At 59.4% G+C, this 54,094-nt stretch carries 59 protein-coding genes and 16 pseudogenes (2 of these 75 cut by a window edge); 30 read left to right on the forward strand and 45 right to left on the reverse strand.

The window, feature by feature from the left end:
- Positions 1-370 carry the 5' portion of a plasmid pRiA4b ORF-3 family protein gene (locus J2R78_RS44085; RefSeq protein ID WP_253610449.1) on the reverse strand. The gene continues 233 nt to the left of window position 1, outside the view, so the window shows 370 of its 603 coding nt (coding positions 1-370); it begins with the start codon at positions 368-370; the stop codon falls past the left edge of the window.
- Positions 367-519, reverse strand: a pseudogene (locus J2R78_RS44090) (transposase domain-containing protein); the annotation flags it as partial. The pseudogene J2R78_RS44090 and the gene J2R78_RS44085, both read right to left, overlap by 4 nt.
- Positions 520-892: 373 nt before the next feature.
- On the opposite strand from J2R78_RS44090, the gene J2R78_RS44095 reads away from it, so the two are divergent.
- Entirely contained in the window at positions 893-1,558 is a 666-nt protein-coding gene (locus J2R78_RS44095) for a helix-turn-helix domain-containing protein (RefSeq protein WP_253610448.1), read from the forward strand.
- Between the two features lie 189 nt (positions 1,559-1,747).
- Here J2R78_RS44095 and J2R78_RS44100 read toward each other — a convergent pair.
- Positions 1,748-1,954: pseudogene (locus tag J2R78_RS44100) on the reverse strand (ISNCY family transposase); the annotation flags it as partial.
- 7 nt (positions 1,955-1,961) lie between these two features.
- Positions 1,962-2,172, reverse strand: a pseudogene (locus J2R78_RS45585) (IS256 family transposase); the annotation flags it as partial.
- Between the two features lie 315 nt (positions 2,173-2,487).
- On the opposite strand from J2R78_RS45585, the pseudogene J2R78_RS44105 reads away from it, so the two are divergent.
- The 8 genes and pseudogenes from J2R78_RS44105 to J2R78_RS44140 form a co-directional block, all read left to right on the forward strand.
- Positions 2,488-2,745, forward strand: a pseudogene (locus J2R78_RS44105) (IS5/IS1182 family transposase); the annotation flags it as partial.
- 115 nt (positions 2,746-2,860) lie between these two features.
- A pseudogene (locus J2R78_RS44110) lies at positions 2,861-3,402 on the forward strand (IS21 family transposase); the annotation flags it as partial.
- A gap of 87 nt (positions 3,403-3,489) precedes the next feature.
- Positions 3,490-3,885, forward strand: a complete 396-nt coding sequence (locus J2R78_RS44115) for a transposase (protein WP_253610447.1) — start codon at positions 3,490-3,492, stop codon at positions 3,883-3,885.
- A gap of 50 nt (positions 3,886-3,935) precedes the next feature.
- Positions 3,936-4,259 carry an IS66 family insertion sequence element accessory protein TnpB gene (tnpB, locus tag J2R78_RS44120; protein ID WP_375167201.1) on the forward strand — a complete coding sequence of 108 codons (324 nt, stop codon included), beginning with the start codon at positions 3,936-3,938 and terminating at the stop codon, positions 4,257-4,259.
- A 90-nt stretch (positions 4,260-4,349) separates the two neighbouring features.
- Positions 4,350-4,778, forward strand: a complete 429-nt coding sequence (locus J2R78_RS44125) for a transposase (RefSeq protein ID WP_253610446.1) — start codon at positions 4,350-4,352, stop codon at positions 4,776-4,778.
- Positions 4,772-5,125 carry an IS66 family insertion sequence element accessory protein TnpB gene (gene tnpB / locus J2R78_RS44130; RefSeq protein WP_253610445.1) on the forward strand — a complete coding sequence of 118 codons (354 nt, stop codon included), beginning with the start codon at positions 4,772-4,774 and terminating at the stop codon, positions 5,123-5,125. Before J2R78_RS44125 ends, tnpB (J2R78_RS44130) begins: the two co-directional genes overlap by 7 nt.
- A gap of 51 nt (positions 5,126-5,176) precedes the next feature.
- Positions 5,177-6,746 (forward strand): annotated as a pseudogene (locus tag J2R78_RS44135) (IS66 family transposase).
- Positions 6,743-7,093 (forward strand): plasmid pRiA4b ORF-3 family protein, encoded by a 351-nt coding sequence (locus J2R78_RS44140; RefSeq protein WP_253610444.1) that lies wholly within the window; start codon positions 6,743-6,745, stop codon positions 7,091-7,093. The pseudogene J2R78_RS44135 and the gene J2R78_RS44140 overlap by 4 nt, the downstream one beginning before the upstream one ends.
- Here J2R78_RS44140 and J2R78_RS44145 read toward each other — a convergent pair.
- Positions 7,068-7,610 (reverse strand): annotated as a pseudogene (locus tag J2R78_RS44145) (transposase); the annotation flags it as partial. The gene J2R78_RS44140 and the pseudogene J2R78_RS44145 overlap by 26 nt on opposite strands.
- A 684-nt stretch (positions 7,611-8,294) precedes the next feature.
- Here J2R78_RS44145 and ltrA point away from each other — a divergent pair.
- Positions 8,295-9,536 carry a group II intron reverse transcriptase/maturase gene (gene ltrA / locus J2R78_RS44150; protein WP_253588744.1) on the forward strand — a complete coding sequence of 414 codons (1,242 nt, stop codon included), beginning with the start codon at positions 8,295-8,297 and terminating at the stop codon, positions 9,534-9,536.
- Between the two features lie 88 nt (positions 9,537-9,624).
- On the opposite strand, the pseudogene J2R78_RS44155 reads toward ltrA, so the two are convergent.
- From J2R78_RS44155 to J2R78_RS44165, 3 genes and pseudogenes are all read right to left on the reverse strand, one after another.
- A pseudogene (locus tag J2R78_RS44155) lies at positions 9,625-10,674 on the reverse strand (IS66 family transposase); the annotation flags it as partial.
- 74 nt (positions 10,675-10,748) lie between these two features.
- Positions 10,749-11,093 carry an IS66 family insertion sequence element accessory protein TnpB gene (tnpB, locus tag J2R78_RS44160; protein WP_027583889.1) on the reverse strand — a complete coding sequence of 115 codons (345 nt, stop codon included), beginning with the start codon at positions 11,091-11,093 and terminating at the stop codon, positions 10,749-10,751.
- On the reverse strand, positions 11,090-11,440 hold the full coding sequence (locus J2R78_RS44165) for a transposase (RefSeq protein ID WP_253610417.1): 351 nt from the start codon (positions 11,438-11,440) through the stop codon (positions 11,090-11,092). The genes tnpB (J2R78_RS44160) and J2R78_RS44165 overlap by 4 nt, the downstream gene beginning before the upstream one ends.
- Before the next feature lie 230 nt (positions 11,441-11,670).
- Here J2R78_RS44165 and J2R78_RS44170 point away from each other — a divergent pair, with 230 nt between their 5' ends.
- A complete protein-coding gene (locus tag J2R78_RS44170; RefSeq protein WP_069279857.1) occupies positions 11,671-13,104 on the forward strand; it encodes an IS4 family transposase in 1,434 nt (477 codons plus the stop codon).
- Between the two features lie 22 nt (positions 13,105-13,126).
- Here the strand turns inward: J2R78_RS44170 and J2R78_RS44175 are convergent.
- The 16 genes and pseudogenes from J2R78_RS44175 to J2R78_RS44250 all read right to left on the reverse strand — a co-directional run.
- Positions 13,127-13,243, reverse strand: a pseudogene (locus J2R78_RS44175) (IS66 family insertion sequence element accessory protein TnpB); the annotation flags it as partial.
- A gap of 143 nt (positions 13,244-13,386) precedes the next feature.
- Positions 13,387-14,238: a tetratricopeptide repeat protein gene (locus J2R78_RS44180; RefSeq protein ID WP_253610443.1), complete on the reverse strand. Its 852-nt coding sequence runs from the start codon at positions 14,236-14,238 to the stop codon at positions 13,387-13,389.
- Positions 14,235-15,284 (reverse strand): EscU/YscU/HrcU family type III secretion system export apparatus switch protein, encoded by a 1,050-nt coding sequence (locus J2R78_RS44185; RefSeq protein WP_253610442.1) that lies wholly within the window; start codon positions 15,282-15,284, stop codon positions 14,235-14,237. Before J2R78_RS44185 ends, J2R78_RS44180 begins: the two co-directional genes overlap by 4 nt.
- Positions 15,281-16,072: an EscT/YscT/HrcT family type III secretion system export apparatus protein gene (locus tag J2R78_RS44190; protein ID WP_253610441.1), complete on the reverse strand. Its 792-nt coding sequence runs from the start codon at positions 16,070-16,072 to the stop codon at positions 15,281-15,283. The genes J2R78_RS44185 and J2R78_RS44190 overlap by 4 nt, the downstream gene beginning before the upstream one ends.
- A gap of 10 nt (positions 16,073-16,082) precedes the next feature.
- Positions 16,083-16,346 (reverse strand): EscS/YscS/HrcS family type III secretion system export apparatus protein, encoded by a 264-nt coding sequence (locus J2R78_RS44890; RefSeq protein WP_305884507.1) that lies wholly within the window; start codon positions 16,344-16,346, stop codon positions 16,083-16,085.
- A gap of 8 nt (positions 16,347-16,354) precedes the next feature.
- A complete protein-coding gene (gene sctR / locus J2R78_RS44200) occupies positions 16,355-17,008 on the reverse strand; it encodes a type III secretion system export apparatus subunit SctR (protein ID WP_253610440.1) in 654 nt (217 codons plus the stop codon).
- Positions 17,001-18,083: a FliM/FliN family flagellar motor switch protein gene (locus J2R78_RS44205; RefSeq protein ID WP_253610439.1), complete on the reverse strand. Its 1,083-nt coding sequence runs from the start codon at positions 18,081-18,083 to the stop codon at positions 17,001-17,003. The genes sctR and J2R78_RS44205 overlap by 8 nt, the downstream gene beginning before the upstream one ends.
- Positions 18,080-18,562, reverse strand: coding sequence for a YscO family type III secretion system apparatus protein (locus J2R78_RS44210; protein WP_253610438.1), 483 nt, complete (start codon positions 18,560-18,562; stop codon positions 18,080-18,082). The genes J2R78_RS44205 and J2R78_RS44210 overlap by 4 nt, the downstream gene beginning before the upstream one ends.
- A complete protein-coding gene (locus tag J2R78_RS44215; RefSeq protein WP_305884508.1) occupies positions 18,555-19,883 on the reverse strand; it encodes a FliI/YscN family ATPase in 1,329 nt (442 codons plus the stop codon). The genes J2R78_RS44210 and J2R78_RS44215 overlap by 8 nt, the downstream gene beginning before the upstream one ends.
- A complete protein-coding gene (locus tag J2R78_RS44220; protein WP_253610437.1) occupies positions 19,873-20,487 on the reverse strand; it encodes a hypothetical protein in 615 nt (204 codons plus the stop codon). The genes J2R78_RS44215 and J2R78_RS44220 overlap by 11 nt, the downstream gene beginning before the upstream one ends.
- Positions 20,488-20,497: 10 nt before the next feature.
- On the reverse strand, positions 20,498-21,112 hold the full coding sequence (locus J2R78_RS44225) for a hypothetical protein (RefSeq protein WP_253610436.1): 615 nt from the start codon (positions 21,110-21,112) through the stop codon (positions 20,498-20,500).
- Entirely contained in the window at positions 21,109-21,873 is a 765-nt protein-coding gene (gene sctJ / locus J2R78_RS44230; RefSeq protein WP_253610435.1) for a type III secretion system inner membrane ring lipoprotein SctJ, read from the reverse strand. The genes J2R78_RS44225 and sctJ overlap by 4 nt, the downstream gene beginning before the upstream one ends.
- Before the next feature lie 24 nt (positions 21,874-21,897).
- Positions 21,898-22,296, reverse strand: a complete 399-nt coding sequence (locus J2R78_RS44235; protein ID WP_253610434.1) for a hypothetical protein — start codon at positions 22,294-22,296, stop codon at positions 21,898-21,900.
- Between the two features lie 33 nt (positions 22,297-22,329).
- Positions 22,330-22,770: a hypothetical protein gene (locus tag J2R78_RS44240; protein ID WP_253610433.1), complete on the reverse strand. Its 441-nt coding sequence runs from the start codon at positions 22,768-22,770 to the stop codon at positions 22,330-22,332.
- Complete coding sequence (locus J2R78_RS44245) at positions 22,763-23,833, reverse strand: FHA domain-containing protein (RefSeq protein ID WP_253610432.1); 1,071 nt, start codon at positions 23,831-23,833, stop codon at positions 22,763-22,765. The genes J2R78_RS44240 and J2R78_RS44245 overlap by 8 nt, the downstream gene beginning before the upstream one ends.
- Positions 23,830-24,138 (reverse strand): hypothetical protein, encoded by a 309-nt coding sequence (locus J2R78_RS44250; RefSeq protein WP_253610431.1) that lies wholly within the window; start codon positions 24,136-24,138, stop codon positions 23,830-23,832. The genes J2R78_RS44245 and J2R78_RS44250 overlap by 4 nt, the downstream gene beginning before the upstream one ends.
- Before the next feature lie 452 nt (positions 24,139-24,590).
- Between J2R78_RS44250 and J2R78_RS44255 the strand changes: the two genes are divergently transcribed.
- The gene (locus J2R78_RS44255) at positions 24,591-26,540 is read left to right on the forward strand and encodes a hypothetical protein (protein WP_253610430.1); all 1,950 of its coding nucleotides are present in this window, start codon (positions 24,591-24,593) and stop codon (positions 26,538-26,540) included.
- 49 nt (positions 26,541-26,589) lie between these two features.
- Here the strand turns inward: J2R78_RS44255 and J2R78_RS44260 are convergent, their stop codons facing one another.
- From J2R78_RS44260 to J2R78_RS44290, 7 genes are all read right to left on the reverse strand, one after another.
- Positions 26,590-26,934 (reverse strand): hypothetical protein, encoded by a 345-nt coding sequence (locus J2R78_RS44260; RefSeq protein ID WP_057019377.1) that lies wholly within the window; start codon positions 26,932-26,934, stop codon positions 26,590-26,592.
- Entirely contained in the window at positions 26,934-28,025 is a 1,092-nt protein-coding gene (locus J2R78_RS44265) for an IS5 family transposase (RefSeq protein WP_069276043.1), read from the reverse strand. The genes J2R78_RS44260 and J2R78_RS44265 overlap by 1 nt, the downstream gene beginning before the upstream one ends.
- A gap of 83 nt (positions 28,026-28,108) precedes the next feature.
- The gene (locus J2R78_RS44270; protein WP_253610175.1) at positions 28,109-29,545 is read right to left on the reverse strand and encodes an IS701 family transposase; all 1,437 of its coding nucleotides are present in this window, start codon (positions 29,543-29,545) and stop codon (positions 28,109-28,111) included.
- 511 nt (positions 29,546-30,056) lie between these two features.
- Positions 30,057-30,527, reverse strand: coding sequence for a transposase (locus tag J2R78_RS44275; protein ID WP_309145066.1), 471 nt, complete (start codon positions 30,525-30,527; stop codon positions 30,057-30,059).
- A gap of 62 nt (positions 30,528-30,589) precedes the next feature.
- Positions 30,590-30,856, reverse strand: coding sequence for a hypothetical protein (locus tag J2R78_RS44280; protein WP_253610429.1), 267 nt, complete (start codon positions 30,854-30,856; stop codon positions 30,590-30,592).
- A 93-nt stretch (positions 30,857-30,949) separates the two neighbouring features.
- Complete coding sequence (locus J2R78_RS44285; protein ID WP_253610428.1) at positions 30,950-31,867, reverse strand: LysR family transcriptional regulator; 918 nt, start codon at positions 31,865-31,867, stop codon at positions 30,950-30,952.
- 46 nt (positions 31,868-31,913) lie between these two features.
- On the reverse strand, positions 31,914-32,321 hold the full coding sequence (locus J2R78_RS44290) for a hypothetical protein (protein WP_253610427.1): 408 nt from the start codon (positions 32,319-32,321) through the stop codon (positions 31,914-31,916).
- 345 nt (positions 32,322-32,666) lie between these two features.
- Here J2R78_RS44290 and J2R78_RS44295 point away from each other — a divergent pair.
- Positions 32,667-33,568, forward strand: a pseudogene (locus tag J2R78_RS44295) (IS256 family transposase); the annotation flags it as partial.
- 28 nt (positions 33,569-33,596) lie between these two features.
- Here J2R78_RS44295 and J2R78_RS44300 read toward each other — a convergent pair.
- Positions 33,597-34,085 (reverse strand): annotated as a pseudogene (locus J2R78_RS44300) (transposase); the annotation flags it as partial.
- 12 nt (positions 34,086-34,097) lie between these two features.
- On the opposite strand from J2R78_RS44300, the gene J2R78_RS44895 reads away from it, so the two are divergent.
- The 12 genes and pseudogenes from J2R78_RS44895 to J2R78_RS44365 form a co-directional block, all read left to right on the forward strand.
- Positions 34,098-34,424, forward strand: coding sequence for a transposase (locus J2R78_RS44895; protein ID WP_309145059.1), 327 nt, complete (start codon positions 34,098-34,100; stop codon positions 34,422-34,424).
- A gap of 570 nt (positions 34,425-34,994) precedes the next feature.
- Positions 34,995-35,342 carry a hypothetical protein gene (locus tag J2R78_RS44315; RefSeq protein WP_253610426.1) on the forward strand — a complete coding sequence of 116 codons (348 nt, stop codon included), beginning with the start codon at positions 34,995-34,997 and terminating at the stop codon, positions 35,340-35,342.
- 81 nt (positions 35,343-35,423) lie between these two features.
- Positions 35,424-35,666 carry a hypothetical protein gene (locus J2R78_RS44320; RefSeq protein ID WP_253610425.1) on the forward strand — a complete coding sequence of 81 codons (243 nt, stop codon included), beginning with the start codon at positions 35,424-35,426 and terminating at the stop codon, positions 35,664-35,666.
- Positions 35,667-35,733: 67 nt separating this feature from the next.
- On the forward strand, positions 35,734-36,021 hold the full coding sequence (locus J2R78_RS44325) for a hypothetical protein (RefSeq protein ID WP_253610424.1): 288 nt from the start codon (positions 35,734-35,736) through the stop codon (positions 36,019-36,021).
- A gap of 68 nt (positions 36,022-36,089) precedes the next feature.
- Positions 36,090-36,521, forward strand: coding sequence for a GNAT family N-acetyltransferase (locus J2R78_RS44330; protein ID WP_253610423.1), 432 nt, complete (start codon positions 36,090-36,092; stop codon positions 36,519-36,521).
- A 76-nt stretch (positions 36,522-36,597) separates the two neighbouring features.
- Positions 36,598-36,945, forward strand: a complete 348-nt coding sequence (locus tag J2R78_RS44335) for a hypothetical protein (protein ID WP_253610422.1) — start codon at positions 36,598-36,600, stop codon at positions 36,943-36,945.
- Positions 36,942-37,556, forward strand: a complete 615-nt coding sequence (locus J2R78_RS44340; RefSeq protein ID WP_253610421.1) for a hypothetical protein — start codon at positions 36,942-36,944, stop codon at positions 37,554-37,556. The genes J2R78_RS44335 and J2R78_RS44340 overlap by 4 nt, the downstream gene beginning before the upstream one ends.
- The gene (locus J2R78_RS44345; protein WP_253610420.1) at positions 37,553-38,866 is read left to right on the forward strand and encodes a pilus assembly protein N-terminal domain-containing protein; all 1,314 of its coding nucleotides are present in this window, start codon (positions 37,553-37,555) and stop codon (positions 38,864-38,866) included. The genes J2R78_RS44340 and J2R78_RS44345 overlap by 4 nt, the downstream gene beginning before the upstream one ends.
- Complete coding sequence (locus tag J2R78_RS44350) at positions 38,866-39,492, forward strand: hypothetical protein (protein WP_253610419.1); 627 nt, start codon at positions 38,866-38,868, stop codon at positions 39,490-39,492. The genes J2R78_RS44345 and J2R78_RS44350 overlap by 1 nt, the downstream gene beginning before the upstream one ends.
- Positions 39,493-39,505: 13 nt before the next feature.
- On the forward strand, positions 39,506-41,569 hold the full coding sequence (locus J2R78_RS44355; protein ID WP_253610418.1) for a flagellar biosynthesis protein FlhA: 2,064 nt from the start codon (positions 39,506-39,508) through the stop codon (positions 41,567-41,569).
- 101 nt (positions 41,570-41,670) lie between these two features.
- Positions 41,671-41,892 (forward strand): helix-turn-helix domain-containing protein, encoded by a 222-nt coding sequence (locus J2R78_RS44360; RefSeq protein WP_375167179.1) that lies wholly within the window; start codon positions 41,671-41,673, stop codon positions 41,890-41,892.
- 251 nt (positions 41,893-42,143) lie between these two features.
- Positions 42,144-42,455, forward strand: a pseudogene (locus J2R78_RS44365) (sigma factor-like helix-turn-helix DNA-binding protein); the annotation flags it as partial.
- Between the two features lie 18 nt (positions 42,456-42,473).
- Here the strand turns inward: J2R78_RS44365 and J2R78_RS44370 are convergent.
- Positions 42,474-43,907, reverse strand: coding sequence for an IS4 family transposase (locus J2R78_RS44370; protein ID WP_069279857.1), 1,434 nt, complete (start codon positions 43,905-43,907; stop codon positions 42,474-42,476).
- Positions 43,908-44,138: 231 nt separating this feature from the next.
- On the opposite strand from J2R78_RS44370, the gene J2R78_RS44375 reads away from it, so the two are divergent.
- Both J2R78_RS44375 and tnpB (J2R78_RS44380) read left to right on the forward strand, forming a co-directional pair.
- A complete protein-coding gene (locus tag J2R78_RS44375; RefSeq protein WP_253610417.1) occupies positions 44,139-44,489 on the forward strand; it encodes a transposase in 351 nt (116 codons plus the stop codon).
- The gene (gene tnpB / locus J2R78_RS44380; RefSeq protein ID WP_076824769.1) at positions 44,486-44,632 is read left to right on the forward strand and encodes an IS66 family insertion sequence element accessory protein TnpB; all 147 of its coding nucleotides are present in this window, start codon (positions 44,486-44,488) and stop codon (positions 44,630-44,632) included. The genes J2R78_RS44375 and tnpB (J2R78_RS44380) overlap by 4 nt, the downstream gene beginning before the upstream one ends.
- 45 nt (positions 44,633-44,677) lie before the next feature.
- On the opposite strand, the gene J2R78_RS44385 is transcribed toward tnpB (J2R78_RS44380), so the two are convergent.
- The 11 genes and pseudogenes from J2R78_RS44385 to J2R78_RS44430 all read right to left on the reverse strand — a co-directional run.
- Positions 44,678-45,130, reverse strand: a complete 453-nt coding sequence (locus J2R78_RS44385) for a tyrosine-type recombinase/integrase (RefSeq protein ID WP_253610416.1) — start codon at positions 45,128-45,130, stop codon at positions 44,678-44,680.
- A complete protein-coding gene (locus J2R78_RS44390) occupies positions 45,090-45,686 on the reverse strand; it encodes a site-specific integrase (protein ID WP_253610415.1) in 597 nt (198 codons plus the stop codon). Before J2R78_RS44390 ends, J2R78_RS44385 begins: the two co-directional genes overlap by 41 nt.
- Positions 45,683-46,615 carry a tyrosine-type recombinase/integrase gene (locus tag J2R78_RS44395; protein WP_253610414.1) on the reverse strand — a complete coding sequence of 311 codons (933 nt, stop codon included), beginning with the start codon at positions 46,613-46,615 and terminating at the stop codon, positions 45,683-45,685. The genes J2R78_RS44390 and J2R78_RS44395 overlap by 4 nt, the downstream gene beginning before the upstream one ends.
- A 91-nt stretch (positions 46,616-46,706) precedes the next feature.
- Positions 46,707-47,132 carry a tyrosine-type recombinase/integrase gene (locus tag J2R78_RS44400; protein WP_253610413.1) on the reverse strand — a complete coding sequence of 142 codons (426 nt, stop codon included), beginning with the start codon at positions 47,130-47,132 and terminating at the stop codon, positions 46,707-46,709.
- Positions 47,133-47,163: 31 nt separating this feature from the next.
- A complete protein-coding gene (locus J2R78_RS44405) occupies positions 47,164-47,850 on the reverse strand; it encodes a hypothetical protein (RefSeq protein WP_253610412.1) in 687 nt (228 codons plus the stop codon).
- Between the two features lie 103 nt (positions 47,851-47,953).
- On the reverse strand, positions 47,954-48,109 hold the full coding sequence (tnpB, locus tag J2R78_RS45590) for an IS66 family insertion sequence element accessory protein TnpB (protein ID WP_375167180.1): 156 nt from the start codon (positions 48,107-48,109) through the stop codon (positions 47,954-47,956).
- Positions 48,106-48,501, reverse strand: coding sequence for a transposase (locus J2R78_RS44410; RefSeq protein ID WP_253610411.1), 396 nt, complete (start codon positions 48,499-48,501; stop codon positions 48,106-48,108). Before J2R78_RS44410 ends, tnpB (J2R78_RS45590) begins: the two co-directional genes overlap by 4 nt.
- Before the next feature lie 303 nt (positions 48,502-48,804).
- A pseudogene (locus tag J2R78_RS44415) lies at positions 48,805-49,071 on the reverse strand (transposase); the annotation flags it as partial.
- A gap of 101 nt (positions 49,072-49,172) precedes the next feature.
- Positions 49,173-49,742 carry a GNAT family N-acetyltransferase gene (locus J2R78_RS44420; protein ID WP_253610410.1) on the reverse strand — a complete coding sequence of 190 codons (570 nt, stop codon included), beginning with the start codon at positions 49,740-49,742 and terminating at the stop codon, positions 49,173-49,175.
- Positions 49,743-50,229: 487 nt separating this feature from the next.
- Positions 50,230-51,041, reverse strand: a pseudogene (gene istB, locus J2R78_RS44425) (IS21-like element helper ATPase IstB).
- A pseudogene (locus tag J2R78_RS44430) lies at positions 51,038-52,077 on the reverse strand (IS21 family transposase); the annotation flags it as partial. The pseudogenes J2R78_RS44430 and istB, both read right to left, overlap by 4 nt.
- 61 nt (positions 52,078-52,138) lie before the next feature.
- On the opposite strand from J2R78_RS44430, the gene J2R78_RS44435 reads away from it, so the two are divergent.
- The 3 genes and pseudogenes from J2R78_RS44435 to J2R78_RS44445 all read left to right on the forward strand — a co-directional run.
- Positions 52,139-52,546 (forward strand): transposase, encoded by a 408-nt coding sequence (locus J2R78_RS44435; RefSeq protein WP_253610638.1) that lies wholly within the window; start codon positions 52,139-52,141, stop codon positions 52,544-52,546.
- 23 nt (positions 52,547-52,569) lie between these two features.
- On the forward strand, positions 52,570-52,761 hold the full coding sequence (tnpB, locus tag J2R78_RS44440) for an IS66 family insertion sequence element accessory protein TnpB (protein WP_375167181.1): 192 nt from the start codon (positions 52,570-52,572) through the stop codon (positions 52,759-52,761).
- 561 nt (positions 52,762-53,322) lie between these two features.
- Positions 53,323-53,711, forward strand: a pseudogene (locus tag J2R78_RS44445) (reverse transcriptase domain-containing protein); the annotation flags it as partial.
- Between the two features lie 235 nt (positions 53,712-53,946).
- Here J2R78_RS44445 and J2R78_RS44450 read toward each other — a convergent pair.
- A protein-coding gene (locus tag J2R78_RS44450) for a recombinase family protein (protein WP_309145067.1) crosses the window boundary here: on the reverse strand, positions 53,947-54,094 show its 3' end. Its footprint extends 1,208 nt past the window's final position; the window shows 148 of its 1,356 coding nt (coding positions 1,209-1,356); its start codon lies beyond the right edge, outside the window; it ends in the stop codon at positions 53,947-53,949.

Raw genomic sequence — 54,094 nt, forward strand, 5'->3', positions numbered from 1 at the left:
AGGGAAGCCCCTCCGTCGTGGTGTTCTCGAACCATTTTTCGAGCTTGATCACATGGTCCCAGCTGTCGCCGAAGTCATAGAGATAGTGGATCGTCTTGGCGCCGGTCTCGCGAACGATATCGCAAAGCCGCGCTTTGCGGGCATCCATGGGCTGGTGGCCGTAATCGTTGTGGGGATCAGGAATCCCCCAACGGACCTCACCAGCGAACAACTCGAAGAGGTGACTGTTCGTCCAGCCGAATGCCTCCTGAAGCGTCAGATGCAACCGATCAAGGCGCAGGGTGACGGGTACGACAAGGCGACGCATCACCTCCGGCTTCACATCCTTGAGGGTCACCTTGATCCGGACCGCGGTCGTGTTCAGGCTCATGCCGCCAGCCTCGGATCGTGTGTATGCATCGTATAGGTCGACGCCCAGGGAAGCAGTTCGTCCAGTCGCGCCGCAGGCCAACCATTGACGAGCTTGGCGAGAACGTCAGCGAGCCAGTGCTCGGCACTGACGCCATTGAGCTTACAGGTTTATGCCGCCCGCCGAACTATGCCGAACGGGTTGGTACAGCGCAACAAAAATGGCCGGATCAATAAATTTTCGACCGATCATCAGCGCACGAATTGTCAAGAAATTGGATTTGTCCGCGCGTGTGCGATGGGAACTATGAGGATGAAAAACAGTTCACGCTGTGGTCTTAGCTTACCTCAGACAGCGATCGATATCGGCAACGGCATTTCATTTCTAAGGACGAGCGACCGACTGGGGTGGCCTAATCTGCATGCGGCCCTAACCGAAGAACAGCCGCATGAGGCGAGACATGATGGTATCCCAAGCTTATGGTTAGCAATGGTCCTCTCGCAGGCTGATATATGCCGGAATCTTGGTTGTCGTGAGGAGCATATGATCATGCAGCCGGGGAGGATATCGATTGTGGGCCCAAAGACGCCACTCGCGGTGCGGCTCAAATCGACGATCCGCGCTTTGCACATAACTCTGAAGGACGAGCTCTTCAATGAGGTGGCCAGCGAACTCTTCGATGGCGCTTCCACAGTTGAGGTCGTCCCCACGTTCGGCGCTGAAAATCGATGCATGGAGTTCCTGTTACGTTCGGTGGTGGAGACCCTCCATGAGCCGGCGCACCATTCTGGCCTCAAAATCGAATATCTGTCTCGAGCATTGGCATCCGCAATACTCGGAAAGTACGCTGTTCTGAGGCGCCCCGGTATACGTGCGGATAGTCGGCTTAGCGCCCATCAGACCCAGCGTGTCCAGGAATACATTCGAGAACATCTGTCCTCGAATATATCGCTCAATGAACTCGCAGCGGTTGCTGGGGTCAATCGTGCAGCATTTATCCGACGTTTTACAGGGACCTTGAACACGACGCCGCACCAATATCTCACGAGGGTTCGCTTAAAGCGCAGCCAAGACCTGTTGTCCGAGTCTGATCTGCCGCTTGCGCAGATTGCGTCCGTTTGCGGTTTCGCGGATCATGCGCACTTCACAACGGTTTTCAAGCGAGCGCTTGGCATCGTACCATCTGCATACAGGCGACAATGTAGCTAAAGCTCGATGGCAAAGCGCTTGAAATGAGGTTCTGCTGTACGGGAACTTACTTAAGCGGTGTCATGACAAACATGATCCGGGTCAGGCAAACTGGAGCATTCTTTAGACTAGAATGTTCGTTGCCAAATCCACCGGCTGGGAGGGAGCAAAGGATAATGAAGGCGTCGAAGTTTCGGACACCCAGAAGGTGCAGTAGGCCTTCAGCGTCTCGTTCATAAACACGGTGTCGTTGTCCGTATCGAGACCGAGCAGCGCGAAGGGCAATTGTTTGCGCAATTCCATCAGCACAGTGCTCAGCAGTGTCTGTTCGCACAATCAATCAATGGAGCGCACTCTAGTCCAACCGGTCACGACGTCGGTGAGCACGAGGGGCTGGATGAAGCTGCCGCGCGCTGACCGCTGTGCGGATCAATTTTTCAGCCTTGTCGGCGTCATCGAACTCCCAGGCCTGACGCAGCACGCGACGGGGTGGCCGTCTGATGCTTTTTCGGCAGGCGTCCCATGATGTTGCGCGCCTTGTGAATATGATTCCATTGCCAGCTTCGTCGTGACGACCGGCTTTGCGCTTCTCCATGAAGGCGACGAAGTCGGCGAGCCGACGGAGGCTTTCCGCGACAATCTGCTCCTTCAGATCGGCACCACGCTTATCTTATTCGATAGTTTTCTTTTTTAAAAAAGAAACGATTTTAAGATACCTGAGCGCGAAAAACCCTTAGCCGGCACCTCACAATAGCGTGGTCCGCTGCGGGTTCTTGGGTCGTCCGTGAAGAATGCGGATTGACCTGAGAAATAAGTAGAATTGATCTTGATGTAGTATTCGATTTTGCAGGAAAGCAATGGGGTGTTGGACCTCGCTTTCTTGCGTTTTAAGGTTTTGCTTTTGGGCGATTCGTGATTCCCTGACGGCGTCGTCGACATTGGGGGATGCGATGAGCAAGCCGCGGGATGATCGCCAGAAAGACCTGTTGCTTCCGGCGCTTGATCAGATCATCGACATGGGTCATCCGTTGGTGCGGTTGGCAGCGCTGATCGACTGGAACATCCTGAATGAGCGCTTCAGTTCGGTGTGCCAAGCAGGGTCGGGACAGCCGGGCTTGCCGACGCGGCTAGTCGCTGGCCTGTTCATTTTGAAGCACATGCACAACCTGGCAGATGAGGTGCTGTGCGCTCGCTGGATCGAGAACCCCTCACATAAGTAAATTGCTGTCAAGGTGATTGTTTCCTCACAACGCCATGGGATTTTAATGAAGCGCCGCCGTGAGCGATTGCCCGGGCGAAGCTGGTCGGGTTGCGTAGCCGGGGCAATCGCGGGAGGTCCACCCCGATTATCACGTCGAAGTCGACAAGACCTTTTACTCGGTCCCGCACCGGCTGATCGGCCGTCGGATGGACGTCCGGCTCACCTATCGAGCCGTCGAGATCTTCCAGGATCACACGCGTGTCGCCAGCCATGTGCGCCGCTCTCAGCGCAGCGGCCATGTCACCGTGAACGAGCACATGCCCAAGGCCCATCAGCGTTATGCCAATATGACGCCGGCGAGCTTGATCAAGATGGCAGCGCGGATCGGCGTCAACACCGCCACTCTGGTCGAGCGGATGATGCGTGAGCGCCCGCATCCCGAGCAGGGTTATCGCTCCGCCATGGGATCATCGCCCTGGCACGGCGCTACGAGCGCGATCGGCTCGAAGCGGCCTGCGAGCGGGCACTCGTCATCAACGCGATCAGCTACTCCTCGGTGAGCGCGATCCTCAAATCCGGGCTCGACCGCGCGAGCCCTGCTGCCGCACCCGTCAAAGCCACCCCCTCGCACGCCAACATCCGTGGTGGGGGCTATTATCAATGAAGGAAAGGAACATCGCGATGCTGACCACCGTACGTATCCGAACAAGGCCGCCTTGTGAAAAGATTGGGAGCGTAGCTGACCGTCCTTATGGATGTGCATAAGGACAGTGCGGTGCTGAGCCGCATAGAGGTGGTTGAGACCGGTCGGCGGCGCCGCTGGACGAGTGCGGAGAAGCTCAGGATCGTAGAAGAGAGCTTCGCGGGGCCACGACTGGTTTCGGCGACCGCTCGCCGGTACGGGATCTCACGCCAGCTTCTGCTGAATTGGCGCAAGGCTTTGGCCTCCAATTATGGGGCTGGAGAGAGTTCGATCCGCCCGACGTTTGTCCCTGCGATAGTTGTGGCGAGTACGTCCCCAACGACGGAAGCTGTTGAGGCAGGTCAGATCGAAATCGTAAGCCCGAAAGGGCTGCGCGTGGTCTTCGGTCCCGGCGCGGATGTCGAGGTGGTGGTTCGAATTGTTCGCGGACTGGAGCGCCGATGATCCCGATCCCGACGGGCGTGCGGGTGTGGCTGGCGACGGGCCACACGGATATGCGCAGAGGCTTCCCCTCCTTGGCGCTGCAGGTTCAGGAAGTGCTTGGTCAGGACCCACTGGGCGGCCACTTATTCTGCTTCCGCGGTCGCAGAGGTGACCTGCTGAAGGTGATTTGGCACGACTCCCAGGGAGCCTGCCTATTTACGAAACGTTTGGAGCGGGGGCGATTTATTTGCCTTTGGCGGCGGATGGCGCGGTATCGATCTCACCGGCGCAGTTGTGTCTTACTTGCTGTCCGGCATCGACTGGAGGCATCCTCAAGAAACTCAACGTCCAACGCGGGTCGGCTAGTCGTTTTACGGTTTGAATTTGCGGCTTGATCGTAAGCGTGGCGTCGAGGCCCTTTGGATTGTTTGTGCGGAGTCTTGAGAGCACCGCTAGAAGAGTCATCTTCTGGAAGGGGGCTCACAATGGACGACCATTCTGACGACATAAGACGACCGTTGTCACCGCGTATCGAAGTGTACGCAGGCGCAGGTCGAAAGCGCTGGCCGGATGATTTGAAGGCACAGATTGCCGCAGAAAGCCTCGAGCCGGGGGCGGTTGTCACAGACGTCGCCCGTCGCCATAGGTGCCGGCCCCAGCAGGTGCATGACTGGCGGCGCCGGGCGCGTTTGGGCCAGTTGGTGCTGCCGGCTTCGACGGACACGCTGTCGTTCGTGCCGGTGGTGTCGGAATTGGCGCTACCGGCGGCCGCAGAGCCCACCGGGTCGCCGGAACCGGAAGCAGCCGTTCTGACGGTTGAACTGCAGGGGGCACGAGTGGAGGTGCGAGGGACGCCTGGCCTTGCTGTGTTGAGTGATGTGTTCTTGGCGCTTCGACGGACACGTTCATGCTGACGCCGCCCGCGAGCCTGATGATTTACGTGGCGACGCAACCTGTGGACTTCAGAAAAGGTGCGGAGGGCTTGGCGCTGTTGGCGAAGGAGACGCTGGGCCATGACCCGATGAAGGGCGTGGCGGTGGTGTTCCGTGCGAAGCGCGCCGATCGAGTGAAGATTGTCGTCTGGGATGGCAGCGGCCTTGTGATGTATTGGAAGCGGCTCGATGGCAGCGGCTTCAAATGGCCTCCCATCGTGACCGGCGTGATGCGGATGAATGCCGCCCAGCTGTCCGCGCTTCTGGCCGGCATGGATTGGACGCGGATGCACGCGCCTCGGATCCTGCAGCCGAAAGCGCTTGCGTAGGACATAAAATCTTCGCTGCATCGAGGCGCGAAGCATGGCAGACTCGGGCCCGTGAGTGATTTGCCTGATGAGCTGCCGAGCGATCCCGCCGAGTTGCGTGCCTTTGCCGCGGCTCTGCTGGATCGCTGCGCCAGGCTCGAGCGGTTGCTCAAGCTTGCGAAGGATGCGCAGTTCGGTCGGTCCTCGGAAAAGCTGGATGCTGATCAGCTACAGCTTGTTCTGGAGGACATCGAAGAGGCGGTTGCAGCTCTCGAAGCAGCCGAGGATCGCGTCAATCCCAGAACCTCCGAGAAGAGAGCGGCCGAGCGTAGAACCAACCTTGGTCAGCTTCCGGAGCATTTGCCGCGCATCGTCGAGACCCTGATGCCCGCTGCAACCTGCTGTCTGTCCGTCCTGCAAAGGCGATCTCTTTGAGATCGGCCACGATGAGAGCCAGAGGCTGGACGTCGTGCCGGCGCGGTATCGCGTCATCGTCACCCGCCGGCCCAAGCTGGCCTGCCGCGCCTGTCATGGCGTCGTCCTCCAGCACGCCGCGCCCGAGCGACTGATCAGGGGAGGATTGCCTACCGAGCGACTGGTCGCGCATGTCATCGATGCCAAGTATCATTGGCATTTGCCGCTTTACCGCCAGGTGCAGATGCTGGCGACGCACGGTATCGCCATCGACCGTTCCACGCTCGCCTTTTGGGTCGGCTACGCCGCCCAGGAATTGAAGCCCTTGTGGCATCGTCTGCGCCAGCTTCTGCTGGCCTCTTCGAAGCTCTGTGTCGATGAGACCCCGGCGCCGGTGCTGGATCCGGGGCGCGGCAGAACAAAAACCGGCTACTTCTGGGCGCTGTCACGCGATGACAGGCCTTGGGCCGGACCTGATCCGCCTGGGGTGATCTATGCCTATGCACCGGGCCGTGGCGCCGTTCATGGCTTGCGGCTGCTTGAGGGCTATCGCGGCATCATCCACTGCGACGGCTATCAGGCTTACAAGACCATGACCCGAGAGACGCGTGCGGACGCCCTGTCCGGGACGCTCGCCTTCTGCTGGTCGCATCTGCGGCGCCAGTTTGTGAAGATCGAGCGCGAGGCTGCGCCGGCGCCAGCTCCGGTTGCCCGCGAGGCCCTTGAGCGCATCGCCCAGCTTTACGCGGTCGAGAAGGCACCCCGCGGCCGATCTGCGGACGAGCGCCGCGCGGGGCGACAAGCGCATGCCCGGCCTCTGGCTGCAGCCTTGAAGCAGTGGTTTGAGGCCAAGCTTGCTCACCTTGCGCAGAAGAGCGACACGGCGAAGGCCCTGCGTTACGCGCTGCGTCATTGGGACGGCCTGACGTTCTACCTTGATGACGGGCGCATCGAGATGGACACCAATGCGGTCGAGCGAGCGATGCGGCCGATCAAGCTCAATGCCAAGAACTCCCTCTTTGCCGGTTGCGACGAAGGTGCCGAGAATTGGGCATTGCTGGCTTCGCTCATTGAGACCTGTAAGCTCAATGGCGTCAGTGCCGAGCACTGGCTCGCTGACGTTCTCGCCAAGCTCGTCAATGGTTGGCCTGCGGCGCGACTGGACGAACTGCTTCCCTGGGCGTCGATCTACACGATGCATGCACACGATCCGAGGCTGGCGGCATGAGCCTGAACACGACCGCGGTCCGGATCAAGGTGACCCTCAAGGATGTGAAGCCGGAGGTGATGCGTCGCCTTGTCGTGCCGCTCACCCTGCGCCTTGATCGGTTGCACCTGACGCTTCAGGAGGCATTCGGCTGGACGAACAGTCACCTCTTCGAGTTCTTCGCTGGTGAGGTCCGTTGGGGGATTCCTGATCCCCACAACGATTACGGCCACCAGCCCATGGACGCCCGCAAAGCGCGGCTTTGCGATATCGTTCGAGAGACCGGCGCCAAGACGATCCATTATCTCTATGACTTCGGCGGTAAGCGGCAAGCTGAGGCCGTCAGGCTGCGTGGTTCCATGGCATAAGCGCGTCGATTTGGCTGCTCGGCCAGCCGTTGGCGATACGCTGAAGTGTTAAGGCGAGCCAGGCGAACGGATCGACGTTGTTCATTTTCGCCGTCTGCAGCAGCGTTGCGATGGTCGCCCAGGTTCGTCCGCCGCCGTCGCTGCCAGCGAAGAGGCTATTCTTTCTCGTGATTGTTTGTGGCCGGATGGCGCGTTCGACGACGTTGGAGTCGAGCTCGATACGTCCATCGGTCAGGAAGCGTTCGAAGATGGCACGGCGCGAGACGGCATAGCGGATCGCCTCGGCCAATTTTGATTTGCCGGAGATCCGCCGCAAGGTCTGCTGCCAGAGATCGAAGAGATCTGCGACGATCGCCGCGGAGGTTTGCTGGCGTGCGGCAACGCGAGCGTCGGGGCTTTGACCGCGCACGGTTTTCTCGACCTGCCAGAGCCTTGCCATCCGCTCGACCGTCGCCGTTGCCACTTCTGAGCTCCCTGCAACATGCAGCTCGTAGAACTTGCGTCTGCAGTGTGACCAGCTTGCGTCAGGACAAGTCCTGGAAAGGAGGAAGAATGTAATCTGAAACCTTTCAACGTGACCCAGAGGGTTCGACGCCCTCCCGGCAAAGGCGGAGCCCGCCAGCCGGAAGCGAGTCTTGCATGGGTGACGGCAACGTCACTCGTGAAGCGTAGACAGCGGGTACTGAAGCCCTGTGACCAGCCTCGAAATCACGGTCGTGCTGAAGCCTTCGTCGTGTTGGATCCGGGGGCAGCACTGGGAAAGCCGCTATGGCCAGGCTGACCGGTTCGGCCGGGGTCTCTGAGCAGGGCAAAGGTACGGGATGGGACACCAGGAAACCTGAGAGGTCCCGGTTGTGCCCACATGGGAAAGCCGGCACGGAGCACCGGCCATAGCAACGCTCCAGGCCTGATGACCGACTTGGCGAGCATCGGGAGCGCGCACGCGAACACGAAAACACCAAGGCATGTGGAATCCCGAGGTGAAGACATAAGCCGACGGACGCGCGCGGCGGGAAGTCGTAGCGGCTTCGTAGTACCGAGGAAGGCGGGGAACTGGGCTCACCGGGACCCGCTCGAGGGAAGGGAGCCGCCACGCGTTAAGACCCATTGACGAGAAACACGGGAGGGAACGCTGAGTCCCACGAACCTGTTCACGAAACGACAATGGATAGCCGATCTGGCGAGGAAGAATCCCAAGCGGGTGCTGACCTCGCTGCATCACCTGATCGACCGTGAATGGATGCTCGAGGCCTATCGCCTGACGCGCAAGGATGGCGCGCCCGGTATCGACGGCATGATGGCGACGGACTATGAAGCGAACCTGGAGGCGAATCTTTGTGATCTCCTGGCGCGCATCAAATCCGGACGTTACATCGCGCCGCCGGTGCGACGGCACTACATCCCGAAGGCGGATGGGACCGAACGGCCACTCGGCATCCCGACATTGGAAGACAAGGTGGCACAGCGGGCGATTCTCCTGCTGCTGGAGCCGATCTACGAGACCGACTTCTTGTCGTGCTCGTATGGCTTCCGACCGGGACGATCGGCCCATGATGCCCTACACGCTCTGCGCAATGGGTTCATGGAGCAAGGGCTGCGTTGGGTGGTGGACGTCGATATCTCGAAATACTTCGACACCATCGACCACACGCACCTGCGCCGATTCCTCGATCAGCGAGTCGCGGACGGCATCGTCCGGAGGATGATTGATAAATGGCTGAAGGCGGGGGTGCTCGAAAAGGGCGTCCTGCGCCGCACGACTGGTGGAACGCCCCAAGGCGGCGTGATCTCGCCACTGCTTGCAAACATCTACCTGCATTATGTGCTGGATGAATGGTTCGAGCAGGGGGCGCGACCGCGGCTCAAGGGGCGATGCCAACTGGTCCGATACGCTGATGACGCGGTGATCGCCTTCGAGGACCATCTGTCCGGCAAGCGATTGCTGAATGTGCTGGGTAAGCGGCTCGGTCGGTACGGGCTTCAACTCCATCCGACCAAGACCCGCTTCGTAGACTTCCGGTTCAAACGCCCCGGTGGGCGTCATCCCGCGACGGCGGGGACCACATTCAACTTCCTTGGCTTCACCCATGTATGGGGTCAATCGAGGAAGGGTAAGAATGTCGTCCGACAGATAACGGCAAAAGACCGTTATGCCCGCGCGCTGGCTTCCGTCACGGAATGGTGTCGGCTCAACCTGCATCGCCCGTTCCGGGAACAGCACGCGCACTTGTCGCGGGTTATCCGGGGGCACTGCGCCTACTACGGCATCTCCGGCAACGGCCGACGGATCAGATGGTATCACCACCAGCTCACGCGGATATGGAAGAAATGGCTCGCGCGGCGTGGTCGCCACAGCAATCTGCCGTGGTCGCGCTTCCGAGCCATGCTCGCGCGACACCCTCTGCCGACAGCCAAGATCGTCCACCAATATGCCGTCTCGTGAGCGAAGCTTACGCGTGAAGAACCGGATGCGGGTAATCCGCTCGTCCGGGTCTGTGAGGGGCGGGGATGGCAACATCCCCGCCTACTCGGCAGCCAGCCAATGTGATGCCATCATTGCCGCGATCGGATCGCGCGAGCTTGTTATAGGCGGCATAACCATCCACTTGCAGGATGCCGCGATAACCATTGAGGTGGCGGACCGCGCATTCGCCGGCGCGGCTGTCTTCGAAGCGATAAGCCACCATCGGCGGACCGTTGCGGCCAAAGGTTCGGTCATCTCGGGCATAGGCCCATAAGTAGGCCGTCTTGGTCGATCCGGAGCCCGGAGCGAGCGTCGGCAAAGTGGTTTCGTCGGCAAAGACCCGTTCGGCCTTCTTGACCTCGCTGAAGATGTAGTCGGCAATGATCTCGAGCTCGAAGCCGAGCTTACCCATCCATTGGGCCATCAGCTGGCGGTCGAGTTCGACCTGATCGCGGGCGTAGATGGCCTCCTGCCGGTAGAGCGGCAGGCCATCGGCATATTTGGCGACGGCGATGTGGGCCAGAAGCGCTTCCGTCGGAATGCCGCCTTCGATGATGTGGGCCGGGGCCGGCGCCTGGATGACGCCGTCCGCGTTCTTGAAGGCATACTTGGGACGGCGCGTGACGATCACCCGGAACTTCGCCGGCACCACATCCAGGCGCTCCGACACGTCCTCGCCGATCAGCACCTTCTGCTTGCCGGCATACTCCGCCAGCTCTTGCGGCTCAATGACGGTTTCGATCCGTTCCAGATGGGGCGCAAAGCCCTTGCGCCGACGCGGTGCACGCTTGCCATCCGCCTGCGCACGGCCCTTGCTGACCTGGGCCTTGATCGCGGCGATGCCGGTCTCGATCTCCTCGAAGACGAAGGCCTGCTGTTCATCGTCGCCGTTCGCCGAGCCGAGCTTCTCCGATCGTCGGCCGAACCGGGCGCGGTCGAAGGCCTGCAGGATTTGCGTCAGCCGCTCGATGCGCGCATCGGCATCGGCGTTGCGGGCCTTGAGATCGGCGACTTCGCTCTCCAGAGCAGCGGCGCGGGCCGCTTTCTCGGCCATGGCAAGCACCATGGCTTTCAGCGTCTCTACGTCATTCGGGAGGCTGAGATCGGGCGGCGTCATTGACCCGACCAGAGCACATTTTGCCCCGTTTCTCTTGCCCTTTCAGGCCGCTGATTCACTTCGCCGCAGTGCTTTTACCCAACAATCTCCGGCGGCTTGACCGCCGCGGTCCGGACCCGCTTCCAGTCCATCCCATCCACCAGTGCCATCAACTGCGCAGCATTCAGCTGCACCCGATGATGCCCGATCCGCGGCCAGCAGAACCTCGCCTTCTCAAGCCGTTTTAAATAGAGGCACACGCCGGAGCCATCCCACCATACGATCTTTATTCGGTCGGCTCTTTTGGCGCGGAACACATAAAGCGCACCGTCGAACGGATCTGAGCCGGCATCGCGCACCAGCGCAACAAGGCCATCGATACCCTTGCGGAAGTCGACTGGATGGCTCGCCAGGAACACCTTCACGCCGGAGGGGATCATGCCGAACGGACCGCCCGGATCACCCGCTGCAACTGCGCCTCGTCGACGTCCACGCCGGTGCGCACGATCACCTCGCCAATGGCAATCTCGATCACCGCGCCTGCCACAGGCGCCACCACACCCTCGCAACTCGGGTGCCGTAAGCGATAACGCCGCCGCTCGGCCCGAGCGTCACGGCGCCAGGCGAACAGCTGCGACGGGTGAATGCCGATCCGGCGGGCGATCGCCGAGACGCTCGCGCCAGGCTCCAGCGCCTCCATCACGACTTGGGCCTTAAACTCGTCCGACCAGCGTCGGCGAAGCTGCCGCGGCGCTCCCTCAAGACGGTCGGCGACCGCTTCGATCATATGGAAGGTTCTAGTTCCAGAACTAGGCGCAGACATAGAAGCTCACATCGGCTCACAAACTTAGCAGCCGATAGCCGATCGTTCACCCCTCCGCCAGACGGGGTCTCCTTGCTTTCAATTACCCACATTTGACGTCGGATTTGAGCGAGGCGCCGCGGGCGAAATCTTGAATCGGTAGAATCTGTTGTGATTCGTTGTTGAGCACCTGATTCGGAAGCGCGGGGTGCTCGATGGGCTTGGTGAAGGAACGTGCCGGGGCGCGTGCTCAGCGATTGACGACTGGTATCGAGACGTGGGTTGATCGGGAAGCTGCGGGATGCGAGTTTAAGGATGAGCGGCTTGGTCGCCGGTTCTGCAAATTGCTCGCACAAATCGGGAGCGACATGGGTCAAAGCATCCCGCTGGTTTGTCAGGATTGGGCCAACACGAAGGCCGCTTATCGCTTCCTCTCCAACGAACGGGTCAACGAGGCGGATATTCTTTGCGGTCATTTCGAGGCGACGCGCGGGCGCGTAGCGGCGACGGAGGGACCGATCCTCGTCCTCCATGACACGACGGAATTCAGCTTCAAGCGCGAGAAGCCGGATCTGATCGGCTTTACGGGTAAGACGGCAGGACGCACGCAGTGCGGCATCCTGATGCATTCGAGTCTCGCCGTGACGACCGAGGGGCTTCCGCTCGGACTGTCGGCAATCAAGTTCTGGACCCGCAAGAAGTTCAAGGGGACGACGGCGCTGAAGCGAAAGATCAATCCGACACGGGTGCCGATCGAGCAGAAGGAGAGCATCCGCTGGCTCGAGAATTTACGGCAATCGACCGACCTTCTCGCTGCTCCCGGGCGATGCGTTCATATTGGTGATCGCGAGAGCGACATCTATGAGCTGTTTTGCCTGGCCGAGGAGGTCGGAACGCATTTCCTGGTGCGAACCTGTGTTGATCGGCTTGCCGGGGACGGCAATCATACAATTGCCGACGAAATGGACGAGGTTACGATCAAGGGTCTACATCGGATCAAGGTCAAGGACGACAAAGGCGATCCCGACGACGCCGTTCTTGAGATCAGGTACCGCAAGATACGCGTCCTGCCGCCGATCGGCAAACAGACGAAATATCCCGCACTCACTCTGACCGTGATCCATGCTCAAGAGCGAGGAAGGCCGAAGCGGCGAAAGAAAATCGAGTGGAAGCTCCTCACCGATCTTCCGGTCCAATCGCGCAAGGACGCCATCGAGAAGATTGAATGGTACGCGTTGAGGTGGAAGATCGAGGTCTTCCATAAAATCCTCAAATCGGGCTGCAAAGCAGAGGACTCAAAATTGCGAACTGCTGAGCGTCTGGTCAATCTGGTCGCGGTCTTCTGCATTGTGAGTTGGCGCGTCTTCTGGATGACGATGCTCAATCGCTCCTCGCCGAATGCCGTACCGCAAACGGCGCTGACGGATCCCGAAATCAGGCTTCTTGATCATTTGGTGAAAGACAGGGGTGGTGATTGCTCTCGACGAAGCACGCTCTCGCACTATGTCGTCAAGATCGCGCGGCTCGGAGGATATTTAGCCCGAGCCAACGATCCGCCTCCAGGAAATACCGTGATCTGGCGCGGATTATCGCGGCTGACCGACATCGAACTTGGAGCCGCAATCGAGGCAACAATTATGGGTAATTGAAAGGTCTCCTTGCCGCTTACCGCCGACCTGAATAACTCTCGGCTACAATCCGCAGCTTCGCCTCGTCGGTGAAGCGCCGCCGCCCGCCCGTATCGACGATCTCAAGCCCGCCGACCGGTGTCTCTGTATAGACGTCCATACAGACGATTTCTGACTTGTTCGCCAAAATACACAAGCCTGCCGCCCCCGGTTGCCGTCGGACGGATACGGTAATCGTAAGCTCGCTCGGATGCTTACGTCTAACCGCCGCTGGATGAAAGTTCGGTGGGTTACAAAATGATGTTATTTGCTGTAAGTTATTCTTGTAGATTTGCTCAGAGGGGATTCTCGAAAACTGAGAGCAAGGCTGCGGAAATTTACTCGTGCGTCTGTTTCTGTCAGATCTGTCATGGCAACGCGCATTGCGGCGTCACGGTTATTTGAGAGATACTCAACCAACGCCAAATTCTGGCGGATTGTTCTGTTATTCAGGTTGGATCGCAACAGCTCTGCTATCCGCGGCAATGCGGCGTGTGCGTTGCCGCTCAATGCCTGAGAGAGCGCAAGATTATTGTGTGCCTTTTGGTTGGCGGGGTCGAGGGCGAGGACATTCTGATACCCCTCCTGGGCAAGGTCGTGCTGCCCCATTAGATCATACGCCACCGCGAGACCGTTCAGGACGTCGAGATTATTGGGCTCGAGCGCGAGCACCTCCTGAAGATATGCGCGAGCGGTGCCTGGATTCGATCGGGCCAGCTCGATGCGGGCGAGGCCCAGCTTGCCCCCGACTTCCGCTTTCAGTTGGATGGCCCTCGTGTAAAAGCTCTCCGCCTTCATGTACGCGCCCTGCCGATAATAAGCGTCGGCGAGGGAGAGGGCAGCTGTCATGGATGAGGGATCGCTATCGGCTACTGCGTCCAGCACGCCATAGCCCTTGTCATATTCCGCGTTACTCACGAGTTGCTCGCCCGCGGCGACCACAGACGTGATGCTGGTGCTACTGCTCTCGGGGCTGGCACAGTTCGCAAGACCGGCTATGCTGGCGACAGACGCTATTTTGAGTGCGGCTCCCAGCAAGAAACCAGTGGTCGCGCGGCGTTTGCCAACTGCCTCGGCATTGATCGTATTTGTTTTGGCTGTTCGGGATATTGTCACTGTACTCTGTGCTTCCCCGTTTCGGAGCGATCGCTTGCAGCAACGCGTAGTATTTTCTCCATGCCGATGGCCGAACGCGGCGGCAAATACTGCCCAACCCCCGCCATGGCGTGAAATTCTTGGGCGACCCCTGGCAAGTTGAATGTCGGGATGCGGAAGGCGCGTAACTTCGCCTCAAGCCGGGACACGCTGCCGCCTCTTGCCTTCATCACAACATAGGGACGTTGTCTTGCCTGTTCACGATAGATGATAGCGACAAGATGATCATCTCCAAAGACAACGTGGGTCACATCTCTCGGCCCGGGTTGGTTGGTATTATTCATTGCAATTGATTTTCTAGCCGATTTTATCTGCGGATCGCCTTCTTGGTTCTTGTACTCGTTTTTAATATCCTCTTTTGACATTTTGCTCTTCGAAATAAACATCTTCGTCTGCGCCTTGAAATCGAAAGCCGCCAAGATAATAAAGACAACCAGGATGATGACTATCGTGTTGACGATCTTCGTTTCCATGATCGGTGCTGTGCAATGAATCCCACAATAGCTAGAGACTATAATATCCCGCAGGCTCGATGTTATCGTGTAGTAGACTACATATGAAATAGAGAAAAATATAATCAGAATCCTGACGAAATTATAAATCGTATTCATGGAGAACAGGCCTTTTAAGGTATTCACGGGATTCAGTCGATCGAACTTAGGGCTGAGGGGCTTGAGGGAAAAATTAAACCTGTTGAGCAGCAATCCCGAAGTTAGTGTTACTATTAAGATGAATCCGAGATAGGCTGCCACGAGTGCGGCGAGCTCATAGTTGATTTTCATAAGCGCCGGCAGGTTTTGCTCCAGCCCTTGTAAAACCGTATCGATGGCCGTTTCGGTCAAACGGATCGACAAACTGCCGAAGGGCCGCGACAGCGCTATAAGCATCAAGAGAGATGCCGTCACGACTATGGCCTCTATGACGTTTTTGCGCTGTGGAAGCTGCCCCTCCTTGCGCTGGTCCTCAAGTTTCTTCTGTGTCGGTTCCTCAGTCTTTTCTCCGCTCATGGCGCCAACACCTTCGACATGAGTGTGATGCTAGTCGCGAGCGCCTCCATGATCTTGGGATAGGCAATTTCGAGATAAACTCCGAGCATAGTCAGTACGATGAAGGATTTTACCGGGGGGGCGAAGGTCAGCGCGTTTAGGCTCTGCGCTGTGCGGGTCAGGAAAGCGATGGCGATATCGGCCAGAAGCAGGAACCCCGAAATCGGCAAGGTGAGGGCAACCGCCGTGAAGAACAGCATGCCGGAAAACCGGAGGAAGAGTGGCAAGGCATTGGCTGAGAGCTGGGGCAGCATGTCTGTCGGCGGCCAAATGCTGATACTGTCGAACAGCATTGACATAACGATGATAAACCCGGCAGAAGAGAAGAAATATCCTGAAAAAATCTGCGACAATAGAATGGCTGTCGATGTTGTCTGCGCGCTGAAAATAACGTCGAGATCCTGCCCTTGTGTGCTGCCGATCTGAGTGTCGAAAAGGGTTCCGGCGAGTTCGAGGCCGCGAACAGGCAGCCACGTGAGCACACCGAGAAAGAAGCCGAGCATCAGCTCCTTGGACACGAGCGCCGCGTATTGTACGGAAAGGCCGCTTGTCGCTTGCAAGGCCTCAACCAAGGCAGGCGTGCACATTATGGAGGGAACCGCGATGATGCCCAGTCGCACGGCGCGCGGCATCGCACGCCGCGAAAAGAAGGGTGAAATGGCGAAGAAGCCGGAAAAGCGGCCCATTAAGATCAGGAAGGCCATGAGGACGGTTTGAAGTTTTTCGATATCTTGCAAGCCGGTGGGCATCGCCGTCCCCCTAGAGTCCGCTGACGCGGCTGAGTGCTTGCTTGAGGAACATCAGCAACTGGGTGGCCATCCAGGGGCCCCACAACACGAAGACGGCGACGACTGCGGCCAGCTTCGCCGCAAAGCCAAGTGTCTGCTCCTGCAACTGGATAAGAGTTTGCACCAGTGCGACGATAAGGCCGACAACAGTTGCGGCTGCGATGGTCGGCATGGACAGATAGAACACAATAACGACCGTGCTCTTAGCCATGACGATGATTTCTTCGGTATACATTACCTATCCTACGTGTAGCTGAGGATGAGGTTGTGCAGCAGCACGGCCCACCCGTCGGCGGCGACGAACAGAAGAATTTTGAGCGGCAGCGAAATCAGCATAGGCGGCACCATCATCGCACCCATGGCGAGGAGGATGTTAGACACCACCAGGTCTACCACCACGAACGGCAGGAACAGGACGAAGGCGATCTCGAACGCCCGCGTCAGCTCAGACGTCACATGGGATGACAGGAGAATGAAGATATTGTCGCGCGTGATCTGCCCATGCAGAGGGGCCGGCCAGAGTTTCTTGGCGGCCTCCATAAAGAAGGTCAGTTCTCGCTCATTCGAGAAGCGCAAAAGGTATTTTGAGAACGTGCTGGAGATGATGTCGTAGATTTTGGCGATATTATCCCAACTGCCACTCGTGATGTTCTGGGCGGCGATCTGACGAAGAATGTCATCGCCGAGCGGCATCAGGATGAAGGCTGTCAACGTGAGAGCAATGGCGTTGATCAGCATGCCAGATGGGGCCTGCTGAACGCCGATCGCATTCCGCACAAGCGTAAGCACGATTGTAATCTTTGTGAACGCCGTTCCCATGACAACAAGGAAAGGCAGAAGGCTCAGCGCCATGGTGGCGATGATGGCAGGCAGGAAAGACGGGACGGCCTCAGTCACCGCCGGAGACCTTTTGCATTGGCCAGCGTGTGATTTGGACGCCTATATGATTGCCAAGTTGCAGTAGATGTCCCGAGCCAATGGCCGCACCGTTGGCTAGGATCGTCACGGGAGCTTTCAGGTCGATCTCCAGATCAAGCGTTACGCCGGGCGCAAGGCTGCGAAGGTCCGCGAGGCTTAGACGCCGGCGTTTCAGCAGCACATCGATCCGCACGGGGAGATCGGATACGGCGTCTGAAAGGAAAGTAGCATCGGCTTCGAAAAGAGTTTCGGATTTGGTTTCTGTGATGTCGGTCATGTCGAAAGTATCCGGTTCGAGACGATCTTCCTGCACGATATGCATCAACCCGTTGGGGCTCAGGTTTGCCGAAAACCGCACGATGCCCGGGATGCGCCCGACCAAAGGTAGCGCCTCGACAGAGGCCGCTTCGATCAGGAGAACATCCTCACGGCCCAGTTGCCTGTAATCCTCGACGATGAGGGTTCGCACATGCAGATAAAGCATGCAGCAAAACCCCGGATCGATGGTCGCCGGCGGCGGTGCAGGGGGCAGGGAGGCAAAAAACGCTGCTCCAGCAGGCGAAACCGAAAGAATGGCGAGATCAAACGGGAAATGCGCAGTGTCGATACGGACCATTCCTCCCAGCGTGGCCGTGACATCGCAGAGTCGTTCGTCAACATGACGGAAGGCAGCATCGAGGCTCGCGATGAGGTGATCCATCCCGGCCTTCTCGGCCAGTTGTGTCACAACCAACACGGCACGCCACGTCATATCGAGGACGCCGGGAGCCTCGTCACGCCATTCGGGAAGGGCGTGATCGCACAAGACATCGCAGAGGTCCGGTTCGACGGAGAGCACGAAGGAGCCGAGCCGCGAGGAAACCATGACGTCGATCCGCGGTGTTTTCCCGGCCAGCGATGGCGGAGCGCCAAAGGTGATCCCGATTGCATCCTGGTCGGTGCCGTCCTCACCCGTCATGGGCAAACTCAGCGAGTGACGCGGGCCGGCGACGGCGTTGATGGCCTGGGCGATCTCCGGCGAGAGAACGGGAAGATGCGCCACATTCGGCGTCATGGTCCACGCCCTTCCGATGCGATCAGTTCACAGAATTCGTCGAGCTCGGCATCCTCCGCCGCAATCTCTTCGGCGCACACGATCTGGCGGAGCAGATCGTGCATCTCGCGGCTCTTGTTGAGGCGAGATTCGGTCGCCTTCTTTTCCGTAGAGGCCATCTCCAGCGCATCGCCGGATTCTGTCAGCGCGTGCCGCGCCGCGGCCACCACATTGGCGAGGTTCTGCGCGTCGTCCTGTGTTTTCCGCAGTCGTTCCTCGATAGCCCGGAGATCGTTGGTCGTCACCGGTTTGTTGAGGATCTCAGTCAGAAGATCTATTTCGAGCGTCCGCGTCTTTTTAAGAAAAGTATCGGCAGCGTCCTGGGCCTCCATAAAGCGCCGCCCCGCTTCGGCGAAAAGCCGTCTGGATCGTGCGAGATTGCGCCGTGCGTGGTCGAGCCGGCGGCTGCGTATCCGGACGATCTGGCCGAAATCAACCATGACCCACCGCCCGCTTGAGCGCCGCGATCGTGTCCTCGAAGCTCGAAAACTCGCAGGGTGCCTGCCGCAGGAAGGCATCCAGTACCGGTTTGCGGCGGATCGCCTCATCTGCCTCCGGATCAGAACCGGTGGTATATTCGCCGATGCGGATCAGCAGTTCGATTTCGTTGTATTTGGCAAGCAGCGTCCGAAGGACGCGAATGGCTTCGCGATGATCAGATGTGACGATGTTGGTCAGGATGCGGCTTGCGCTGGCGCCAACATCGATGGCCGGATAGTGGCCGGAACTGCCGAGCTTGCGAGAGAGGATGATATGCCCGTCTAGCAGCGAACGCACCTCGTCCGCCACAGGTTCATTCATGTCGTCCCCCTCGACCAGAACGGTGTAGAACGCGGTGATCGAGCCGTGTTCGGTTTTCCCCGCGCGTTCGACAAGAATCGGTAATTGTTCGAAAACAGAGGGCGGAAAGCCGCGCCGGGTCGGTGGTTCACCCGCGGAAAGACCAATCTGGCGCTGGGCACGGGCGAAGCGGGTCAGGCTGTCCATGATCAGCAAGACCTTTTCGCCGCGGTCGCGATGATATTCGGCGATGGCCGTGGCGGTATAGGCGGCTTTGACCTGTTCGATGGCCGGCCGGTCGGAGGTTGCCGCGACTATGACAGATCGCGCCATGCCGTCCGGTCCCAGCTGCCTGTCGATGAATTCGCGCACCTCGCGGCCACGCTCGCCGATGAGCGCCATCACGCAGCGATCGTATTGCGCGTTGCGGACCAGGATCGAGATCAAAGTCGATTTGCCGCCGCCCGCCGCTGCAAAAATTCCCATGCGCTGACCCTCGCCGCAGGTCAGTGCGCCATCCAGCGCGCGCACGCCGAGCGCAAAATGTCGATCGATCAGAGGGCGGGACATCGGATTGGGCGGCATTCGGTTGCCGGGAGTGCGCTCGGTAGGGCCGAGGGGAGCGCGGCCATCGATCGGCTGTCCCAGGGCATCCAGCACCCGGCCGACCAGGCTGTCCCCGACGGGCACCTCATACTCCGACATCACCGATTGTATGGTGGAATTGTGCGAGATGCCGATAGTGCGCCCATAGGGCGTCAGGAGCGCGGAGCCCGCCTCAAAGCCGACCACCTCGGCCAGCACGGACTCTTGGTTCATACGCGAAATCGCGCAGACCTCCCCGATGCCGAAGTTTCCAGCGGCGCTGATCAGCGGGCCGACCGTTTTGAGCACGCGCCCCCGCCGGCGAAAGGGCGAAGCCATCCTCGGCTCGCGCGCGAGCGCGTCTTCGCTAAAGGACCGATGCACTTCATGCTGCATGAGGCACTTCCGATCCTGCCAACAGGGTGAGAGCGCCGAGCATCTCCTCGATCATTACGGGGATGCTGGCATCGATCACATCCGATCCGGCGTAGATGAGGCATTCCTCCGGCGGCATGCGCGGATTAGCCTCCGTACGGATAAAGATTGCTGCGTTCCGGTTCTCGCGATGCAGGGCGAGCGTCTGCTCCAGCGCGGGCATCGCGCCGGGGTGGACCATGATCAACACATCGATACCTTGACGCAGATTGCCGAGGACGCTGGCCAGCGTCGCGGCCAGGAGTTCTTCTCGCGGCATCGAGCCGAGGATGTGCTCCAGGCATTCGCGCAGCAGCGCCTCGACGCGATCGGAGACCTGCTTGCCGACCTGGTCGACTTTCCGGATGGCTAAAGCGAAAGCGTCGAGACCGGCGGCGTAGCCGGCGCGGCGCGCGGCGGCACGCTCCGCCTCTATCGTCGCGCGCATGCGCCGCATTTCCTCTTCTGCCCGCTCCCGTGCGATGCGCTCGATGCGCTCAGCCGCAAGAAAGCGCGTCATCAGAGCTGCCTTTACGATGCCATTTGGCGGAAGGGCGATGCCCGGATCGATATTGATCTTGTGCATGAGCCGGCCTTTACCGCTCTAACAGGGAATGGGCGCTCAGGGCGTATTCCAGAAATGTCGTGCTGTCCGGATCATCGGGGGCGAAGGTCGCGATCGGCGGCAGGTCCTCGGCCGCAAAGCGCAACCGGAAGCGCTGGGCGTAGGCGCAGGGCAGGATGCCGAAAAGATACTGACGAACTTTTTGCGCATAGAGATCGAGCGCCTCCAGTGTAACGCTAGTGAAGACCCCGAAACCTTGGAAGACTGGCAATCCGTCCTGCCGGCGGACAATGTCGATCAGATCCTTCCGGCCGCACCAATCGATGATCTGCTCCAGAATGGCGCCATCGGTAGTGCCGAAGACGGCCTGATGATTGATCAGCAGCGCCATCTTGCGCGACAAATCCTCCAGCAGGGCATCGGGACCCGTCACGATTAGGTTGAACAGCGCTGCGGATGCCGGCGGCGTATCCTGCGGTAGCGGTTCGAGTTGTGGATATAGCCTGTCATGCAGCACCGCCCTGAGAAAGTCGTTCGACAGGATCTGCGCGGCAATCCTCCGGCTGCGGATATTCAGCAGGTTCTGCACTTGACTCACAGCGATATGCGAGGAGGGGGCCGCGTCAAAATCGCATGAGATGATCACGGCGTGCCTCCGCGGGCCTTGAACAGGAACGCTCCGGCCGCCCCGAGCAGGGTCGCCAGGAGGCCAGTGCCGGCCAACATCAGGACAGCCCGCGAATAGCTTGCCTTCTGCAGTATGATGCCCGCAAGGTTGACCATTGCGGCCGGTTGCGGCTTTGGCAGATCGACGGGCGAAACGATCACGGCGACACGGTCGTAATCGATGTTCTCGACGCTGAAGGCGACAAGCTGCTTGACCTGGGGGATCAACTCCGCCGTGATCGCATCCTTGGCAACCAGAACGAGAACTGAGGCGCTGGGCGGCGGCGCTCTCTCGAAGGGCGCAGTCTTGCGCGGATTGGCAACATGAACCTCCGCCGATACGACTCCGGGGATGCTCGAGATTGTGTTGGAGAGCTCCTGCGTCAGGGCGTAATTCAGCCGCGCCCATTCCTGCACCGGGCTGGAAACCAATCCTTCGGGTGCAAAGACCTCTCCAAGGCTGGTAAACCGGCGCCGCGGTAGACCCAGCCGCTTCAGTGTCTGGACAGCCTCGGCGAACTGGGCCTCCTCAATGAGGAGGGTGATGGTGTTGTCCTTTTCCGTTTTCTTGGAGGCCGAGAGGTTATGCGCCAGTAATTGGCTCAACATCTCGTTGGCTTCCTTTTCCTTGAGTCCCCGGCTCAACTCAACCTTGCAGCCGCCAAGCATCACCGCGACAGCTGTTACTGCTATCGCCGGGAAACGCCCGCGGCGCCGGCTCGATTGGCTTAGTTTTCTCACAGACACGCTCCGTGATACTTAGCATTACTGCGATGATAGAAGTTGCTGCGCGCTGTTGATCGTTTTGCTGATGGCTTTCACGGCTAGTTCTAGTTGAATTTTGTCGATACCGTGCTGCGTCTTTTGCCGTATGTAGGCGCTGTTTTCGCTATACATATTGACGATCTTCTTTTTTATGGCCAGCGCCGCTTCCCGCTCCTCCGGTGTCCGCAGATATTTGTCCCATTGCTTGAACTGTTCCTGGATCGGCGTCGGGATGTTCAGGAGAGGACTGGATTGATCAAGTACCGCCTGGAACGTCTTGGCGATGTCGTCCTCTTGCTGGCGGACGGCATTGGCCAGACGCTGGCCGATATCGGCAAAGCTTTGCAGCGACTGGAGGTTGCGCGCCTGTCCGACGGAGACGGTCGTAGTGCTGATCATTTTGGAGGGCTCCTTCACTTCGGTTGTTCGAATTCAATGCACATCGTCTTGGCCATCGATCAGACGACCAAGCACGGCATTGCATTCCGTTGTTACGATGCGGATCATCTCCCGGGCGGAATCGGAACCCACCAGGCCTTCATCCATGTAGATCTGGCCGAGATCGGCGGCGCGCTCGATCTGGCCATCCTGCTGGAGAAGGAACAGGTGAAAGGCGACGGCCTCATCGCGATTGATGGCGGCTTCAAAAACCTTGCCCGTTTCGAGGAGGTGGATGGCCTCCCGCGTCTTTCCAATTGAGTATTTGTACATGGCTTCCAGCAGAAACGAGCCAGCATTCTGAGGACGCGCGTCCTGAATAAGGCTGATGATTAACGTTACATGCTCCCCAATGCCTTTGTTCACCGCTGTTGATGCGATGTTGCCGAGGAGAAAGATATCTTCCTTGGTGTATTCTATGCAATTTTTAGTCATGGAATTTCATTTTTTCGTTTTTGTAATTGATTTCTACGACAACGTATTCGTTGTGCACGCTGACAAGCGTGATGCCCGGCCGCAGGGTGTCACCGGGCCGGACAATCGAACTATCGGAGAGCACAACGTAGGGATATTCGCCCGTCCAGATTGCGGCAAGTGCGGCGCGCGCCTGTGTCAGGTCGTTTTCGGTGCTTTTGTCGAACGCGACTCGAAGAAGCCCCGGCACATCCCTGAGCAGGCTGTTCTGGATGGTCTCCGCCGATTTCCGGACATCGCGCAGAGGTGAAAGTTCTATCACGCCGTCTTTCACCGAAAGAACGCGCATGCCTGCGGCTAGATTGGCGAGGGCCATCTCCGCGGCCCTCCGCAGTTGTGCGTCGACGTACACTTCGGGTTCGAACGGAAAATCGAGACGTTCCAGCTTGCTGTTGAGAAGCTGCAGGGCGTCTTCGTCCCCAACCCGCAGAATTGCGGTCCAGCGTCCATCCCGTTGGGTAAGGCTGGAAGGCGTAAGCCCCAACGCTCCGAGCTTCCGGGTGATGGCCGGGGCATCCAGCACAGGCAGGGGCATATTCGCCCACGCTTCCGTCCTGACCTGAGACGGCACCGGTACGGCCCACCCCTCAAACTGCAAGAGGCAGACAATGATGATAGCGGCGACCAATGCGCCGGCGACAGGCGTCAAGCGGCGCGCAGTGGGCTTGATCTGATTCGTTCCGGCCGGACAGCCCGAAGCCGAATAATCCGGCCTGATCCCCTCGAGCTCGATCCGGACGTTCTCGATCTGGAGAATGTCACCGGCATGCCAGGCCCGACGATCACCGCCCCGCAGCGTCGATACAGTGCCAGTGAGACCAGTGTGAAGCTCAGCTGTCGCACCATCGTTAATTTCGACGTCGACCGTATCTTCGGTCGCATGCAGGACCATGTGGACCGGTTGAAAGACTTCGTCGAGCAGAACAACTGTGCAGCCAAGGTCCGCGCCGATGCGGCAAATGCCCGGCACCAGCTTGAAAAAGCGATCCTTGATGCGCGGGCTAGTCACCTTGGCGACGATCAAGAGACGGCCTCCCCGGATGAAGTGGCGGCAGCGGCTACGGTCGTCTCGCCATCGACCTCGCCGAGGGCGAGCAGGTGTTTCACGGTCTCAATCGCACAATCGAAGACGGCGACCGCGCGCATATGGTCGGATGGGTCGCCGCCATAGGCCGCAACGCGCGACATGTCGCGCACCAGCATCTGCCGTCGCGTCCTCAGGTAGGTTGCAACGGCATCAGCGCCGCCGCAGGCACCGCGGAACAGGATGTCGTCGAACCGTTGGCCACATTGCGAAAGAGGTTTGGAATCGATTCCGGCAGGCGCCATGACTGCACTCCTTTCCCAGCAAATCAGGCCGTCGGGGACTTATGAGGAATTCAGAGTTGGTGATGATGCCGTCGCGCCAGCCAGTGCTTATAAGGTCTCACCATGCCCGACGCTGATCGGGAGCAGGGCGGGAGACAATCAGCGTTTTCTATTCGCCCATAAGCCAACTCTCGCAGATGATGCCATTCATCAACGATCTGCAGCGAAAGTGAGCCAGCCCCACACTTGCATGCCGAAGTGCTCGAAGCTCAATAGCATTCGAGCCCTCTCTGCACGGCCACCCACTCGCAACTGTAATTCAACAAGATGCCAAACAAATACAGCGGGAGCAGGCGGAAATGCTACCTAGAACGAATTCGCTGCCATCGGTTGAGGCGATATCAACAAACAGACAACGGGCTGATGAAATCGAACATCAGATTTCGCATCACCGACGATCGAGCGATCCTGGCGTGCGTCAACCCGAATCGCCGCTGCAACCAGGATCAATAATTGCGGCGGCCGACGTATTTGCCGAAGGTTGTCACGCGGCAAGGGCTGCATCTCGCGAATCTGCAGTGCAAAGCGCAGATAGAAACGCTCGTTCTCAGTTTACTCCGGTCGCTATTGACGTGGGAGCAGACCTCGATTCACCTGTCAAACTTCGATGGTGGAATATTGTGCAACGATCGCAGCGGTTGACAAAAACGGAAGACGTAAAAATGTCGCTGTTGCATACCGCCCTCAACGATTTGCACCAAAGATCAAACCCGCGTCTGGCCGAGAGCATTGCAATACTCAAAAGCGCTCTTCCGCATGGAAGTCCGCATGCGAAAGAGGCGACAAACGCATTCGACGCACTACAGGCGCAGCTGACAAAGCTTGAAACATGTTACGAAGAATTCTTGAAGCTCCGCGCTTATCAACAAACACATCGAACCCCGGATACGAGGTCATTGCTGTTTGGAAAGTCGCTAGGGCCCGCCCTCGTGCGCGGGACCATGCAATCCGTGATCATAGTTGCAGGTGGTGTCGGTTTGCAATATGCGACGGTGGCGGCGGTTTCGGCGTTATTGCGGCGAGATCCCGGGCTCTTGCCCGCTTCAGTGCTAGAGCGCGCGGCTACCACAGCTCATGGCGATGTTGACTTAGCATCGGTCTCTCAGCAACAGCTACAGCAGATCGAACATGCCGTTTCGACTCTCCCACCGCGCGACATCCTAAGCCTTGGAACGCTTTCGACCAATCAGCTTGACGATGTGGCCGAGAAAGTCGCTGCGGACCTTCAAAAGAGTTCGGTAGAGACCGTCACGAGCACAGTAGTGCATCAGACGCCCAACGTACTGTCCGAGGCGAACATCAACGAAATCATTGACGGGTATGTTAAGCCGCCCAGTACGTACATCGATGAAAGCGAGGCATCGGTTGGCGTAATATTTGGCCTTGAAGCGGGAGTTGGCTTTGCGCGTGGTATTTCGAATGCGACGGCCGATTCGTTCACTGAAAGCAAGATCCGCGCCCAACAATTGAACGATGCCGTCAACGCCGACTTGAGTACTGTTCCCGGTCGAGGCAAGCGCGTCGTCACCACGACACGCCATTCCGCGAAGTCGCAAGGCATAGGCAGTGCAGTTTCGGTAGGCATATCCGGCGTGACACTTGCCGCGACGTATGGGGCTAACGGCGCAAAGGCAGTCATGGAGGAAATCGGCAAGGCATTGTTTTTTGGCGCAACGACGTGTGGCGTCAACGTCGGTGTGGACGCGCTGCGCACCGCTTTGCCGATCGATGGATGGGGAGACGGTCGAAAACAGGCTCTGAAGGCGGCATTGCGTGTTGTGGGAAGAATTGCCACACAATATGTCAAGGCGGGCATAACGATCGGGACGGCATCACCAGGATCAGTCGGCGGCGCGGCTCTATGGAACGTGTCGACACTTATGGTAAGTGCGGGTCAGGGCACACTGAAGGAAGCCATTGGCGCAGTTGCTCAGGCCGCAACATCGAAATTGTTACCTGCAGACGAAGTCTTTGCAAAGGAGACGGCCGAGACCCTGAAATGCGCCGCAACGTTGATGAATGCGCTGCGCAATCCTGCACTCGAACAGGAATTGTCCGATTCCGACGTGCCAACGCATTCGACCGGATCATCGCAGCCGGGGCAACAAGCCCTGCGCGAGGCGATCAATCATTTGAACGGATATTTGCCGCAAGTCAAAAGTGCAGCCAGTCTGAAGGCTGATGAACCGGGTATTGAACTCAAATGGCGTGCATTTGACGCGGCAGTCCAAGACATGATCGATGGTCCATCATTGGAAGAAGTCGTGATAACGCAGCCCATCTCGAATCCGAGATCAATACAATCCCAAGGACATGACACATCATCAGAATTCGAGCTAAGGGAGGTTATCGTCGCTCAATAAAGCCCATTCACATGTCGCTGATGCCAAACCTAGCAGGCCGTTGAAGAACTCAGCCGCGTTCGCAAACGAAGGCTGAATCGTCGCCATTGTGGATGTAGAAGTGGCCAACGAGCCTGCCCGCAGTGCCGATCATGGCCCATCCGCGACCACAGGACGGATCATTCTCGTCGTGCCCCTCCCATGAGAACTCGGCGCAGGCCGATCCGTCGCGGGTGCCGTAGCGAGCATCCAGGAAGCCCTTGAGAGCCCCAAACGCTATTTCGCCATCGGACTTGCCACGGAAGGTGAGATGCGCCTCTCCGACAAGATCGAGGAAGTCGCTGTCCCAGTTGTCCATTTCGACGATGCGCCAGCGGCCGGCAAAGGCCTTGGCAAAGCCGGGCACCTTGGCCATCAACCGGTCTCCGCGATCAACTTGGGCAGCCGCACCAGATTGTAGGCGGCTGCAGCGAAGGTAAAGGCCCATCCGACCCGATCACGGCCACGGAATCTGGTCTTCTCTTGCCCGGCGACCGTCTTGATCCAGCCGAATGCCTCCTCAATCCGCTTGCGGATGCGCTGGCTGACAGCATAACCGCCGTGCCGGGTCGTACGCCCGTCGATCGCAGAGCTACGGCCGCCGGTATTCTGCGCAACATGCGGCGTCACGTTCATCGAGCGCAGCTCGTTGACGAAGTCTTCTGCATCGTAGGCTTTGTCGGCACCAAGCGTGATCGCTGTCGGTCGATCGGCACGAGGCTCGATCATGTGCAGCGCGGCCACCCGTTCGGCATGCCCACCGGCCTGCGTCAGGCAGGCGTCGACCAGCAAGCCGTGGCGGTTCTCCATCAGCCCATGCCCGATGAAGCACAGCTTCGTCTCCTTGCCTTTCCCCTTGCGGTAGAGCCTGGCCTCCGGATCGGTGGTCGAAGCATGGGTGTCGTTGGAGCGCTTCTGGCCATGGAAGTTCGCTTCAGCATTGCGCCCGCCGCCTTGGGCCGGCGGCTCGCCGGAGCTATCCTTCGGTTTGACGCTCTTCATCGAGGCCCAGGCCTCGATCAGCGTGCCGTCGACCGAGAAGTGATCGCTCGACAGAAGCTTCTTCACCCTGGGCTGCGCCAGCACCGCCGCCAGGAACTTCGCCGCGATGTCGCCTTCCAGAAGCCGGTCGCGGTTCTTCGAGAATACCGAATGGTCCCAGGCTGCATCGTCGACGCCGATTCCGACGAACCAGCGGAACAGCAAATCATATTCCAACCGCTCCATCAGAAGTCGCTCCGAGCGGATCGAATAAAACGCCTGCAACAGCATCGCCCGCAGCAGCTTCTCCGGCGGGATCGACGGCCGTCCAATCGGCGAATAAAGGGCGGCGAACTCGTGCTCCAGCGCCGCCAGCGCCTCGTTCACGATCGTCCGGATCCCTCGCAGCGGATGATCACGCCGCACCCTTGCTTCCAGGTCGACGTAGCTGAACAGCTCGCCCGTTCGATTGTCGCCGCCGCGCACGCACCATCTCCGAATCTCGTCGGAGCCAATGAATCATGATCCTCGGTCGGCGGCGACCGCCTTTTTTCAACAGCCTGCTAGTCTTACTGCGTCACAAACGACGATCTGTGTAGTGGTCGAACTTGATCGCACAACAAGGACATCTCGACAGCGTTCGGACGAGCCCATGCTCGAGCCGCCGTCGCATCGTCGCGATCGAGTTTGGAATGTGACGTTGGGTCCGCAGCGGCAGATCCGCGGGGTCTATAATCTGCGGGAAGGCGAGCGAGCGGGATCGGCTGGGCGCGCCGCGCGCCTGAGGGGGGAATCGTCTCCCGCTCGGAGATCAGGAATCCGTAGGCCACAATGCACATCGTTGCGTGATGATGAAAGCCGCGCCAGCCGCGTCCCTGGAAGTGGCCGAGCCCGACCTCCTGCTTGAGGTCCTGATAGTCGCGTTCGATGCGCCAGCGCAATTTAGCCGTCTCAACGAGCGTCCGGAATGCCACATCCTCCGGCATTGTCGAGAGCCAGTATTTGGTAGGCTCGTCCTCGCCTTTCGGCCATTCGATCAGCAACCATTCCTCCAATCGCCGGGTGGTTTGCCAATAATCACGATGCGCGGCACGAACCCGCACGCGGGCAAAGCGCGAGGTCAGCTCTTCGTTCGTTCCTTGCCGCCACGTGATGGTGCGCCAAGCTTGGGCCGGCAGGCCGATCGCGAGCGCCTTCACGGCGGCTGGCTGATGCTGACGGTTGCGGCGCATCAGTTTCGGTGGACGGCCGCGGCCCGACCATGGCTTCGGCGGCAAGGGACCGGTGCCGGGCGCCCATACCGTTGTGCTCGACAGAAGACCCGCCACATAGGTCAATCCCAGCGCCGTGATCTCCGTGCGCAGGTCGCTGTTGTTGCCATAGCCCGCGTCCATCAGCACGACACCACGTGGAAGGTTGCTCGCACAGGCCCACCGCAACTGCTCCAGCGCGATCTCCGGCTTGGTCCGGAAGCCGACTTCGGCGGGAATGCCCACTTTACGCCGCCGATCGCAATCCTCAGTCCATTCCTTCGGAAGATAAAGGCAGTAGGCGACAGGCAGGCTGGCGTGGTGGTTGGCAATCGACAGCGACACCGCCACCTGGCAATTATCCTGCTTGCCGAGCTGCCCGCAATATTGCCGCGCAACTCCAACCGAATGTCGCCCCTGCTTGGGAAATCCGGTATCGTCGATGATCCAGCCTTCGATGGGGCCCTGGCGTTCAATCGCCGGCAGGACCATCTCGCGTACCTTGCTCAGCACCTTCTCATCCGACCAGGCGCCGCTGCCGACGAAATGCAGCAGCGATTGATGCTGGGCCGCCGTCCGCTCCGGAGCCGTCACCGCCGCCATCGGCTCCACGCTCTTGCGACCGCCGCAGGCCATCAGGCCGACGCAATAGTCGCGCAGCGGCGCCTTCCGATCAGCATGACCGATGACACTGGCAAGCCCTTCCAAATACGCCGCAAATCGCTTCTCGCTCGTCCTGGTGCCACGCCCGCTCATGTCGGCCTCATCGGCTAATGGTCCATGCTGCAACCATCGCTGATTCTGGCCGGCTAGAGCCTGCGGTTTTGTGACTCAGTCAGACTAGAAGTCCGCTAAGGTGATCAACGGTCTGCACGGTGCGGGGCAAAGCCGCGCAACGTTTTGCCCCTCGCGCCGCAGCCGTGAAGCGTGAAGCGGCGCCATGTTCGACTGGACCCAGAGGTGAATAGACCGGAGGAATTTCACCTGCCGGCCACTCGCAGAAGGGTGCGTGAACGTCGCGATTCACACCGCTCCCATCAGGTACACGTATTCGTTTCGAGCACCTTCCAAAGCACGCACAGCCCCCGCCCGCGCCAATTGTCTCAAGAAGACGCTGGTCGCGCGTCCTATGGTAAGCGACGTTTACGTTCCATTCGCAAAGATTTGGAGGGACGGATTGCAACGCGTTGGCGCAACGGACTGCAAATCCGTTGATTAACGCGTTGCAAATCGTCGAAGTCGCGACTGTGGCGGCAGCTGCGGAGAATTAGGAGGTGCGGGCGAACGACCAGAGCAAGAGTTCGTCGATCCGCGACTGCGCGTGATCGGTTGCGATCGCTTCGAGGGCCGCTTTCATCCAGGCGTAGGGCCCCACGCCGTTGATCTTGCAGATGGCGATGAGCGAAGCTATGCGGGCCCATGAACGGCCACCTTCGTCGTGACCTGCAAATAAACTGTTTTTGCGAGTCAGAGTCAGCGGCCTGATTTGATTTTCGACGGGGTTAGTGTCCATCTCAACGCGGCCATCGTCGAGAAACAAAGTGAGGCCATCCCAATGGTTCAGCAGATAGGCGATCGCCTTGCCCATCTCGCTGCCCGGCGACAGGCGGGCGGCTTGCTCGCGCAGGAACTTCTTCAGTTCGACGACGAGCGGCCGTGATCGTTCGTCGCGCGCCTTTTGTCGGATCGCGGCGTCGGAGCCACGGATCTCCTTCTCGATCGCATAGAGCGCGGCGATGCGCGCGAGGACGGCTAAAGAGCGGGCGAGCTATCCCCACGGATCACAGGCGGAGAGCCACATCAGACGGCAATGACGCTGTTGCGGGCGATCATCGAGAACGAGATGATCTGTCGCTCCTCATCGAGCAGGTTTATCAGCGTCATTCTGTCCTCGTCAGGAAGCTCGGACACCGAAATCGCATTCTTCACTTGGCTCAGGGCCTCTAGCAGGTCCGAATTGTTTCGAAAACGACATGCAACGCGCGCGACCTCAGCATGAGAGAAAGTAAACACATCTCCGACAAAGGTCATATGGACCGGGAATTTGCCGAGATCATTGTCGATCATCGTTGCTTCTAAGACTGGGTGTGAAGGGGCACTGAAGGAGCAGGACGCGACGGGCTGACAGTTGCGTTCAGCCGATTCTAAGCCAGCACATCCTCAGGGCACGTACATCCGATCAAAGGCCTGCTGCAAGTCCGAGTGCTTCATCTTGAGGCGGGCGCAGTGGCCAAATGGCATGACCAGCCCAAGCGGCACGTAAATCCGAGAGTGCGAGAATTGCAGACTCCGCAACTGGTGGTCGCACATCTGCAGAGAATTGGAAACAATCGTCGGAATGATGGCTGTCCCTTTGAATTGAATCAAAAATTGTTGGAGGATGCTGCGGCTATTCACTTCGATGAAGTGATCCTTACTGGCGTCAGTCGCGATTTTCAAAGTCTGATAGATGCGGTCCTTTGTGGTGGGATTGATGCCTGAGTAGATGAACGTATACTTGGGAACATCCGTCCACGAGATTACGTTGTTGTCAGCGCTGCCCAAAACGCTCGGATTCGAGGTCACTAACACCATTTCATAACTGCCAAGCGGCAAATACTCGCGATTCCTAGGGCAGACCTCACCATCGATGAGCGCCACGCACCTGTCGTGCTTCTCGATCGTCGCCAGGATCTGGTGCCAATCGGTCACACGAATGGAGACGCCACCCTCCGTGTAGCCGGATATCAGACGCCACAGCCAATCGGGGGAGACGGCCGAGGCATAGGGCGCTTGGATCAGGACGCCGTGCTCGCAGCGCGTTTTCTTCGCTTTGCTGATAGAGCGGAGCGCCTGATCGTAAAAGGTCTTGGCTTGCACCAGCGCATCATAGGTTTCCTTGCCGCGCGGGGTCAGCTTGGCGCAACGCACCTTGCCATGGCGAACAAAAAGCTCTTCCCCGCTTATCGCCTCGATCTCGTCGACGATGCTTACCACGGCCGGTTGTGAGATGTTCGACTGGCGGGCCGCCTCAGTGAAGCTGTCCGTCTCGGCGGCTGCGATGAAGATGCATATCTTCTTGAGGCTCAGAGTTTGCATGGTGTCAATAACCTATTGACGATTGGTTTTGTTTTCGGTCTCCGATCTATGTTCGCACGCCCTTGCAGCAAGGAAACGCCGGTTCTTCGCCAAATCCTCCGCCTCTTTCGAGACGTTCCTGCGACGCTTTTTTGGCCTCCAACGTTCTCTGTGCCCACATTTGCAGGTCATTCGTAGCGCAATTGCCTAGGTACGAGTCCGCGTTGCTTGGAGAATTGTTCGCATGAAAGGCAGAGCGCATATTGAGCCGTAAGTTCAACGGCCCACCACTGCTGCTGACGATCCTGATCGTGTCCATAGCGCAGAACGTTCCGAACAGCTCGTTGCGATGGATGCGAGACATTTCGATATAACCTTTGGCGCGACGTTCCATTCTCTCGGTGAAACGCGCGATCCCGCTCTTCTCATACCAATCTGCAAGACGATGGTTGGCAGTGCAAGCGATCTTCAGCATCCCTGTCGCCTCCTTCAATCTCTGAAGAGTTTCGAACCTGTCTGGCGACAGGGGAGCGGAGAGCGATGGGGTATGTTGTCAGGGTCGACTAACGAGGCTCACGCCAAGACCCGCGACGTAACAGCTAACATCCATCACTCAACCTCGCTACTATGCTTCAATGCAGACGCGCTGTGATGATCGGTTAGCAAAGTTTTGTTATCGGTCGCCTTTTTTCAGAGAACGTATGCCTGCCCGGCCCACTCAGTGAGCTATGCGGGAAAGTGGGTGATGACGGGTTGAGAGAGGCGGCGTATCGAGGCGGGTGTCGAGCCTGCCAGAACCTCTCAAGGAGAGCGATACGCCATGAACGAGACTCCATCCTGCCCTTGTCAGCCGTCTGCGGTTGATGATCCACTGACAGAAATTCTGCGGAACGGAGCCCGTGAGCTGCTCGCCCGGGCCGTCGAGATTGAGCTGCAGGCATTTCTAGCGACGACGGCGGAGCTGAAGCTGCCGGATGGCCGTGCTAGGGTGGTGCGGCACGGCTTTGGCCCTGCGCGTAAGATTGCAACGGGGATCGGCGCGATCGAGGTCGCCCGGCCCAAGGTCAGAGACCGCGGTGCGGCCGGAGCTGATCGGATCCGCTTCACCTCGGCGATCCTGCCGCTGTGGGCGCGGCGGACGAAGAGCCTGGATGCCCTGCTGCCGATCCTCTATTTGCGCGGCATCTCGACCGGCGAGTTCCAGGAAGCGCTCTCGGCGCTGCTCGGCAAAGGATGCGCCGAACCTGTCGCCATCGGTGATCTCAGGCCTGAAGGCGCAATGGCAGGGCGAGTACGAGCGCTGGCAGAACCGCGATCTGTCGGCGCGGCGCTATGTCTACGTCTGGGCCGACGGCGTCTTCCTGCAGGCCCGGATGGAGGACCACAGCGAATGCATGCTGGTTTTGATCGGCGCGACGCCCGAGGGCAAGAAGGAGCTGATCGGCTTCCAGGTCGGCGTGCGTGAGAGCGCCTAGAGCTGGCGCGAGCTTCTGATCGACATTCGTCGGCGCGGACTGCAGGTCGCGCCAGAACTGGCGCACACTCGGCTTCTGGAAGGCGCTGGATGAAGTCTTCCCCGGCACGCGGCGGCAGCGCTGCTGGCAGCACAAGACCGTCAACGTGCTCAACAAGGTTCCGAGCTCCGTGCAGGGCGGCATGAAGAAGGCATTGCAGGGCATCTGCATGGCGCCGAGCCGAGCTGCCGCGGAGCTTGCACTGAGCTATGCTTGAATTTGGGTGACGGAGCCGATCAGGCGGCGTGGCTTTGCTGGGTCGGAATGACCTCGATGCCGTCGGCGAATCTGACACCGGCGATGATCTTCGGCAACTGATTTGTTCCTTTCTATCGGCGCCAGGTGTTGGACGCAGCATCGATGAGCTTGAACACCATCAGCTTCGCGGTCTGCGGCGACAGCGATCCTTTGGTCCGAACCGTCCGGTGCCGCACAGTGGCGAACACGCTTTCGATCGGATTGGTGGTTCGCAAGTGGATCCAATGCTCCGCAGGGAAGTCATAGAACGCCAGCAGATCGTCGCGATCCTTGGCCAGGCAATCAACTGCGCGCGCATATTTTGCACCGTATTTCTCGGCGAAGGCTTCGAGTGCAAGCTCCGCGGCAGCTCGGCTCGGCGCCATGCAGATGTCCTGCAAAGCCTTCTTCATGCCGCCCTGCACGGAGCTCGGAACCTTGTTGAGCACGTTGACGGTCTTGTGCTGCCAGCAGCGCTGCCGCCGCGTGAGACGCTCGGTGTGTTGCGGAATGGCCGGCGTCGCTATGGCCCGGCCAGCAAACAACAGCTGGTCGAAGTCTGTCTGCGGCCTGGCGGGTCGCTCGCGGGGCTGGCTTTGCAACACGGCGTGAACGCGAACCTGCTGCGCAAGTGGCTGGCCAAGCGACAACTTCAGAGCGGCAATGGCCCGGCGGAGGCGCGGGCGCCGATTGCGCCGGCGTTTATTCCGGTTAGCGCGCCGTCGACGTCGCCAACTCGATCTGCTGGCGCGATCGCGGTTTGCGCGACGGAGCGATCCTGTGCCGGGCGGCTGCCCGAAACGACGCTCGGGCGCGACCGTGGTTGAAGGCGTTATTCGCCAGACGGCCCTTCAAGGTTGTCGCGGTCGCGCAAGCCAACAAGACTGCGCGGATCATTTGGGCGTTTCTGAACAAGGGCGGGACGTACCGGCGTCCCGACCCGCTGTCGACTACCGCGGCCGCCGTCTGATGGACGCAGTGACCGCCAAAGCGATCTGACCGGCGCAGGCCGGCAGAGGGCAAGGTGCAACAACAGCCGATGAACCCATGGGACGAAATCCCGAAACGAGTGAAGCTACTGCCCCCAATGCGCTCAAGCGCGTAAACTTGATTTAGCTCCTCGTTCCGCGGATCTCATCGAGGCCAGCGGCCATGTGCCGCGCGCAACGGCCGGACATATGACCGCACCGTTCCAATGTGTGAAATCGACTGAAAAAGCTCTTGCCACGCGGACCGTTCCACATATGGGGGCAAGGTCATTAGTCGCCGAGTTAGGAATTTATGATGCCACTATTGGTCCAATCTTATTTACGTTCTTGCTGGCTTGGAGACGGTCTCCATCGGCATTCACAAGGCAAACAAGGGAGAATAGAGTGATTATCTCTATGATAACTAATATGCTGTCCCAGCAGGCGCAGGCTGCACGCGACCAGCAGAATACGCAGCAACTGCAGAAGACCCAGGAACAGCAATCCGCCGAAAACAAGGAATTCCTGCGCCGTATGGAGGAGCGGCAGAAGAAGAGCGACCAAGAGTTTAAGGACATGATGAAGCAATTTTCCCAGGACAACAACTCGGCTGGCGTAAGTGCGAGCAGGAACGCTGCGCCCGATGGGCTTTCGCTCGGACGTGGCCCATTGCAATCGCCTAATGGCAACGAAGCGAAAGGAGAGCTGGCGACGGCGCGCATCTCTAGCTCCGAGCGTGATTCCAGGGGGTACGCTCCGAATCTCTCCTTCCAGTAAGCAGCGACGAGAATTGTACGTCTGAGACGCGACAGTTTCTCGCAAACTCCATCCAATCACAGAATCGAAAGGAACTTACCAATGACGGCAGCAGCTCTTATGGCCGCGCAGCAGGCCCAGTTTAAACAGCAGATGGTGGAACAAAGTGCGATGTCGATGCAGAATTCGCGTCAGGAGCATCAGCAGCAGCTCGCGGCCAAGCAGAACGAGTCCCAGCGCGCCCTCGCGAATGATCAGACCAAGCGCGCGAATGAAGCGCAGGCCGACGCAGCGGCGGTATTGAAGGATACGACGCAGAAGCTGGATTCTTCCTCCGGCGCCTGAGGTCGCGATAGGCCTCGCACCGGCCCATCCGGTGCGAGGCTTTTCCAATTAAAAAGGGAATTCTACCATGACTCTGCCAATACTTCAGCCGGGGATCACCGGAGCAGCCTTTGATGCCGGTGTTCCTGCCGTCGTGGAGCAATTGAACCAGCAGATGGTGGCCCAAAGGGCGGCGCAGTTGACGCAATTCGGGCGGATAGATGATGAAATCCGAAGAAAACTGACACAGCAGCGTGCAGAAGGGGCTTTTTATCAGGCTGATCGGGCCATCGCCAATGCGAAGAGTCAGCGGCTGATGGGGGCGCTCTCTTCCAAATTCAGTCTCATCTCGAAGATACAGCAAAACATAGGCTGATATCTTGGCCGGATTCGCTTTCGTTTAGAGCGTGTTTGTTTCCCTTGCCGTCAAACGGAACAGAAATCATGTCCGTAAGACCCGCAACACCTTCTGATCTGCCGGTGTTGAAAACGCTATGTGCGGCCTTCCGCGCCGAACACAGGGCCGGGGCAGCTCTTCCCTATGAGCCCGATATGTTTATGGAATCGCTCGCCGCCGCGATGAAGAGCGACGATGTCTTGTTGCTCATCTTGGACGATGATCAGGGTTTTTTTCTGGCTGCACTCGGCGTGACGCCCTATTCCACGGTGCAGGTCGCGCATGAACTGATCTGGTACACGCGTCCGGAGGCCCGCGGGAGGGGCTTCAGCCTGTTCCGGGCTTACATGCGCTGGGCGCGGGCAAAACAGGTCGAATATGTCTTCCTGACTCTGCCGGAGCCGAGCGAGACAATGGAGCGGCTTGGATTCTCCCGGGCGGATATTGGTTATTACATGCGTTTGCCGCCCGCGGCCTGAGAGCGTGACGCAGATGGGCATCGCATTGTTCAAATCTAGCATAATCTACGCACGCTGCTTCGTGGGGCAGGCATAGATGCCCAGACATCGTCATCGATCAGAGCAATACCATTCCCTCGCCGCAGACGTCCTGTTGTTGCTGTCCTCCTTTAGCTTGCGGGGCCAGTTTATCGCGAAAGCCGTGCTCTACGGACGCGTCGGCGTGTCGATGTTTCCGGACGATTTGCGCCTGCGCGAAATCTACACTTACGCCCTTTATCTCGACGGCCGGATTGACGAGGCCATCGACGTGATCCAGTCCGCGCAAGTGGACACGCCGAACGTGTCATTCCTCAAAATGCGGCTCGCATTGCATGCGTCGAAGCCGGCGAGTGAGCGCCGTGCGGCCGTTCGATCCTATCTCAAGGCAGAGCGGAAGACATGACACACGAACTCCGTAACACCGGGCCGATGCCCGGCACTTACGTTGCGCAGGAGCAGCCTCTTCGGCCAACGCATCAGGCCGAGCGGAAAGCCTTGTACATCGAGGAGCGCTCTCCCGGCGAGAAGGGCGCTGAGCCTTCCACTTCCTATGCAGCGATGCTCGCGGAGGCACAGGATGGCGATACGTCGGAAGCGTTGGCCGTCGCTCTGGGAGGCGCTCGCCAGAGGGCGGTGCCGGAACTGAAAGATGCCGTCATCTCTTCGCAGCCGAGGTGGAAAACGGCAAAGCCGGTGTTCCGCACCGAGGTCGATCAGGACTCGGCGAACCTTCTTTTCGGCCTGCGCGATAAGCAGAACGCCGAACGTCTCGGTGGCGAGAGCGCCATCGCGCATGCTGGCGGCGCTCGACTGCTTTCGGTCAAGAACTCGCATGACCAGCTGATGCTGACGGCAAGTCAAATGCGTTCATCCGAAGCTGCCACGCATATCAGCTACCGAGCTTTTCTGAAACTGACGAAAATCCTGTCTTCGAGCGATTGGGTGCGCAACGTCCATTGCTCGGAAGCCCTGCTTCGATCGCAGATGGCCAGGGTGAAGGGAACGGCGACATGAGAACTGCATACGGCTCCACGCATGCGCCACGGAAGGGGATCGGCCGCTTGTGGGCGGGAATTGTACGGGCGATGCTGCTGGTTGTAACCGTTCTTGTCTGTACAGAGGCCTTCGCCCAATCGCGGCGGTTGATGGTCGAAGTCGGGAAAGGCATGAAGCTGGAGGGGGTCCAGAATGCGGAATCCGTCTTCGTTGCCGATCCCGCTATTGCCGATGTGAGCAAGTCGCCCGGCGACGCGCTGTTCATCTATGGAAAATCTCCCGGTGGAACGACGCTCATTGCGTCGGACCTGTCCGGGAAAACGCTGTTCAAATACGATGTTGTCGTCATTCATCCGGTGTCCGAACTGAGGCGCATGCTAGCACAGCGCCTCAAGGCCGGGAATATTTCCATAAGTTCCGCCCGCGGCAGCATCCTCATCTCGGGCGTCGTCGATGACGAACTGGAACGCCAGAATGTCATCGCGAGCCTCAAGAGCAGCGTCCCGGATAGCGTGCTGATCGACGAGCTGGTCGTTCGCAAAGGCAAGCTGATCCGCCTTGACGTCAAGCTTCTCGAAGTGGCGCGGGATAAGCTGGAGCGGTATGGGATCGACTGGCTCGCGCTCATTTCCGGGACGGGGGCGACGCAGACGCTCACCAGAAGCACGGCCAGTCTGAATGCAACATTGAACCTATTGACGGCGAATGGCGTTGCGACCATTGTCGCGGAATCTACCTTGATCACCGTCAGCAACAGGAAGGCGGATTTTTCCGTTGGCGAAGAAATTGCCATTCCGACATTTGCCATCGCCAACAGCGCCAGCCTCAACAGCTTTGGAATCGACTTCAAGTTTGTCGGGATAAACGTGACCTTCCTTCCTATTATCATGCCGGGTGGAAGGGTAGCTCTTGAGATTAATTCGATCGTTTCCAATATGCAGGCGACCGCGCGGCAGATCAACGGGAACAGCTTTCCCAATCTTGCCTCGCGCAAGCTGACAACGAATGTCGAACTGGAGGGTGGCCGCAGCACGGTCATTGGCGGGTTGTCGCGTCTGGAAACCTCGGCTGCGCTTCCGAAGCCATCGAACGGGACGTCAGAGTTCGTTCGAACCCTTTTGGGAAGTGAACAAATCGAATCCTTGCAGAAAGACCTGATCATCGTTGTGACGCCCCGTTTCGACGACCTCGACAAGCCGGCTGTCGCGCAGATCGTGCGCCCGCTACAGAACAATCTCGAGTTCATCCTGTCGAGAAAGGTCATGGCGTCCGGATCTGGCGACCCCGCTTCCATCCGCATCATCGGTCCTGCGGGGTTTCTCTACTGATGGGCGCGGTGCCTCTTGTGACCCTTGCCTCGAAAGTTGCCTGCCCCCTCGTTCTGGCATGGGGGGTGATCCATGCAGGATCTGCCGTTGGCGCCGAACTGCCCAATGCGGCAACGATCTACCCCTTCATCAGCACCAACCAAGATCTGGCGGCGGCGATCCGCTTTTTCGGAAACAACATTGGCATCGGGGTCAATGTCGATGCCGCCGTCACCGGAAAGATCTCGGAAAAATCGGAAGGTGTGCTGACTCGGCGTGACTATCTCGATCAATTGGCGGCGAAGTTCAGGCTGGTCTGGTTCTTCGATGGCACAACCCTGCATGTCGCGCCGGTCAGCAATGTCGAAACGGAAGTTTTCTTCCTGAAGCAGAACGACGGCGCCGCCATTCTGAAGATATTGCAACGGCTCGATCTCTACGAGACCAGGTTTCTGCATCGTTTCGATCCCCGCAATCGGGTGCTGCTCATTTCCGGCCCCTCCGTCTATGTCCGGATAGTGAAAAAGGCAATTGAGGCGGCCGAAAAAGCCGACCGGACGGAAACGACGGTATTGCGCGGAACTCCCGGAGGGACTGCCGCGATTGTGCCGTCGATCACGCCTGTCAAGTCCGCGGCTCCACCGTGATCAGCGATACACCATGACGATCGCGCAGTTCGCCTCCACGCTGGCCCGACAGAAAGATATCTTTCTGATCACCGTCTTCGCGCTCGTCTTGCTGATGATGATTGTGCCGTTGCCAGCCTTTCTGATGGATGTGCTGATCACGCTCAACATCAGCGCCTCGATCATCATTCTGCTCATCTCGCTTCAGCTTCATAATCCAGTCCAATTCTCTACCTTTCCATCCGTCCTGCTGGTCACGACGCTGTTCAGACTGGCCATCTCGGTCTCAACGACACGCCTCATACTGATCGAAGGGGATGCGGGGGAGATTGTGGCGACCTTCGGCGCGGTTGTGGTGGGCGGTAATCTTGTGGTAGGGCTGGTCATCTTTCTGATCATTACGGTCGTACAGTTCATTGTCATCACCAAGGGAGCCGATCGCGTGGCGGAGGTCGGTGCCCGTTTCACGCTCGATGGCTTACCCGGCAAGCAGATGAGTGTCGATGCGGATGTCCGCGCGGGCAATATCGATCAGGCCGATGCCAAGGAGACGCGCGAGACCCTCGAACGTGAGGCCAAACTGTTCGGCTCGATGGACGGGGCAATGAAATTCGTCAAAGGCGATGCGATTGCCAGCCTCGTCATCACGGCCATCAATCTCCTGGGAGGCGTTGCCATCGGCATGGTGCAACGAAGCATGAGTTTTGGTGACTCGCTGAAGCTCTACGCCTTGCTGACGGTCGGCGACGGTCTCATCGCCCAGATTCCAGCGCTCCTCATTTCCGTCGCTGCAGGCAACATCGTTACGCGTGTGACCAATCCGAGGGGCATGGATCTCGGAACCGAAATCAGCCAGCAAATGCTGGCCAACGGGCGAACGATCATCATTGCGGGTGTCGTCATTGCAGTCTTCGGGGTCATTCCGGGCTTTCCGACCGCGATCTTCGTCGCTATCGGAGGCGCGATGTCCGGCGGGGTCTTTTGGACCTATCGGATGCTCGCTAATCGTGCTCTTGCGACCGAGACGAGCTGGGATCGCAAGCTGGAAAGCCTTGAGCGGAAGTTCGCCGAGATCGAACAGCGTACCAAAGCCATGGAGACCATCAAGCTTGTCCTGCCGTCCGGCATCCGAGAGATCGACGTCTCCTGGTTCTGCCAGATGCTCGACAATGTTCGCGCCGGCCCTGAAGCCGAGTTCGGAGTTCCCCTCGGGTACTGGAGGATTGCCATCGAGGATAATCAGGCGGACACCTACCGTGTCTTTGTTCGACAGGAGCTGGTCGCAACGGGACAATTGAGGCCCGGGACTGTCTTTGTGAAGGCCAATCCAAGCTATTTGGAAGCTCTCGAAATTCCATCGGCTGCCGATTTCGGCCCGCGTGAGGGCACTATCGTCGATAGTCGCTCTATTGTGCGGTTGAAGGAGGAAGGCATCGAGTACTGGACTCCGGAGGAGCAGCTGTTCATACACCTCAAGATGGTCGTCATCGAACATCTCGACAGCATCGCCGGCTTCCAGAACACGGTGGATATCATCAACGAGACGCGCCAAAGCAATCCTGTTCTCATCGCGGATTTGCGGGAGGCCCTGTCTAACAACCAGATCATCGCTGTGTTGCGCATGCTGCTGCGTGAACGCATCCCGATCTCTAGCCGCGTCCAGATTTTCGAAGCCCTCCTGCAATGGTCGCAGGAACGGGACGCGACCAGCCTTCTGCAGAAAGTGCGGATATCGCTGGCGGAATTCCTCACCAAGCGCTTCGCGCCGGATGGATTCCTGCCCGTTGTTGTTGTTGCGCCGACGCTGGAAGCCAATCTTCGGGAGGGAATGCGCATTACGGAGGAAGGGCGTTTCCTGGTGCTCGAACCCTCGATCTCTGCCAATATCGCGAAGCAGGCGCGGGACATCGCCAGTGACGGGTTTAGGCGTGGGTATCATCCCGTGCTGATGACCCAGCAGGACGTTCGTCACGCGCTTTTCAACGTGCTGCGCAAGCACGGAGTTTACGTGCCAGTCCTCGCCTATCAGGAGATCGTACCGGAAACGATTATTTATGCCGTCAGTTACCTCTCAGCCGATCCGGAGGATGCTCAGTAGGCACGACGCGCCCGTCTCCGCGAGCGCTGCGGCGCCGCCTACTCTCCGGAGTCTGGAGGGGTCTGATTCAAGCTGCCTGCTGGTGAAGGAGGCCGGCAGGCATGGCGCCAGCTCTTTCGATTGATCTCCGCAAACGTGTGGTCGCCGCCGTTGAGGGCGGCATGTCGTGTCGAGAGGCTGCGGCGCACTTTCGAATGGGCGTGTCGAGCGCGATCCGCTGGGTGGCGCAAGCTCGAAAGACAGGTGAGGTGACGCGAAGCCGCAGGGCGGGGATCGACGCTCGCAGGCGATCGAAGGGCAGGCTGAGCGCATTCTCGCGCTGATAGCGGCCAAACCCGACAGCACATTGGCGGAACTGAAGGCGGCGCTCGCCGCCGATGGACACACCTTCATCGCCTCCGGAGATATGTGCGTGTTTCGGCAATTTCCGGACAGCAATTTCGCTAATTCGCGGACAGCGATTTCAGTAATTCCGGGACAGGGATTCCGCTAAATCGCGGACAGTTGCGGGAGGTTGGTTTTCGGGAGCGCCGTTCAGGCAATGTTCTCTCTCAAGCTGAGTTTGAGAGGGGCAATGCCGAGGCGGAAGCAAGCGAAACGAACCACTGTGAAGGACCTACGATCGATCCTGAGGCTGACGTACGAGCAGGACCTGTCGGTTCGGGAGATCTCGGAACGGCTGCAGATCAGCAAGAGCTCGGTTGCCACCTACCTGCTGCGGGCACGCGAGGCGGGCTTAAGCTGGCCGTTACCGCCGATTTACGCGAGCGAGGCGGCGTTGCAGCGGGCTCTGTTCCGGCGGGTCGGGCGCCCCCCGCAGGACTTGAGCGAGCCTGAGTGGCCGCGGGTGGCGCAGGAGCTCAAGCGCAAGGGCGTGACGCTGAGTAAGCGGCAAGGAGACCTTTCAATTACCCATAATTGTTGCCTCGATTGCGGCTCCAAGTTCGATGTCGGTCAGCCGCGATAATCCGCGCCAGATCACGGTATTTCCTGGAGGCGGATCGTTGGCTCGGGCTAAATATCCTCCGAGCCGCGCGATCTTGACGACATAGTGCGAGAGCGTGCTTCGTCGAGAGCAATCACCACCCCTGTCTTTCACCAAATGATCAAGAAGCCTGATTTCGGGATCCGTCAGCGCCGTTTGCGGTACGGCATTCGGCGAGGAGCGATTGAGCATCGTCATCCAGAAGACGCGCCAACTCACAATGCAGAAGACCGCGACCAGATTGACCAGACGCTCAGCAGTTCGCAATTTTGAGTCCTCTGCTTTGCAGCCCGATTTGAGGATTTTATGGAAGACCTCGATCTTCCACCTCAACGCGTACCATTCAATCTTCTCGATGGCGTCCTTGCGCGATTGGACCGGAAGATCGGTGAGGAGCTTCCACTCGATTTTCTTTCGCCGCTTCGGCCTTCCTCGCTCTTGAGCATGGATCACGGTCAGAGTGAGTGCGGGATATTTCGTCTGTTTGCCGATCGGCGGCAGGACGCGTATCTTGCGGTACCTGATCTCAAGAACGGCGTCGTCGGGATCGCCTTTGTCGTCCTTGACCTTGATCCGATGTAGACCCTTGATCGTAACCTCGTCCATTTCGTCGGCAATTGTATGATTGCCGTCCCCGGCAAGCCGATCAACACAGGTTCGCACCAGGAAATGCGTTCCGACCTCCTCGGCCAGGCAAAACAGCTCATAGATGTCGCTCTCGCGATCACCAATATGAACGCATCGCCCGGGAGCAGCGAGAAGGTCGGTCGATTGCCGTAAATTCTCGAGCCAGCGGATGCTCTCCTTCTGCTCGATCGGCACCCGTGTCGGATTGATCTTTCGCTTCAGCGCCGTCGTCCCCTTGAACTTCTTGCGGGTCCAGAACTTGATTGCCGACAGTCCGAGCGGAAGCCCCTCGGTCGTCACGGCGAGACTCGAATGCATCAGGATGCCGCACTGCGTGCGTCCTGCCGTCTTACCCGTAAAGCCGATCAGATCCGGCTTCTCGCGCTTGAAGCTGAATTCCGTCGTGTCATGGAGGACGAGGATCGGTCCCTCCGTCGCCGCTACGCGCCCGCGCGTCGCCTCGAAATGACCGCAAAGAATATCCGCCTCGTTGACCCGTTCGTTGGAGAGGAAGCGATAAGCGGCCTTCGTGTTGGCCCAATCCTGACAAACCAGCGGGATGCTTTGACCCATGTCGCTCCCGATTTGTGCGAGCAATTTGCAGAACCGGCGACCAAGCCGCTCATCCTTAAACTCGCATCCCGCAGCTTCCCGATCAACCCACGTCTCGATACCAGTCGTCAATCGCTGAGCACGCGCCCCGGCACGTTCCTTCACCAAGCCCATCGAGCACCCCGCGCTTCCGAATCAGGTGCTCAACAACGAATCACAACAGATTCTACCGATTCAAGATTTCGCCCGCGGCGCCTCGCTCAAATCCGACGTCAAATGTGGGTAATTGAAAGCAAGGAGACCCCGTCTGGCGGAGGGGGTGAACGATCGGCTATCGGCTGCTAAGTTTGTGAGCCGATGTGAGCTTCTATGTCTGCGCCTAGTTCTGGAACTAGAACCTTCCATATGATCGAAGCGGTCGCCGACCGTCTTGAGGGAGCGCCGCGGCAGCTTCGCCGACGCTGGTCGGACGAGTTTAAGGCCCAAGTCGTGATGGAGGCGCTGGAGCCTGGCGCGAGCGTCTCGGCGATCGCCCGCCGGATCGGCATTCACCCGTCGCAGCTGTTCGCCTGGCGCCGTGACGCTCGGGCCGAGCGGCGGCGTTATCGCTTACGGCACCCGAGTTGCGAGGGTGTGGTGGCGCCTGTGGCAGGCGCGGTGATCGAGATTGCCATTGGCGAGGTGATCGTGCGCACCGGCGTGGACGTCGACGAGGCGCAGTTGCAGCGGGTGATCCGGGCGGTCCGTTCGGCATGATCCCCTCCGGCGTGAAGGTGTTCCTGGCGAGCCATCCAGTCGACTTCCGCAAGGGTATCGATGGCCTTGTTGCGCTGGTGCGCGATGCCGGCTCAGATCCGTTCTTATGTGTCGGACGAGATTATGTGGCGGAGGCGCTCTAACGCCAGCCCGGGCCGGCCACTCAGGGTTTCTCCGCCACATAATAATCAGATGTTGGCCAGCAGCTGCAGGATGGTGTCGTTCGGCCGGAAGCGCGCGCTGCGGTCGCCTGAGACGCCCGCCTTCTCAAGTCCCCGGCGCATCATCTCGACATCCGCAGCGGCGTATCGGTGGGTTGTGGCGACCTGAGCATGGCCAAGCCAAGCCTGGATCGTCAGGAGGTCCACACCTGACCGGAGAAGCTTCATGGCGAGGGAATGCCGGAAGATGTGCGGCGATATCGGCTTGCCCTCCAAGCTTGGCCTCGTGGACCCGGCCTGGGAGGCGGCACGCCGCACGATGTGTGTCGCGCCGAAACGCGTCAGGCGCTCGTTGTGAACCCCGACGAAGATCGGCCGCGGTTCATGATTGGCGAGACCGCGTTCGCTCAATAGGTCCGTCAGCGATCGCACCAGATCCTTAGGAATGGGAACGACGCGATCTCGGCGTCCTTTTGCCATGAAGCAGCACCTGCGGGCGTCCTCGCTCCAACTGAAGGTCGTTCGCGTTGACGCCAGTCGCTTCGGACACGCGAGCGCCGGTTCTCGCCAAGAAGAGCAGAAAGGCCCGGTCGCGCCGGCCGCGGGGCGTCGTCTGATCAGGGGCTGCGATGATGGCCTCCACCTCGGCGTTGGTGAGATGATGCGTCACCTCGATGTGGGCCCGTTTGGTGGGGATCGTCAGAACCCGTTGGGCGACGCCGAACGAGGCGGGATCGGCGGCAGCGACGTGATGGAAGAAGGATCGGATCGCGGCTAATCGGGCGTTGCGCGTTGCGACGGAGTTGTTCCGCTTCTCCTCAAGCTCGTCAAGAAAGGCGAGAACAAGGTCCCGATCGAGATCCTCAAGGGCCAGCGCCGCCGGCTTCTTCCCCAAATGGGCGGCGGCAAAGAGGATCAGCATGCGCAAGGCATCGCGATAGCTGGCTAAGGTCGCGGAGGTCGCGTTGCGCTGCTTGGTCAACCGGCGACGAAAGTACGACTCCAGGAGCGGCGCCAGCAGGAGGTGTTCGTTCATGCCGCACCTCCGTCGAGGAAGGCGCGCTCAGCCGCGATGGCGAGGAGATCCGACGAGCCGGTGAGGTAGTAGGCTGTGTCGCTATAGTTGGCGTGGCCGAGGTAGGTGGCGAGTAAGGGCAGCAGCGCTTGGACGTCTGCGCGCTGTTGGTGCCACAGCCTGAGCCTGGTCACCGCGAACCGGTGCCGGAGATCGTGCGGTCGCAGAGGCTTGCCATTGTCAAGACCCGCGAGCTTGCGGACCTTAGCGAAGTTGCTTTGCAGGCCGGTCGCCGACAGACGGCAGCCTCGCGAGCTGAGGAAGAAGGCCTCGCCTTTGGGCCTGGGAAACACGGTGTCGCGCTCACGGGCGTATCGACGAAGGGCTGCCTGGGTCGTTGGGTGAACAGGAATCAGGCGGTCTTTACGGAACTTGGTTTTACGGACGAGGACGATCCCGTTGGTCAGATCGACGTCGCCGCGATCAAGGCTGACCGCTTCGCCCGATCGTAATCCCGTGCTGGCCAACAATCCGATTAGCGTCGCCATCGTACGGCCCCTGAGAGGGTTCCCTGGCGAAATGAAGCTGCATGCGTCGATAAGCGACGTCAGCTCAGCCTCACTTAGGATGCGCGGCGGCGGAATCGCCCTGGACCGCGGGAAAGCTTTGCGCTCCAAGACCTCGGTCTGGGGGGCGTAGAGGACCAGGTACTCGTAGAATCGGCGGAGCACGCCGTGACGGACCGCGCGGCTGTCGGCGGCGCCACCGAACGATAGGACGAAGTCCAGCGCCATCGTCCGGGTGGCGGGCGCACCCAGCTGAGATTGCTCGACGTAGCGAACGAAAGCCCGCAGCGTGCCGGCTTGCTTGTTGAAGGCGTAGCCGAGGGAGCGGCGCAGCTCGATGTAGCGCTCGACCTTGTCGCCGAGGAATGCGGCGAAGGCAGTCATGCGGCGCCTCCCGGAAAGGGGAGCGCGACCTCAGCGAGCTGCGAGGCCGCGACCTTCACGTACAGCGCCGTTGTGTTGATGCTTCGGTGCCCTAGAAGATCGGCGACCTCGTTGATCGGCCTTCGTCGCCCGACGGCTGGGTGGCTAGACTGTGGCGCAGGAGATGTGCGCCTCCGACGCGACCGAGCTCGATCCCACCATGCTGCAACCGCTTCCGCACGATCCTTGAAACAGACGACGCGTACTTGAATGGTCCCACGGGCGGCGTGAAGGACAGGAACAGATGCTTACTATCGACCTTCGGTCTAGCCCGCAGGATATAGTCGGCGAGCGCGGCACCGGTCTCCTCGATGAGCGGGGCCACTCGGTCACGCTTGCCCTTGGTGCGCCGGACAAAAAACTCACCAGCTCGCCAGTCGATATCCCGGAGCTGAAGAGCGCGTAGCTCGCCGTTGCGAATGCCTGTGGTGGCGAGCAACAACAGAACGGCTCGATCGCGAAGGTCGATCGGCGTCACCTTGCCGATCGCATCGATGGCGCGGCGAACATCATCCCACGAAAGCTGGGGCGGTAAATGGGCCAGTCGCCAATATGGCGTTCTTGGAACGATGGGAGCCAGATCCTGCTCGTGGTGACCACCCCAATGCAGAAAGCGGAGAAACGTTCGGATGTGAGAGATCGCCGCCGTGCGAGGTGCCGGAGGTCGCCGAGAGCGACAGCCGATACTCGACAGCGGCAAGGACATGCTCTGCCGTCAACGCCTCGAGGTCTTGGCCAGGATGGCGATGGTGGAGCCAATCCAGAAAGCGCCGTGCGCCCAAGAGAACGCCATCGCGGGACCTTGGCTCAAGGCCTCGTACCCTGCTCAGATAGTGAGAAAAGGAGCGCAAAAGCGGAGCGTCCGGATCATCGACTACAATGGGCGTCGAAGCAATGAATCGTTCGGGCGCCACCCGTCGCGCGTGTTGGATCGCAGACACTGCCGCAATCCGTGGTGAGTCCGTGGTGAATGTGCATAGATAGCTATCGACGATAGCTTCGCCGATTGGCCGTGAACCGCAATGTGCTGCAGCAAAACGGCCGAACCGCGCGATCCGGCTCAGATAAAGCTTAGCGGATGCTTGCTTGTAACCGAGCGAGAAAAAGTGCCCCGCGATGCGATCCATCTCGGCGCCGAGCGCCCCGTCACGAAGGCGTTTAAGCACCCCGCGGTACGAAAAATAGAACTCGAGCATTGTGCCCCTCCGGCGTTACGGCGCAGGGGGATCCCGCGTCGCCACGAGGGGCACGAAATATTATGTGGCGGAGGAATCCAGCCGTGGCCGGCCCGGGCTGGCGTTAGAGCGCCTCCGCCACATAATCTCGTCCGACACATAAGTGTGGATCCCGCTTCAAGCTCTCGTGAACCAGACGCGCAAGGCTCGGGAAGCCTCGGCGCATATCGGTATGGCCGGTCGCAAGCCACACCCGCACATTACCCGGTATGGCGATCATCGGCGCTCAAGCACCTCGAGGACCCGCGCCAGTGCCTCCGGGTCGACGTGCGCATCCAGCCGGATGCGTCGCCGGTTGCCAAGATCAATCTCGATCAATCCAGTACGCGCGGACGCTACGGAGCGCACCCGACCGTCACCCGCAGGCAAAAGCTTCGCAGTTTCCTCCACCTCCGTAGCGACGATCTGCACCGGCGCAAAAGATGGTACGACCTGCTCTGACGTCCGTGCTTGTCGACGCCAGGTAAACACCAGGCTGGCCGCGACTCCGTTGCGGCGCGCAACCTCAGTCACCTTCGCGCCCGGCACCAATGTCTCCTCGACAATCCGCACCTTGTCGTCCTGCGACCAGCGCCGCCGCCGCTCCAGCCCGCCCAAAACCTCGACTCGCATCGCCTGATGACCTTAAAGCTAGACTTAAGGCTACACGCTTCGCGAATTACCTCGCGTCACGCAAGACGGCGCCCGTCGGATGCGTACCCTCAAACGAGCGCTGGAGGATGCGCTGTTGCTGCGGGGCACGCGCGACTTCGCCAGTCTCGATGCCTACCGGGCTTTTGTCGACGAGATTGTCGGCCGGCGCAACGCCAACCTCGCCAAGCGGATCGCGCTCGAGAAGGAAGCACTGGCGCCGCTGCCGAAAGGTCGCACGACCGACTTCGAGGAGAAGGTGATCCCGGTGACGTCGTCGGGCGGCTTCAAAAAATCGTTCTCCAGCGTCAGTTCGCCGATCTTGGCGTGCAGCGACTTCACGTCCACCGCGGGCGTGGCCGGTGTCCCGCCTCCCGGTCCGAAAATCTCGGAAGCGCCTGCCTCAAGCTGCGATTTCCATGTCGTTATCTGGTTGGGATGGACGTCGAAATGCTCTGCCAGCTGGGCGATGGTTCGGTCGCCCTTGACGGCGGCCAGAGCTACCTTCGCCTTGAAGGCCCCTGAGTGGTTCCAGCGGGGTCGTCTGCTCATTGTCGCTCCTGATTCGCAGGCACAGCGTGCCCGCTGTCAGGCAGAAATTCCACTTATCGTCCTGTGCAGAATTCCGCGACCAGCTCTCACCAACTGTAATGCTAATTACCGTATCTGTCCCAATCTTCTCTAATTAAAGAGTGCATCTCGACATCACGATACTCTCCCGCGAGGAAAACTCTCTGCCTGAGACAATCGGCTTCACGAGTAAAGCCGAGTTTAGCCACAACAGCTTTCGAGCGAACGTTCTCCTTTTCGACTTCAGCCTCTATCCGGTTAAAACCGAGATCTAAGAACATATGCCTGATTAAGGCTTGGACGGCTTGGTTCGCCAACCCCCTCCGTCCAAATTCGGGCAAAAGAACGTAGGCGATCGAGCCGTGTTTGTTCACGATGTCAGCGCTAAAATACATGAATGATCCACATACAGCACCGGATTTCTTGAGCCTTGCAACGAACCACGTAGCCCATTTCCGGTCATACCCCGAAATGGTCTTAACAAGTTTTCGAGCCTCCTCGATGGTTTCTGATGCCGAGAACAGGTATCTTAAGAGGCTCCTATCGCTGAGAATTGGGAATAGATCTTCGGTATCATCAATAGACAGTGACCTTAGAATCAGTTCATCCGTTTCTAAGGTGACCGTATTATTAGGGGTCATGCGTTCGTCCATTTTACCCTCCGGCCTGACTTCCTGCGCTTTCGTCAGCGGTCCTTCGGTGACCTTGCCCCCAAGCTTAATCCAGTTTGAAGTCGCGGAGGCTCGTCCAGGTACCGGTGTTACACCATCGAGCTATCGCCAAATTTTGGTGACGGCGAGGCCGGTCAGGCGGCGGCGGTTATGGGCTGACGGTCGGTCGGCTTGGCGATGACCTCGATCCCATCGTTGAATGTCACACCAAGAACGAGTTTTGGCAACTGGTTGTGGCCATCGAGACGGCGCCAACTTTTATTTCGCCTGCGTCAGTTCACGCCCTCTCGCCCCGCTCCGTGGCTTCGGTTCCAAGTACGTACGAATAGAGTCTCGAAGGTATAGCGCGACAATCTGGGTGGGAAGCGCGCGACAATCAGGATGGCGAGTCGGTGTCGCGGCGAGGTGATGATCGCCGCGATGATTGTCGCGCGCAAGAGTTTTGTTGAACTCTGATAGTCGTGGAGCGTCAATCAGCGGCGGTTTTGGGTGTCGCGTACGATGGCGGCCGTCCGGGACCGCGTTTTCGTTCGAGGGCGGTCCGCCTGCGATAGCTCTCGACGTTCATCTCGACGATGGTGGCGTGGTGAACGAGGCGATCGATGGCGGCGAGGGTCATAGCGGGGTCCGGGAAGACCCTGTTCCATTCGCCGAACGGCTGATTGGCCGTGATCAGCATCGAGCGCCGCTCGTAGCGTGCGCTGATGAGCTTGAACAGCACGCTGGTCTCGGCCTGGTCCTTGGTGACGTAAGCGAGATCGTCAAGGATCATGAGATCGAAGCGATCGAGACGATTGATGGCCGCCTCGAGGTTGAGCTCGGGCCGCGCCACCCGGAGCTTCTGCGCGAGATCGGTGGTGCGGGTGAAGAGGACGCGCCATCCGTTCTCGATGAGGCCAAGCCGATCGCTGCCGCCAAGTGGCTCTTGCCGCCGCCGGGCGGGCCGAACAGGAGCAGATTGGCGCCCTTGCCCAACCAGCCATCACCGGCGGCGAGCGCGGTCACCTGCGCCTTGGAGATCATCGGCACGGCCTCGAAGTCGAAGTTGTCGAAGGTCTTTCCGGCGGGCAGCCGCGCCTCGACGAGATGGCGCTCGATGCGACGGCAGCCGCGTTCGGCGATCTCGTGCTCGGCAATGGTGGCGAGGAAGCGGGCCGCCGGCCAGCCTTCCTTGTCGGACTGCTCGGCAAATTGCGGCCACAGCGCCTTGATGGCGGGCAGCCGCAGCTCGTTGAGCAACAGATTGAGGCGCGCGGTGTCGACTGTGTTGGCCGTGTTCATGCGGCGTCTCCGATCTGGCTGGCGCCGATGAGACACTCATAGCTGGCGAGCGGCGCAAGCTGCACCATGCGCTGCGGCATGCAGGCAGGATCGGGCGCGAAGTGGGCGCGCAGCCGTCCGAGATCGGCAGTTGGCCGGCGTCCAGGTCGGCGGCGAGCTGACCGGCGAGTTCGGCCTCGCAGCGGCGCTCGTGCGCCAGCGCAAGCAGATCGACCATGAGCCGGCAGGCTTTCTTGTCCGGCAGCCGTTCGCGCAAGCGATCGAAGGTCCTCCGATAGGCATCGCGCGGGAACAGCCGATCACGGTAGACGAGATTGAGCAGCGCCATTGGCTTACGCCGCACGGAATGGATCACGTGTCGATAATCGACGACCTGGTCGTGCTTGCCGTTGGGATGCGGCCGCCCACGCGGCAGGGTGACCAGATGGGTGCCGCCGACGAACACGTCGAGACGATCGTCGTAAAGGCGCACCCGCAGCTGGTGGCCGATCAGGCGTGACGGCACGGTGTAGAACACCTTGCGCAAGGTGAAGCCGCCGCTTGACGTCACGCGGACGATCACCTCCTCGTAGTCCGAGGTGCGACAATCTGGCAATGCCTGCAGCGTGGCGCGCTCGTGGTCGATCCGCTTGGCGTTGCGGGCATTGCGGCGGCTGACGATCTCGTCGATGAAGCCGCGGTAGGCGGCGAGATCATCGAAGTCGGCAGTGCCGCGCAATAGCGGCGCATCGGCGATTGTCCGCTTGAGATGGCCATGCGAGCTCTCGATCGTCCCGTTCTCATGGGCGATGCCGGGATTGTTGCGGGAAGGCCGCATGCCGTAATGGGCGCAGAGGTCCTCGTACCGCCGGGTCAGATCGTCCTGAGCATTCCGGTCCAGATTGCAGAAGGCGGTCGACAGGCTGTCGGTCCGATGCTCCCGCGGCGCGCCGCCGAGCGACCACAGAGCATTCTGCAGTCCTTCGGCCAAGGCGACGAAGCTCTCGCCACCGAGCACGACATGGGCGTGCTCAAAGCCGGAACAGGCCAGCCGGAAGGTAAGCCTCCGAGGAAAGACGCCTTGCGACGGGCCGGCCTGATGGTTGAGAACTGTACGTATGGACAGCCATACGATCAGTGCGCTGAATCGACTCGAAGTGGTGGAGACAGGCCGGCGGCGGCGTTGGTCTGAGGAGGAGAAGGCGCGGATTGTTTTGGAAAGCCTGTCCGAGCCGCGCCTGGTTGCGGCGACAGCGCGGCGATACGGCTTGTCGCGTTCTCTGCTGGTGACTTGGCGAAGAGCCTTCGCGGCGAACCGGACCAAATCCGAGGCTGCCTTCGTCAGGGCAGTTGTTGCCGAGGATGGGCCTGTGGCGTCGATGGCGACGTCATCCGAGAGTGCGACAGCACATTCGACGGAGCGTCGGATTGAGATCGAACTGACCGGCGGGCGGCGCGTCATTGTCGATGCGGGCGTCGACGTCGAGGCGCTTCGCCGGATCATCGAGGCTCTAGATCCGCGATGATTCCGATTCCTACGGGAGTTCGGGTGCGGCTGGCGACGGGCCATACCGACATGCGCAAAGGCTTCGCCTCTTTGGCGTTGCAGGTGCAAGAGGTGCTGCACCGCGATCCGCTGAGTGGTCATTTGTTCTGCTTCCGCGGGCGCCGAGGCGATTTATTGAAGGTGCTCTGGCATGGTGTGCTGCAGAGCATGAAGGAGGTGAATAACCGAATTTAATGCGTACAGCTTTATGAGAGATGGAGGACGGCCCTCCTGCATCGGCGTTCCAGGCGCAGATGCAACACCACGACACTGTGGCTTCGCTTAAAAGGCGCGGTCATCAGCAAGTGTTGCAAAAGTCCCGGGTTTACGGGGCAGGTAAGTATCCAGAAGGCGAGCGAAAGCGAATCTTCCGATGACGCGTCGAAAATTACTAAGGCGTCGCCAAAATCAGGGGCGCGTGCTATCCCTGAGATCAATCCGTGAGACGCCTGGATTACTGCGCGGATGGCGACCGGCGTTTAGGGGACGCGATCTGGATACAGGCTCTTGTAGAGAACTGCAGGAACCAGTCGTTGTGATGCCAAGGGAGAAGTTCAAGCGGCGCACACCGCGAGACGAGAGTACCGAAGCACAACACTGGGGCGGATCGGCTCGTAGTAGCGATGACGGTGCTGTAATGGAACTGGAGCGAAGGGGCCGAAACAAGTGGGTTGCGCCCATATGCAACTGTGATGAGCAGGAGGACATGTGAGTGTAACCGGACGTAAGCAGTACGATATCGACAAGCAGACAGTGATGAAGGCCTACAAACTGGTCAAAGCCAATGCGGGCGCGGCCGGCGTGGATAAGGTGTCGCTCGAAGCTTTTGAGAAGGACTTGAAGGGCACCCTTTACAAGGTCTGGAATCGAATGTCTTCTGGCAGCTACTTTCCACCTGCCGTTCGGGCTGTCCCCATTCCCAAGAAGAACGGCGGACAACGCATTCTAGGCGTGCCGACAGTAGCAGATCGCGTGGCGCAGACGGTCGTCAAGCTGCAGATTGAACAAGCGCTCGAGGAAATCTTCCTTCCCGATTCCTACGGCTACCGGCCCGGAAATCCGCGCTGGACGCCGTTGGCGTCACCCGGCAACGGTGCTGGAAGATGGACTGGGTGCTGGAGTTCGACATCAAAGGCCTGTTGGATGTTGCGTCATACTACACCTTCGGTTTTTTTGAGAGGGTCGAAGAGGTCCGGAGCAACTGCAGGTACTTGAATTCGTATGCCTTTTGCCCGTCCGCGATAGACGTGAACGGCGTTAAGCTCGCCGCGCTTTACACGTTGCAAGATGGTTTGCCGCGAGACGCCGAGTAGATTCATGGCCTTGAACATCTTCACGTAACCTTCGGGCGCGCTCTCCACAAAGCGCGACCGCAACTCGTCATTGATACGGATGCGCCACGGCGCGCCAGGTGTGATCTGCTCTCCGGCAATGAAGCCATCGTTGAGGCAGCGATGCAAAGTAGAGGGTGCGATCCCGAGCGCGCGTGCGGCTTTCTCGAGTCATGCACTCGCCGTCCTGCACTTGC

Origin of the sequence: Bradyrhizobium sp. USDA 4538 (assembly GCF_024171045.1) — a bacterium.
GTDB lineage: Bacteria > Pseudomonadota > Alphaproteobacteria > Rhizobiales > Xanthobacteraceae > Bradyrhizobium > Bradyrhizobium australafricanum.

What these genes read in the sequence shown, in the direction of transcription:
- J2R78_RS44095 (WP_253610448.1), top strand. Translation starts at nt 893, where the DNA reads ATGATCATGCAGCCGGGGAGGATATCGATTGTGGGCCCAAAGACGCCA.
- J2R78_RS44115 (WP_253610447.1), top strand. Translation starts at nt 3,490, where the DNA reads ATGGATGTGCATAAGGACAGTGCGGTGCTGAGCCGCATAGAGGTGGTT.
- tnpB (WP_375167201.1), top strand. Translation starts at nt 3,936, where the DNA reads ATGCGCAGAGGCTTCCCCTCCTTGGCGCTGCAGGTTCAGGAAGTGCTT.
- J2R78_RS44125 (WP_253610446.1), top strand. Translation starts at nt 4,350, where the DNA reads ATGGACGACCATTCTGACGACATAAGACGACCGTTGTCACCGCGTATC.
- tnpB (WP_253610445.1), top strand. Translation starts at nt 4,772, where the DNA reads ATGCTGACGCCGCCCGCGAGCCTGATGATTTACGTGGCGACGCAACCT.
- J2R78_RS44140 (WP_253610444.1), top strand. Translation starts at nt 6,743, where the DNA reads ATGAGCCTGAACACGACCGCGGTCCGGATCAAGGTGACCCTCAAGGAT.
- tnpB (WP_027583889.1), bottom strand. Translation starts at nt 11,093, where the DNA reads ATGATCCCCTCCGGCGTGAAGGTGTTCCTGGCGAGCCATCCAGTCGAC.
- J2R78_RS44165 (WP_253610417.1), bottom strand. Translation starts at nt 11,440, where the DNA reads ATGATCGAAGCGGTCGCCGACCGTCTTGAGGGAGCGCCGCGGCAGCTT.
- J2R78_RS44170 (WP_069279857.1), top strand. Translation starts at nt 11,671, where the DNA reads ATGGGCTTGGTGAAGGAACGTGCCGGGGCGCGTGCTCAGCGATTGACG.
- J2R78_RS44185 (WP_253610442.1), bottom strand. Translation starts at nt 15,284, where the DNA reads ATGAGCGGAGAAAAGACTGAGGAACCGACACAGAAGAAACTTGAGGAC.
- J2R78_RS44190 (WP_253610441.1), bottom strand. Translation starts at nt 16,072, where the DNA reads ATGCCCACCGGCTTGCAAGATATCGAAAAACTTCAAACCGTCCTCATG.
- J2R78_RS44890 (WP_305884507.1), bottom strand. Translation starts at nt 16,346, where the DNA reads ATGTATACCGAAGAAATCATCGTCATGGCTAAGAGCACGGTCGTTATT.
- J2R78_RS44205 (WP_253610439.1), bottom strand. Translation starts at nt 18,083, where the DNA reads ATGACGCCGAATGTGGCGCATCTTCCCGTTCTCTCGCCGGAGATCGCC.
- J2R78_RS44210 (WP_253610438.1), bottom strand. Translation starts at nt 18,562, where the DNA reads ATGGTTGATTTCGGCCAGATCGTCCGGATACGCAGCCGCCGGCTCGAC.
- J2R78_RS44215 (WP_305884508.1), bottom strand. Translation starts at nt 19,883, where the DNA reads ATGCAGCATGAAGTGCATCGGTCCTTTAGCGAAGACGCGCTCGCGCGC.
- J2R78_RS44220 (WP_253610437.1), bottom strand. Translation starts at nt 20,487, where the DNA reads ATGCACAAGATCAATATCGATCCGGGCATCGCCCTTCCGCCAAATGGC.
- J2R78_RS44235 (WP_253610434.1), bottom strand. Translation starts at nt 22,296, where the DNA reads ATGATCAGCACTACGACCGTCTCCGTCGGACAGGCGCGCAACCTCCAG.
- J2R78_RS44240 (WP_253610433.1), bottom strand. Translation starts at nt 22,770, where the DNA reads ATGACTAAAAATTGCATAGAATACACCAAGGAAGATATCTTTCTCCTC.
- J2R78_RS44250 (WP_253610431.1), bottom strand. Translation starts at nt 24,138, where the DNA reads ATGGCGCCTGCCGGAATCGATTCCAAACCTCTTTCGCAATGTGGCCAA.
- J2R78_RS44260 (WP_057019377.1), bottom strand. Translation starts at nt 26,934, where the DNA reads ATGGCCAAGGTGCCCGGCTTTGCCAAGGCCTTTGCCGGCCGCTGGCGC.
- J2R78_RS44270 (WP_253610175.1), bottom strand. Translation starts at nt 29,545, where the DNA reads ATGAGCGGGCGTGGCACCAGGACGAGCGAGAAGCGATTTGCGGCGTAT.
- J2R78_RS44280 (WP_253610429.1), bottom strand. Translation starts at nt 30,856, where the DNA reads ATGATCGACAATGATCTCGGCAAATTCCCGGTCCATATGACCTTTGTC.
- J2R78_RS44285 (WP_253610428.1), bottom strand. Translation starts at nt 31,867, where the DNA reads ATGCAAACTCTGAGCCTCAAGAAGATATGCATCTTCATCGCAGCCGCC.
- J2R78_RS44290 (WP_253610427.1), bottom strand. Translation starts at nt 32,321, where the DNA reads ATGCTGAAGATCGCTTGCACTGCCAACCATCGTCTTGCAGATTGGTAT.
- J2R78_RS44315 (WP_253610426.1), top strand. Translation starts at nt 34,995, where the DNA reads ATGCTGTCCCAGCAGGCGCAGGCTGCACGCGACCAGCAGAATACGCAG.
- J2R78_RS44320 (WP_253610425.1), top strand. Translation starts at nt 35,424, where the DNA reads ATGACGGCAGCAGCTCTTATGGCCGCGCAGCAGGCCCAGTTTAAACAG.
- J2R78_RS44325 (WP_253610424.1), top strand. Translation starts at nt 35,734, where the DNA reads ATGACTCTGCCAATACTTCAGCCGGGGATCACCGGAGCAGCCTTTGAT.
- J2R78_RS44330 (WP_253610423.1), top strand. Translation starts at nt 36,090, where the DNA reads ATGTCCGTAAGACCCGCAACACCTTCTGATCTGCCGGTGTTGAAAACG.
- J2R78_RS44335 (WP_253610422.1), top strand. Translation starts at nt 36,598, where the DNA reads ATGCCCAGACATCGTCATCGATCAGAGCAATACCATTCCCTCGCCGCA.
- J2R78_RS44340 (WP_253610421.1), top strand. Translation starts at nt 36,942, where the DNA reads ATGACACACGAACTCCGTAACACCGGGCCGATGCCCGGCACTTACGTT.
- J2R78_RS44345 (WP_253610420.1), top strand. Translation starts at nt 37,553, where the DNA reads ATGAGAACTGCATACGGCTCCACGCATGCGCCACGGAAGGGGATCGGC.
- J2R78_RS44350 (WP_253610419.1), top strand. Translation starts at nt 38,866, where the DNA reads ATGGGCGCGGTGCCTCTTGTGACCCTTGCCTCGAAAGTTGCCTGCCCC.
- J2R78_RS44355 (WP_253610418.1), top strand. Translation starts at nt 39,506, where the DNA reads ATGACGATCGCGCAGTTCGCCTCCACGCTGGCCCGACAGAAAGATATC.
- J2R78_RS44360 (WP_375167179.1), top strand. Translation starts at nt 41,671, where the DNA reads ATGGCGCCAGCTCTTTCGATTGATCTCCGCAAACGTGTGGTCGCCGCC.
- J2R78_RS44370 (WP_069279857.1), bottom strand. Translation starts at nt 43,907, where the DNA reads ATGGGCTTGGTGAAGGAACGTGCCGGGGCGCGTGCTCAGCGATTGACG.
- J2R78_RS44375 (WP_253610417.1), top strand. Translation starts at nt 44,139, where the DNA reads ATGATCGAAGCGGTCGCCGACCGTCTTGAGGGAGCGCCGCGGCAGCTT.
- tnpB (WP_076824769.1), top strand. Translation starts at nt 44,486, where the DNA reads ATGATCCCCTCCGGCGTGAAGGTGTTCCTGGCGAGCCATCCAGTCGAC.
- J2R78_RS44385 (WP_253610416.1), bottom strand. Translation starts at nt 45,130, where the DNA reads ATGGCAAAAGGACGCCGAGATCGCGTCGTTCCCATTCCTAAGGATCTG.
- J2R78_RS44390 (WP_253610415.1), bottom strand. Translation starts at nt 45,686, where the DNA reads ATGAACGAACACCTCCTGCTGGCGCCGCTCCTGGAGTCGTACTTTCGT.
- J2R78_RS44395 (WP_253610414.1), bottom strand. Translation starts at nt 46,615, where the DNA reads ATGACTGCCTTCGCCGCATTCCTCGGCGACAAGGTCGAGCGCTACATC.
- J2R78_RS44405 (WP_253610412.1), bottom strand. Translation starts at nt 47,850, where the DNA reads ATGCTCGAGTTCTATTTTTCGTACCGCGGGGTGCTTAAACGCCTTCGT.
- tnpB (WP_375167180.1), bottom strand. Translation starts at nt 48,109, where the DNA reads ATGATCGCCATACCGGGTAATGTGCGGGTGTGGCTTGCGACCGGCCAT.
- J2R78_RS44410 (WP_253610411.1), bottom strand. Translation starts at nt 48,501, where the DNA reads ATGCGAGTCGAGGTTTTGGGCGGGCTGGAGCGGCGGCGGCGCTGGTCG.
- J2R78_RS44420 (WP_253610410.1), bottom strand. Translation starts at nt 49,742, where the DNA reads ATGGACGAACGCATGACCCCTAATAATACGGTCACCTTAGAAACGGAT.
- J2R78_RS44435 (WP_253610638.1), top strand. Translation starts at nt 52,139, where the DNA reads ATGGACAGCCATACGATCAGTGCGCTGAATCGACTCGAAGTGGTGGAG.